Consider the following 57,425-nt stretch of genomic DNA (forward strand, 5'->3'; position numbering starts at 1 on the left):
GTGTGAGGCTCCGCAGAGTCGCCACCCCTAGTGTCGACCGGGAGAGAGAAGAGGTCGGCATGGGATCTGTCATCGGGGATCTGTTACCCCTCGCGGTCGGCATTGCGGTATCGCCGATCCCGATCATCGCGGCAATCTTGATGTTGTTGTCCAAGCGTGCCGGCAGCACGAGCGTCGGGTTCGCGCTGGGCTGGATACTGGGAATCGTCGTCGCCACCGTGATCTTCGTGCTTCTGTCCAGCAAGCTCGGTGACTCCGAAGGTGATCCGTCAGCGACAGTGTCGTGGATCAAGCTGGCGTTGGGTGTATTGCTTCTTGCGTTCGGAGTCAAGCAATGGCGCGGACGCGGAGGCGAGCACGAAACCCCGAAGTGGATGCACGCCATCGATGACATGACCGCTGTCAAAGGCCTCGGCTTGGGCTTCGCTCTGGCTGCGATCAATCCGAAGAATCTGATGATGTGTATCGCGGCCGGAATCTCGATCGGATCCGCGTCATTGGGCTCCGGAGAAGTTGTTGTCGCCATTCTGGTTTTCACGATCATCGCGGCCTGCACAGTGTGCGTGCCCGTGATCGGCTACCTCGTTGCCGCGGAGCGACTGCGTGGTCCGCTGGCCAAGCTGAAGGTGTGGTTGCAGGAAAACAACGCCACGGTGATGAGTGTGTTGATCCTGGTTATCGGTGTTGTTCTCATCGGCAAGGGCATCGGCGGTCTCTGACAACTGGAGGTAGTTATGGGATCGCTGCTACTGCAACAGATCCCGCTGGCGCTCGGGATCATCATGAGCCCGCTGGCGGTTGTCGCCGTTGTGGCCGTACTGTTTTCCGAACGAGCGCGTATCAACAGCATTGCGTACCTGATCGGGTGGTATCTCGGAATAGTTGTCGCGCTGGCCGGTTCGTACGTCATCTTGACCGCACTCCAGGTTCATCAGCGCACACACCCTCCGCTGTGGGTGCCCATCATCCATCTCGTTCTCGGGGCAACTCTGCTGGCGGGTGCCTGGTTCGTCTACTCACGCAGTCGTCGCGGGGTTCAGGCGATGGCGGCTGCAGTTGCCCCTGGCGACGTTGTGGCTGCGGCCCCTCAGCTGCCGAAGATGCTGCAATCGGTTGAGCACTTCCAACCAATGCGATCCGGTGTGCTCGGTTTCGCGCTGTTCGTTCTCAACCCCATCGACATGTCGTGTGCCATCGCAGCAGCGATGAACCTTCGTCTCAGCACCGTGGCACCGACGTCGCAGATCGTCTCGGCCGTGATCTTCTCGCTGGTGTCCGTGACCTCGGTCGCGGTACCTGTTGCCCTCCTGCTGATCAAGAAGGACGAGGCAACCGAACCGCTGCTGAAGATCCGCACCTGGATAGCCACCAACACGCACTTGCTGAACGTCGGGCTCCTCGTCCTGATCGCGGCGATGCAGATCAGTAAAGGGGTGCAAGGACTATGAGTGCTCCGCACACGCGGACCTGGTGGGTCTTCGGATCGTTGTCCGACTATCAACGCGCTTGGCTTCGCCCCGACATCATTGCGGGCCTTACGGTGTGGGCTGTCCTTGTTCCGGAAGCGCTCGCGTACGCCACCATCGCCGGAGTTCCGCCGGTGGTCGGGCTTTATGCTGCGGTTCCGTCATTGATTCTGTATGCAGCAGCCGGCAGTTCGCGCCATCTGATCGTCGGGCCGATGTCGGCGACCGCAGCGTTGTCCGCGGCGATGATTGCGCCATTGGCTTCAGGAAACGACGGCCGATTCATCGCGCTGTCGGCGGCATTGGCGATCGTGACCGGGCTCGTCGGACTGCTCGCAGGATTCATGCGCCTCGGATTCATCGCGTCCTTCATCTCCGAGCCGGTTCTCAAGGGATTCATCGTCGGTCTGGCGCTCACGATCATCATCGGTCAAGTACCCAAACTCCTGGGCGTGGCCAAGGGGGAGGGAAACTTCTTCGTCCAGACGTGGACAGTGGTGAAGGAACTGGGTGAGGTCGACCTACCGACCGTGATCATCGGGTTGCTCAGCCTGGCAATGGTCCTGGGCGTCAAGCGATGGCTTCCGCTCGTACCGGGTTCGCTCCTCGTCGTGCTGCTGGGCATTACCGCAGTAGCGTTGTTCGGCCTCGACGATCGTGGCATCGACATTGTCGGACACATCGACGCGGGCCTGCCGTCGATGGGTCTGCCGAGTGGTGTGGGAGCCGAGGACTACCTCGACCTGGTCGGACCGGCGGTCGGCGTTCTGCTCATCGGTTTCGCCGAAGGTCTTGGCGCTGCAAAGACATACGCGGCCAAGGCCGGCTACACCATCGACGCGAATCGTGAACTGGCAGGACTGGGTGCGGCCAATCTCGGATCGGGTCTCTGCTCGGGAATGGTGGTCAACGGCAGCCTGTCGAAGACCGCCGTCAACGGAGGAGCGGGCGCCAAATCTCAGGTCAGCGGACTGGTGGTCGCGGCACTGACGCTGGTGACACTGCTGTTTCTCACCGGCCTGTTCGAGAAGTTGCCAGAGGCGACGCTCTCGGCTGTGGTCATCGCAGCAGTGATCGAACTGGTCGATTTCTCCTCTCTCGCAGCGCTGTACCGGGTGTGGACGAAGAGGTTGGGCAGTATCTACGGGCACGCTGCCCGGGCCGATTTCGCCGCGGCGATCGCGGCGATGTTCGGGGTTCTCCTCTTCGACACGTTGCCCGGTCTGATCATCGGAATCGCCGTCTCGATGTTGCTGCTCCTGTATCGAGTCTCCAAACCGCACGTGGCTGCTCTGGCCAAGGACGGCACGCGCTGGGTCGACATCAGTGGGCATCCTGATCTGAAGACACTCGACGGCGTCGTAGTGGTCAGGGTCGAAGCGGGGATGTTCTTCGCCAATGCCGATCACGTGCGTGATCAGATCACCGGTCTGGTGACCGCCGGCACCACCATGGTCGTTCTCGACGCCGAGACGTCACCGTTCATCGACGTCAGCGCTGCGCAGATGTTGGCTCAGCTTCGAGATTCGTTGGCACGCAGGAATGTGAGCTTCCGAGTGGCACGCGACATCGGGCAGTTCCGCGACGTTCTGTCCGGTGCCGACCAGGGCGCGCTGAAGGTCGACGTCTATCCGACCGTCTCGCAAGCGCTTGCAGGTCGAGACAACACCTCAGCGTGATGTCCGTAGCCAGATTCCCAGGGGACCGGAATCTTTGGCCACTGATCCGACGATCGACGACGCGACAACCACGATGGCCGAGAAGATGAACAGCCAGCCGATGACGGTGAACATCACGCCCAGAAGACCGAACTCGTCCTGCGACGTCTTTGTCATTCGGGGGAGGAAAAGAGTGCCGGCCACGTGCAGTCCGGTCAGGCCCGTCGCGGTGAGCAATCCTGACCCGACGCACATTCGAGTGGGCATGCGATTGGCCGTCAGCAGCATGGGCACGGCTGTCCACACGAGTGCCCACACGACGTAGACCGCTGTGAATTCCAGGACTCTGCCCACTCCCGGAACACCATTCAGTTCACGGCACAGGGCCGCACCGACCACCGACGCGGCCACGACGCACACTACCGCGAACCACCGCCACGCCTGACGGAGTGTCGCCGTCGGCACGCTCCAGATCCGTCCGTACATCCGGCCGAGAGCGCGAGCGTAGGACGTGGAACTGATCAGCAGCATGAGCAAGCCGACAATCCCGAATGCTGCCGCGGTAGAGGTACTGGTCAATGCGGTGTCGGGGAGTTGGACGCCGAGGTCGTCTTTGGCGGCATTAGCCAACGGCTTCAGCTTCTCCAAGGTCGACGCTGCAATCATGACCGGGAGCAATGACGTAAAGGCCTGGGCCGCCAAAGTCATGGCGCTGTCCACGAGCCCGACTTCGAAGACCCCGATGGTTGCATCAGTCGCCAACCGTCGACTGGGTGTACGTCTCGCCCACACGGTCAATCGATCGCGCGTATCGGAATACAGCTTCGGGGGCATGGAAGCAGTCTTGCTCAGATGAGTCCGCCGCGTCGCGCAGCCTTGAGCGCGTCGCGTCGGTTGCTCACTTCCAACTTGCGATAGATCCCGCGAAGATGCGTCTTGATGGTGTTGACGGAAAGGAACAGCGTGTCGGCAATGGACTCGGTGGTGTCTCCGGAAGCCAGTTCACGGAGCACGGTGTATTCGCCTGGCGTGAGGATCGGTGCACTCACCAATTCTTGTGGGCGAATGCGGCTACGTACCTGTTCGGCAAATGCTTCCTGATCGCCGAAATGTCCACTGAACTCGTCGAACACCGGCCGCAGGGATGCGCCGTAGTCGAGGAAGGGGCGTAGCAGGCTACCGGCTTCCGCGGCGCGCAGCGCTTTGTGGAGGGAGCGAAACGACTTGCGCTCGTGACCTGTTGCAGCGTGGATCCCGGCTTCGAGTGTCCAGGCGTAGACGTGATGTGCGAGCAACGGGATTTCGGAGGACCCGAGAGCTTCGGAAACTTCGACGAGTGCTTCCGCGAACTTGTTGGACGAGAAGGCGACGGCACCCCGTGCGAGATGTATCTCCGACGTTTCTCCGAATTGATCGGCTGCGTCACGCACGAGTCTCGCTGCCCATTCCACCTCGCCGACGGAAAGGCATGCGTGGACGACGGGTGGTAGAAGAGCCAAGGTCGCGAACGCGAAGGTACGTAATTCGATCGCGCTGAGCATCGCGTCGCGGACATCGGCGGCGGTCGAGCGTCGGTCGGTCGAGCCGTCGAGACTGTGAAGGCCGAAGGTTACGACGGAGTGCCACCCGAACACCGGCGCGCTGGCGCCGAGAACGTCTGTGCTCCGGTAGTTTCCGATTGTCGGGATGCGGTACGGGAGTTCGCTCGAAGCGCAGAGATATGTGGCAAAGGCGGCCACCGACGCGGACAACTCGTACTCCGCAGTCGTCGTGATGCGATGTTCGACCGCGTAGTCGAGAGCGTAGACGGAGTGAGCCCTCATCGCCCCGATGTCTCCGCTGAGAGAAGCTACGTAGCCCAGTCCGGTCAGCGACTTCAAGACGAATCGCGCCCTGCCCCGTATTGTCCCGAGTGCGACGGCTTGAGTGTATTCGACAGTCGCCCTGTCGAACTCACGTCGCAGTAAGTGTGCCGTCGCCAATTCCATGTGTGCGTAGGCTTCGATGTCGGAGTGGGTGCTTTTCTGGCGCCGCTCCAGACGTGCCGCCAGCGGCTCGTTGTCGGAAGTCGCCGTAACGCAGGAGATTTCCAGGCTCATCGCCAGGAACAATGGATCTTCTGCAATCGGTGGATGAGTTGCCTCGAGAAGATCGAGGCACGTGGTCGCCGAGGTCACGTCACCGGAGTGGAGGGCGGCCGCCGCCAGCACCAGTCGGGTGATCGGGGATTCCGAAACCTGCGTCGACACCGATTCCAGGACTCGCACGACGTCCCCGCAGTGCCCGTCGAGTACGAGGCCCAGCCCGCAGCGTTCGAGAAACGCGAGAATGCGGCATGGGTCTCCGATCGACACCTCGAGTTCGAGCGCCTCGAGTTCGAAGTGATTGCTTTCGAACCAGCTTGCTGCTCGCAGGTGTACGCGGTTTCTCTCGACGTGATCGACGCGACGGAACTCTGCCCGAAGGTGCTCGCGCAAGAGAGGGTGATAGCTGAACCACGTTGTGTGGTCGGCGGAATCGGTACGGGTCACGGGGAAGTTGAACTGAATCAGCGAGTCGATCTCGGATAGAGCGTTCGAGTCCGTCAGAGTTTCCGCCAGTTGGGCGGAGAAAGAATCGACTACCGATGTTCGCAACATGAACGAGGTGACATGTTCGGGCAAGGACGTCAGTACCTCGTCGACGAGAAAGTCGGCGATCGGGCGGGGTGTGTGCGTGAACTCGTCCAGTGCATCGCCGATGTCACTGCGGCCGGCCAGAAACGCGGCGGTCAGGCGAACGACGGCGCCCCACCCCTTGGTGAAGTTCTCGACGATTGCGAGTTCGTCGTCGCGCAGCGTGATGTCGTACTCGCCGAATATCGCGGTGATCTCGGAGCGATCGAAAGCGAGATCGGTGGATGCAAAGCGGGTGAGTCGGCCGTCGAGAGCCAGACGATGCCACGTGAGCGGTGGTTCGTAGCGGGCGGCAACGATAATCGACAGGTTGCCCGGGGTCTGTGTGAGTATCCGATCGAGGAGACCGATCGACATCGGATCGTGGAGGGTGTGAACGTCGTCGAGGATCAACGTTGTTCGGCGCTCGTGCGTTTCGAGGGTTTCCGCAAAGTGCGCGAGCCACTGCTCGACGGGCGGCCTGGATCCGGTCTGCACGGGGAGCCTCTGGCCGGCCGCATCGACGGAGGTCGCGATCGCCTCGGCGAGGGATTCACACAGTATCGACACGTTGTTGTCGCGCTCGGCCAACGTCAGCCAGGCCAGCGCAACATCAGGGGAGGCTCGAGAATATTCGCGAGCCCAATCGGCCAGAAGTAGGGTCTTCCCCGCACCGGCCGGAGCCGAGAGCAACCCGACAGGCCCGGGGCCTGAGCCTTTGGTGGCAGTGGATGCGGTGAGTTTGCGGTGCAGGCGCGGACGCGCGACCAGTCCTTTCACGGCAGTTGGCGGGTGAAAACGACCGTTGAGTGCGGCGCCTGGCACGTGCGCTTGCCCGACGCGGTGAGACGCGTCGAGCGTTACTGCAGCGGCATCACGAAATGGGCTGCTCATCCGACTCCTGTTCGACTGGCTGCACTGGACGTGACCGCTGGATCGAAATTTTGAACGAGTTAGATGATGTGAAACTACCCAATTCGGACACCAAATAAGCGTCCAAGTCGAAAATTCGGACCAAAGTCCCTGATTTAGTGGAGTGAATTTCGAACAATGAATGGTGTCGCCAGTTCTACCGCCCGAACGGCGGGGTGCGAGCAAACCTCGAATAGCGGTCGAATACCTTTTCCAGGCCCACGAGATCCGGATCTGACAACAAGGCTGCCAGAAGTACACGTGCCTGCCCGGCTCGAAGATCGGTGGAAAATACAGCGCCTGCGGCGATCAAGTCGTGCCCGCCACCACCGCCACCGTAAACCGGGGAGATTGGCCCCGAGGGCACCCGAGTTGTCACGGCTACCGGAATGTGAGCGCCTACGCAGTCTCGTACGGCCTCGACTATCGTCGGATTGGCATTTCCCGAACCGAGTCCGTCGAGAACAAGTCCCTGCGCCCCGGCGTGCACGCAGGCGTCGATCTGTACGCGGTCTGCCCCGGGATACACGGCGATGATGTCGACGCGGGTATCCGAAATCGGATGCCACGGCAATGGTTCTGGCGTGCGCAGCAGGAGCGGATCGATGTGCACGCGGCGGAAGGCATCGAGTGCCGTCGTATCGGACTTTCGCGTACCTGCGGCTGGATGGACCGAACCGCCGAAGGCGATGAGGACACCACGCCCGTGTGACGAGATGTCCAGTCCGGCTGAGATCGCCGCGGCGAGATTCGAACGAGCGTCGGATTCGGGATGGTCGAAAGTGCGCTGCGCGCCGGTGAAGACCACCGGGCGTTGGTCGTCGTGGTGCAGGTCCAACAAGAACGCAGTTTCCTCCATCGTGTCGGTGCCGTGAAGCACGACCACCGCGTCGAGTCCGGGATCTTTCAATTGATCGGCTACGGCGTCGCGAACACGATCCATGTCCGCGAAGGTCATGCTCGAGCTGTCCTTCGACATCACGTCGACGACCCGAAGCTCGATGTCGGCCTGCTCGTTGCCGACCAGATCTGCACCGGTGATTGCGGGCCGGCTGATTCCATGCGCATCCCGGGTGCTGGCGATGGTGCCACCGGTAGTGACAACTGCGACTTTCGACACTGTGGTCCTTTCACGTCAAGCTGCGGGGTGGTGGATGGCCAACTCGCGAATACGATTCCTGGCGGCGTACCAACCAATCATCAAGAGCGGTGCGATGATCGCGATGGATCCGACGGTCCACGTTCCAACGGGGTTGTCGAATGCCATCAACACGATAACGACCGCAAGAAAGACCAGTGTCGCGATCCCGGTGTACGGTGCGCCGAATATGCGGAAGGAAGGGCGAGTGACTTTGCCTTGTTTCGCAAGTTGCCAGAGCCTCAACTGGCACAGCACAATTACCGCCCATGCACTGATGATGCCCAGTGCCGCAAGATTGAGGACTATTTCGAAGGCCTGCGCTGGGACAACAGCATTGAGCCCGACGCCGAACAGGATGACCACGCCGGTGAGTGCGATTCCCCCGTACGGCACTCCGGCTTTGTTCATTCTGGCAGCGAAGGCAGGCGCCGAACCGGCCGTCGCCATCGAATGGAGTATTCGTCCGGTCGAATACAATCCGGCATTGAGGGAAGACAACGCCGCCGTGAGAACGACCAGATTCATGATCGCATCTGCGCCTTGGATGTTGATCGAACCGAAGAATGTGACGAATGGACTTTCACCGGCGTGGTATTCGGTGTACGGGAGCAACAGTGAGAGCAGCAGGACCGACCCCACGTAGAAGACGAGGATCCGAATGATCACTGTGTTGATCGCCTTGGGTATCACCTTCCGGGGATTTTCGGTCTCTCCAGCCGTGGTCCCCACGAGTTCAATTGAAGCGTAGGCGAACACGACGCCCTGAATCACCACGACTGCCGGCAGTATTCCGTTGGGGAACAGCCCACCGTTGTCGGCGATCAGGCTGAATCCGGAGGAATGCCCTTCGATGGGCGTGCCGAAGAGTACGAAATAGACACCGAACCCGAGGAATGCGGTCAAGGCCACGACCTTGATCAACGCGAACCAGAACTCCAACTCTCCGAAGACTTTCACGGACACGAGATTCAGTCCGAGAACCAGCAACACCGCGATCAGAGCGAACATCCACTGATCGATGTGTCCCAGTGGCGCCCAGTACTTTTTGAAGAAGTTCATGTACAACGCCACAGCCGTGACGTCGACCACGGCAGTCATTGCCCAGTTCATCCAGTACAACCAGCCCGCAGCGAAAGCCATCTTTTCGCCGAAGAATTCGCGTGCGTAGGAAACGAAGGATCCGGAAGTCGGTCGGTGCATCACCAGTTCGCCGAGCGCCCTCAGGATCAGGAACGCGAAGAATCCGCACAGCGCGTACACGAGAACCAAGGCCGGGCCCGCCTGTTGTAGTCGCCCTCCCGCCCCCATGAAAAGGCCGGTTCCGATCGCGCCACCGATCGCGATCATCTGAATTTGTCTGGGGCCGAGCGCCTTCTGATATCCGAGATCCTCCTCAGTGGCAACTTCGGCGCGGCCTGTCTCTTCCCGTTCGACGGTCATCAAACCTCCTCCGCAACAGCGGTGGCATGAGGCTTCTCCCCCGAAACGCGGAGATTGGCGAGATGTTCGGGGCTGAGCAACCGATCGAGTTCCTCGCGGTCGAGCAGGCCGGCTTCGATTACGAGATCGGCGACGCGACGCCCGGAAATCAACGCCTCCTGGGCGATCCGAGTGGACGCGGTATATCCGATGTAGGGGTTGAGCGCGGTGACGAGGCCGATGGAGTCTTCGACTCGGGCGCGCAGCAGTTTGGTGTTAGCCGTGATGCCGAGTACGCACCGGTCCGCCAAAATGCGGCAAGCCGCACCGAGGTGTCGCATTCCTTCGGACAGTGAGTGCACGATGATCGGCTCGAAAGCGTTGAGTTGGAGCTGACCGGATTCCGCAGCCATCGTGATCGTCACGTCGTTGCCGATGACTTCGTACGCGACCTGATTGAGGACTTCGGGAATGACAGGATTGACCTTGCCCGGCATGATCGACGAACCTGCCTGCACCGGTGGAAGATTGATCTCGTTCAATCCGGCTCGCGGGCCCGAAGAGAGCAGCCGGAGATCGTTGCACACCTTGGACAACTTCACAGCGACCCGCTTGAGGACGCCGGAGAGGTGGACGAACTGGCCCACGTCCTGGGTCGCTTCGACAAGATCCGTTGCCAACACCAGCGGCAGTCCGGTCAGTGCGCCCAGGTCGGAACAGGCCACCTCGGCGTAGCCGGCGGGTGCGTTGAGGCCAGTGCCGATAGCAGTCGCACCGAGGTTGATCTCGTGAACGAGAAGAGCGGCCTCAGCCAGACGCGCCCGATCCTCCTCGATCATGACCGCGTAGGTCCCGAACTCCTGACCCAGGGTCATCGGCACGGCGTCCTGCAGTTGGGTGCGTCCCATCTTCACTGTGTCGGCGAACTGAAGAGATTTGGTCGTGAATGCGTTCTGGAGTGTAAGAAGTGCATCCAGCAGGTCATCGATCGCGAAGATCGTCGAGATATTCACGGCCGTGGGGTAGACGTCGTTGGTCGATTGGCTCAGGTTCACGTGTTCATTGGGGTGAAGCCGTTCGTAGTCGCCGCGCTGGTGGCCGAGGATTTCCAACGCGCGATTGGCGATGACCTCGTTCGCATTCATGTTCGTCGACGTGCCGGCGCCACCCTGGATGACGTCCACCACGAACTGTTCGTGCCACCGCCCGTCCACGATCTCCTTGCATGCCTGTGAGATGGCCTCCGCGCGCGGGCGGTCGAGGATGCCCAGCTTTTCGTTTGCGCTGGCTGCGGCCCACTTGACGTAAGCGATGCCGCGGATCAGATGCGGGTTCGTGGCGATTGTTCGACCAGTGATCGGGAAGTTCTCCATTGCGCGCAAGGTGTGGATACCCCAGTACGAATCGGCTGGAACCTCGCGATCGCCGAGCAGATCGTGTTCTGTTCGCGTTTCGAGCACTTGATCAATTCCTCGTGTCTCTTCGCGCAAGCATCACTCTGCGCGGTGGGTGTATTTCGGGATCGCAGCGCTGACGGTCGAGTAGTAGTCCCGCCCAGCTATCGGGCTATCAGGCTGTCTGACAGGTGTAATTGTTACCTCGCTCACTCCGGCACGTCAACCCTTCATCAAGTGCGATGTTTGACGCGGGTCTTCGGCAGTCGCAACAATGACGGCATGAACCTGTCAGACAGCTGGGCCACCAGGCGACCCGTCGCCTCGCGGGTGAGTGCTGCCGAGGCGGTTCTCGCCGACCTCCGTGCCGCAATAACCTCCGGCGAACTGGCAGTCGGAGAGCGTCTCCCGTCCGAGGCGTCCCTGGCCGAAAGACACGGGGTCAGTCGATCGGTCATCCGTGAAGCCCTGCGCTCGTGCCATGCCCTCGGGCTCACCGAGACGAAATCCGGGCTCGGCACCTTCGTCGTCAGCGATTCGATAGCGCGAGACCTCGACTTCGGCAGCTACGCGGCCAACGAGTTGGTCGAAGCGCGGCCGCATGTTGAAATTCCGGCCGCAGGGTGGGCTGCCCAACGGCACACAGCGGAGGAACTGGCAGCCCTCCGCGGACTGGTCCAGCAGATGCGTGACGAGGATGATCCGCTCGTATGGGTCGCACTCGATGCGCAGTTCCACGGACTGATCGCGAAAGCCAGTAGGAATCGGGTCTTCGAGTCGGTAATCGTCGATATTCGTGAAGCGTTGACAAGGCAGTCCGAGACACTCAATCTTGTTGCCGGTCGCCAGGAAAGGTCGAACGAGGAACACGAACGAATAGTCGAAGGAATCGCATCCGGCAGTTACGACCACGCCTCCAGGGCGATGGCCGAACATCTGGACGCCGTCAGGATGACGCTTGAAACTCTTGTCCAAGAAAGTAATCCGCTGTGACGGCGCTTCCGGGTAGGTCTGTCCTCGTCTGCGTTATCCTCGCGGTATCAGTGACCGGGGCGTTGGCCGGCTGCAGTTCGTCCGACACCCCGGTGACGTCGACGATCGCCGCGTCAGCGACGACAACGGCAGCTGTATCGATTACGGGCGTAAAGCCGCCATCGACGCCGGAATCCGAACGGGCACTCTTCGATGCTGTGGACCGCAATGATCCCGCAGCTGTTACCGCGGCCCTGGCTTCGGGCGCAAACATCGAAGCGCGCGGCGAGGGCGAACGGACTCCACTCGTCGAGGCCACCAAGAACGACGCCGTCGCTGCGGCTTCTACGTTGATTCTTGCCGGCGCTGACGTGAACGCGAAGGATTCCATGCAGGATTCGGCCTTCCTGTATTCCGGAGCCGAGGGTTTGAACGAGATTCTGGCGCTCACGCTCGCCCACGGCGCGGACGTCGACAGCGTGAACCGTTACGGCGGTACGGCGCTGATTCCGGCGAGTGAACACGCGCATGTCGAGAGCGTCCGGATGCTGATCGCTGCCGGGGTTCCGGTCAATCACGTCAACGATCCCGGGTGGACGGCGCTACTCGAAGCCGTTGTGTACGGCGATGGTTCGGTACGCTATATCGACGTGATCACTCAGCTTCTCGACGCGGGGGCAGATCCCTCGATCCGGGATGCATCGGGGAAGACCGCGTTGGACAATGCCGAAAGTCGTGGTCAGTCAGACGTTGTGGCGCTGCTTCAATCGCGGAGCTGACGCCAACGAGTCGGGCTCAGCCCGTAGGCCTGTCGAAAGCGTCGGCTGAAGTGTCCGGCGTCGACAAACCCCGCCCGGTGCGCAACGGTCGCGATCGGCAGATCGACGGTAGCGGGTCGAGCCAGTTCGTCCCGAGCCTTCTGCAGGCGCTGGGTGATGATCCACTGTTCGATCCGAAAGCCGTTGTCCGAGCAGATCTTGTACAGCTGTCGCAGTGAGATGTTGTGGGCGTGAGCAATTCGTGCGGGGTTCAGTGTCGGATCGTGAAGGTGTTCACGGATGTATCGACGGATCGAAGTCATGGCAAGGGACGATCTCGGAGCGGATGCGTCAGGATTCGCATGTGCGATCGAAGCGACCAAAGCACGTGCGAGTTCGATCGAGGCCTCGCCCAATTGTTCGGCGGCAGGATCGGTCTCCAACAGAGCGGCGCTGCGGAACAATTCACGAACGTGCGCGATCATCACGGGGTACAGATTGCTGTGATGAGGCCGGGTAGCTGCGTCCCGCACGGTGTCGATCGGCAGTCCCAGCCGATCCATCGGAACGTAGAGGCACTGGGAAGCGCCCGTTCCCGGCCAGGAGAAATCGTAGGTCGACGTCAGGTCCGTCATCAACAGCTCACCGGCGGGCACTCTGCGTTGTTCGTCGTGCTGATCTAGATGGCCGATCCCGATCTCCTGCAGGGCAATCGCAAGGACGGGCATCGACGCGGACCGGACGTGACGTGGTGTTCGGGTCAACCGCATACCGGTCGACTCGGAGCGGAACAGTGATGCTGCACCGAGGTTCCACACGTTCATTCTCGCGCTCACCCGTTCCTGGTTCTCCAAGTGGATTGCACACGGGACCGAGGCACGACCCATCGCGTCGACAAAGGCGTCCGCGCGTTGGTCAGGCTCCAACACGGAAGTATCCAGGAGCAAAGCCATGCAGCCCTGATACCCCGCGATGCGGACGCTCAACCAGAAGTTGTGCAGTGTGAGCTCAAAAGTCTGCACGGACAGTCACGTCCGTCGCAGCAGGTATTTCTAGGATCGAAACGGGCGTGTCCCGGCCTACCGCAGTTTCTCGCTTTTCGACGAGAGTGAAGGAAACGCATGAAGATCTCACGTGTATTCACCGCAGTTCTGGCGTTACTCATGACAGTCGCGGCTGGAGTGATCTTCGGCTCCGGCGCTGCGGTGGCGAGCCCCAAGCCAACCGTCGTTCTCGTCCACGGCGCTTTTGCCGACGCGACCAGTTGGGACGGCGTTGCCGCCGACCTACGCTCGCGTGGCTATCGCGTCGTGGCGCCGGACAATCCTCTACGCGGGCCCGCTTACGACGCGTCCGTGATCGAGAAGACGGTTGCGGACATCGACGGACCTGTCGTGCTCGTCGGTCACTCGTACGGCGGCGCGGTGATCACCAATGTTCACGACCCGAAGGTGCAGTCGTTGGTGTACATCGCGGCGTTTGCTCCGGTTCAGGGTGAGCCGGTGCAGATCACGATCGATCCCATCAGGTTTCCTGGCAGCCAATTGCTTCCTCCGGCTCTGGGATTGAAGATCGTAGACGATCCTCACGCGATCGGCGGGAAGAACGTCGACGGCTACGTCACGGACGAGTATTTCCATTCCGTCTTCGCTCAGGATGTTTCCGACGAGACAGCGGCAACGATGTTGGCGCATCAGAAGTCTGCGGCTTTGTGGGCGAACCTCGAGCTCGGCGGGCCACCGTCGTGGGCGAACACACCGAGCTGGTATCTGGTTGCCGGTGAGGATCGCGTGATCCCCGCATCGGCGCAGCGGTTCATGGCAAACCGGATGGGCGCGAACACCAGCGAACTCCCGACCTCCCATGCCTCGCTGGTCTCACAGCCAGGGGCAGTGGCAGACGTGATCGTGGCGGCCGCTCACGGGTGAGTGTGCGACCGCCACGAAAGTAGAACAGGGTCAGGCGGAAACGATTACCGAGGAGCCGTGTCCGAACAGACCTTGGTTGGCGGTGATACCGATGCGGGCGCCTTCGACCTGACGGCCTTCGGCCTGTCCACGAAGCTGCCAAGTGAGCTCGCACACCTGCGCAAGTGCCTGTGCGGGAACGGCTTCGCCGAAGCACGCGAGACCGCCGGACGGATTGACCGGGATGCGGCCTCCGATACTGGTGTCACCCGCACGCAGGAGGTGCTCGGCCTCGCCCCGCTTGCAGAGGGCAAGGTCTTCGATCCAGTCCAGTTCCACGGAGGTAGCGAGGTCGTAGACTTCGGCGACGTCGACGTCCTCGGGAGAGATCCCGGCTTCTTCGTATGCGGCGTAGCCGATGGATTCCTTGAACGTGCGCTCCGGAGCGGGAACGGCGGAGCTGGAATCGGTGGAGAAGTTCGGCATGTCCATGATCGTCTGGGGGAACGTCGGCGTGACCGTCGAAATAGCCTTGATGCGAACAGGTTCCGCGATGCCCATCTTGCGGGCGTATTCCATCGACGTCAGCAAGATTGCGGCGCCGCCGTCGGACGTCGCGCAGATGTCGAGCAGGTGAAGGGGATTGGACACCACGGGGGAGGCCAACACGTTCTCGACGGTGACTTCCTTGCGGTAGCGCGCATTCGGATTGCTCAGCCCGTGCCTGGCGTTCTTGACCTTCACGTTGGCGAAATCCTCCGCGGTGGCGCCGTAGAGGTCGATGCGACGACGCGCGTTGAGCGCGAAGTACGCCGGGTTGGTCATACCCATGAGGCGGAAGCGCAGCCAGTCCGGGTCGTCCCAACGCTCACCGGCGACGGGAGCGAGGAAGCCCTTCGGCGTGGTGTCGGCGCCGACGACCAGGGCAACTTCGCTGAGGCCGGCCAGGATTCGTGCGCGAGCGGTGTCGAGTGCCTGGGCTCCCGTCGCACACGCGGCGTACGACGTGGCGACGCGAGCGCCGTTCCAGCCGAGTGCCTGCGCGAAGGTGGCTCCGGCGACGTATCCGCCGTACCCGTTGCGGACGGTCTCGCCGCCGACGATGAAGTCGACATCCTGCCAATTCACACCCGAATCGGCGAGCGCGGCGCGAGCGGCCGCAACGCCGTATTTCACGAACGACTGCCCCCACTTGCCCCAGGGGTGCATACCGACACCGAGTACTGCGACGTCCTTGCTCATGACTGCGACTCCTGATCAGCTGCGGCGACAGGCTTCCATCGCCACGTCGTACGTACTCCGGTTTCGTCGGTGTACAGCGGCTCGACAACCAATTCGACGGTATTGCCGACCTTGAGATCGTCGACGCCGAATCCGTCGGCCACCTGGCCGAGGATGACGATCCCCTCGGGCAGCTCGACTGCTGCGAGAGCAAAAGGCTCGTACGGATCCGAGCGCGGGATGTACGGCGGCGGGGGCTGGTACTGCGCGTCGGTGTACGACCAGACAGTGCCGCGGCGGGAGAGTTCCACGTCGTCGAACTCCTCGCTGAAGCAGCTCGGGTTCTTGCAGAACGTCGCCTCACGAGGGAAGGAAATGGTGCCGCAGGATTGGCACTTCGTGCCGATCAGAGCAGGTTCGTCGCCGGTGGTGAACCAACCCTCTACTGCAGGCGTCACACTCCCGTTCGGCGCCGGCGTTGCAGTCTCGCTCATGCAATCCTCATCTGGTTGGCGAGCCTGATCCGGGGGATCGTGGGCCCGCTGTGCCGCTTACTGGAACAGGTTGCAGTATTACACGATTTCGGCCGCTGACGGGCAAAAATTTTCGCTGAGTGGGACGCTGCCGGAACGCAGACGGCCCCGCCGGGCAGACGAGTCTGCAGGCGGGGCCGTGTGCGTGAAAGTAGCTGTTTACCTGTAGCGGATCAGCGAGCGCGAACGGGTCGACCGAATCGACGCGCCGGTTTCACCCGGGACGCAGCGTCGAGGATGGAGGTGATCTCGACCTGATCCAGAACCTTTTCGCGGACACGGTCGTGCGCAGCGCCGCGTTCCAGTTCCGCCTTGTCGATGGCATGCCAGCCCTCGCGGTCGACGACGTCGGACTGTCGCGCCCGGACCAGACGATCGACTGCGGAGTCGTCGGCGACCGGGTTGGTCAGGCGTCCGTCGTTGAAGTCGTCGACGAGCATCCTGATCGTTTCCTGCGCGCAGGACTTGTTGGTGCCGATGAACCCACTCGGTCCGCGCTTGATCCAACCGGTCGCGTAGACCCCGGTGGCGGGATCACCGTTCGGAGCTTCGAGGACTCGGCCGTTCTCGTTCGGAATGACCGACGCACGCTCGTCGAACGGGACGCCGGGGATGGGCACTCCGCGGTAGCCGATCGAGGTGAGGACCAAGCCGGTATCGATGGTCTCGGTATCGCCGGTTGCTTCGATCTGCACGGTTCCGTTTGCGTCGACAAGAGCGTTGCGCGCGAACTCGATTCCGCTGACCTGATCGTCGCCGGTGATCGAGGTCGGCGTGAGCAGGTAGCGCAACGTGATGCGCTTGTTGCCGACGTCGACGTGATCGCGGTTCTTCAGGGCTTCGAGGAGACGCAACTTCTGCTCGACGGCATGCGGGAGTTCGCCGCGTTTTGCCAGTTCTTCGGTGGCCGAGTCGAGAACCATGTCGTCGGGTCCGACAGAGAGTTCGATGTCCGGCAGTGCCATCAGGCCGGTGAACTCGGGGACCGTGAACGCGGACTGCGCGATTCCGCGTCGACCCACGATGACAACTTCTTCGACGCGACTCTTCCGCAGAGCGGCGAGTGCGTGAGCGGAGATGTCGGTACCGGCCAACTTCTCGGGATCGGCCGTCAGAATGCGAGCGACGTCGAGCGCGACATTTCCGTTTCCGATGATGACCGCGCGGCGATGTGAGAGGTCGAAGACGTCGTCGGCGTGATCGGGGTGGCCGTTGTACCAGGCTACGAAGTCGGTGGCCGAGGCCGTGCCAGGCAGATCAGCGCCCGGAATGCCGAGACCACGGTCGGACGAAGCGCCGACTGCGTAGAGCACCGCATGGTGATTTTCGAGCAGTTCGCTGTGCGAGATGTGCTTGCCGATCTCGACGTTGAGGTAGAACTCGAAACCCTTTTGTGCGGCGATCTTGTCGAACAAGCGAGTGACCTGCTTGGTCTTCTGATGGTCCGGAGCAACGCCGGCGCGAACCAAGCCGTAAGGCACAGGAAGGCGATCGAAGACGTTGACCTGCACGTCAGGCTGAGTCAGCAACTCGTCCGCGGCGTACATCGCCGACGGTCCGGAACCGACGATCGCAACGCGCAACGGCGGTCGGCCCTTGTCGACGTGGGCTGCCGGGATGACCTTGGCGAGAAGCGGCCTGGGCCGCTCTTCCTTGTAGAAGTCCGAATTGATGGACAGGAAGACTCGCTGCGGGTCGGTCAGCTTCGACTCGGGGACGATGGCGTCGACCGGGCAGGCCGAGACGCATGCGCCACAGTCGACGCAGGCCTGCGGATCGATGTGCAGCATCTCGGCGGTGAGGAAGTCCGGCTCGTCCGGCGTCGGATGGATGCAGTTGACCGGGCAGGCGTAGACGCACGAGGCGTCGCTGCAACAGGACTGCGTGACTACGTGTGGCATGGCGCTATGAGTCCGATCTCGACTGTCCGGGAGCTACGCGGCGGCGTTGTGCGAGCTGCGGTGAGGTTCGCTACGGAAGCGTGATGCGCGGCCGTCCATCTTGCAGGCCTTCCACACCAGGCGCGAGGCACGGTTCATCAGACCGGTGTCGGTGGCCAGCATGCGGACGTCACCGAAGTAGTTGCGCAGGGTCTGGCGCGACTCGGGCAGATCCCAGAACAGGTCCTTCTTCACGGACTTCGGGATGTCGAACTGCTTCCAGAAGGACTTCGGCGGGATGACGATGGCGTCACAGAGAATGCGCATGACGATCGGGAACAGCAGCGAGAGGACAAACCGGTTCGGGCGTGACATCAGCGGGATGCGACGGCTCAGAAGCTTGTGCGCGAACGAGATATGACGCGCTTCCTCGGCTACGTGGATGGCCATGACCGACTGCATGATCGGGTGGATCTGGCCGCCGGCGCGCAGGATGCTCTTCTGAATGTGGTCGATCGGCTCTTCACCGGCGAGGACACCGACGAAGAACAGTTCGGGGAACGGACCCGCAGCGAGGGGGATGAAGGGTGCAAGCATCTTCATCGGACGGCTCATCCCGGGAGCGTCGGCACCGATGCGGTTGACCATCTCCTGGAACATCATCGTGTGGTTGCACTCTTCGACCGACTCGTGCGTGCAGTAGCGCGCCTCGGCCGAATCGTTGGGCAGTGAGAAGACGTACTGCATCATGCCGCGGATCAGGATGTTCTCGAATTGGAGACCGACCTTCGCGACATTGGCCTGGCGCCACATGCCGATTTCGATCTGCCTGGCCTCGGACTGCGACTGGTACCACGGGTGTGCGCCCAGCGGGTCAGTCTCGGCCGGGAGGATCCAGCGGCGATCGTTCGGGACGACGGCAAACTCGGGGGAGTCCCAGTCGATGTCGAGGTACGGGTCGAAGTGCTTGTGCACCGAGCCCTCGGACAGGAGTCGAAGCGTCTCGTTGTACGAGTCGTCGGATGCTTCTCCGCGCTTGTCGAGCGGCGATGTGAGCGTCATGGCGTCTCCTCTTCGTTTCGGTCACCGCTGGTATTTCTCGCGGTGTTCGGTGGAATCGAGGGCCGGTTGTGTGATCGCTGGCACTCGGTCTGGATTTAATGTAACCCGAGGTATCAGGAAAAGCTAGTGGCAGATACTCCTGAATCCCGACGAATTCTTGACACGGCCGAAACGGCGCCATAACTTACTTTTGAGTAATTTCCGCGGTGCGTCCGAAGTGGGCTGTTCAGGGACGGGTTCGCACCGAATCGCACGCGAAGATCGAACCGAGGCCGACGTGATCAGATCGATTCTCAGCAATCTTGCATTGAGTCCGCCGACGCGTCTGCGCTCCCTTGTTCCGTCACGCGGCGTCACGCTTTCCGACAAGACCATCGTCCTGACGGGAGCCTCGTCGGGGATCGGTGAGGCGACAGCTCATCTATTGGCTCGTCGGGGAGCCGAGATGATCCTGGTCGCGCGCGGTGAGGAAAACCTCGAACACGTACGGGACGAGATTCACCGCAGGGGAGGATGGGCACACATCGTGCCTGCGGACCTCTCCCGCGGTGAAGCCGTTGACGAACTCGCGGAGACGATCGCGGATCGATTCGGGTCGGTCGACATCCTCGTCAACAATGCGGGTCGCTCGATCCGGCGCACCGCGTTGGATTCGGTCGACCGATTCCACGACTACGAGCGCACCATGGCGCTGAACTACTTCGGGCCGACAAGACTGACGTTGCGGCTACTGCCCGCAATGCTCGAGGCGAAGTCCGGACACATCATCAACGTCGGAACCTGGGGAGTCACTGCGGGCGTGATGCCGAGGTTCAGTGCCTATCACGCGTCGAAGTCTGCTCTCAGTGCCTTCGGCCGAAGCCTCGGCGCGGAATGTCACGGCACCGGTGTCGATGTCACCACAGTGCAATTCCCACTCATACGAACACCGATGATCGCGCCGACGGCGGATTACGTGAGCCAGCCGGCGCTGACGGCCGATCAAGCTGCATCGTGGATCTTGAGGGCGATCAATACGCGTCCCGTCGAGCTGTATCCGCGGTACGCGGGGCTGTTACGAGCGATTGACGTTGTATCCCCTTCTGCCACTGACGCTCTCGTGCGAAGGGCCGGGATCTGAGGGGCTGGGATTTGAGGGGTTGGGATCTGAGGGGTTGGGATCTGACCAGAAACGTGCACCAGCACCGGGGCATGGTTCGTCCCCGGTGCTGATGTATTCGATTGTCGCGATTCACGCCGCTGTGGGTGGGCTGTTCCCGCCGATCGGCTGTTGATACGGATCGATCGACATCGGTGGATAGAACACCGTCTTTCGATCCGGTCCGATCTCCACCCGCCATTCCGTGTGGTGCAGCGTCCGATGGTGATGACCGCACAACAGAACCAGGTTGTCGAGATCTGTTGGGCCACCATCGTTCCAGTGAACAATATGATGGGCATCGCACCACCCCGACGGAGTCCCGCACCCCGGAAACGCGCACCCGCCATCCCGGACGGCCAGTGCTCGCCTTTGCGGAACCGTCGCTGTTCTCGCTTCCTTGCCGCAGTCGAGCGGAACACCGTTCTCATCCAACAAAATTCGCGTCACGGTGCAGTCGCACGCCAACATCCGCGCGGTATCGATACTGATGGGGCCCACCCAATCCGTCCACGCAAATCCCAGTTCCTGAGTCGACGGCAAGAGGTCTTTCAACGCTTGCAGGTCCGTCATGTCTTTCGCGGACGCAGTCACCGTGATGTGCGGTTTCACCCCGCCCTCGATCGGACCCAACCCCGCCCGCTCGTACCGACGCAACAATTCGCAGAACCCATCCGCCCGCCGTAATGCCGGCGTACGGGTGTCCTTCACGCCGTCCTTCTCCGGTATCGGCGCAGACAGACTCGACAACAACGTGATCAACCGGGCCCCGTTGATCGCATCCAGATCACCCTTCACAGTGACCCGCCCGTACAAGCCTTTCGAGGCGTAGAACTCGTTACGTTCGGAATCCTCGCCGACCGGGACGCCGTCCTCGCGCTTGCCGTACTGCTTCTCGATCCGCCGAATCGCCGCCCGCACCGCATCGCAATCCGCAATGTTCTTCGACGCCAACGACAACAAAATCCCGCGAGCCTTGTCCACATCCGCCAGGGTCATGTTCTTCGGCGGATGCTGACAAAACGACGCCACCTGCCGCGCCTTCAACGCATCAACGTCACCGCGATGAAACGCATCCGCGACAACAGGTTCGAGCATCAACAACCGCGCCAACCCGACCAGCAGACTGCACTCACCGATCTCCAAATTCGTCGACCCGTGCAACCACTGCGCGATCGCCCGAAAACCCTTCCCGCCGAGAACGTCCCGGGAAAACATCTCCACGATCAACAACACTATCCGCGACTGCAACTCGTGCCGGGCGCGCACCAGATCGAGAACCTCGCTCTTGAGGCCCTCGCCATCCAGTTGCCACGCTTCCCGACTGTCCATGCTCAAAGTCTAATCGAACAAAGTTTCGAACACAAGATGATGTGGATCGAAAATTGCTGCTATCGAATCGATTTCGACATTTCCGACATTCGGTTGTAGGTGGGTCGCCGACGTCGTCCACGTGCGCCGACGAGTGCGAGCGCCACCATCGACCCGGAGCACAACAGCATCACGGCAGTCTCGATGAACTGAAATTGCCAGTACCGGCTCTGTGGGTGATAGATCACGGCATAGTGATCGATTCCCTGTTCTCGAAGGCAGTTGTCGACCGCGAGGTCTTGCTGCATGCGATCGGAATTGTCTGAGCCCCAGCACATTGTGTAATCGGCGTCGATCATGTTGCCATCCGTATCGGCGAAGCCGGCACCGATGGCCCACCTCGAGTCGAGATTTTCATACGGCGACGGTGCATATTCCGCTGCACGTGCCAGTCCGTCGATGGGTTGCACTTCAGGGTCGGGGGCCAAGTAATGCTCGCGCATCGTCGCGCTCAGTGCGACGGGCACGATCAAGAACGCGAGAAGAGTCATGACCATCGCGAAGACGGTGTTGCGGATGAGCAATGCGGCTGCGCTGCCGGTAGTCATCGCTAAAAAGGTGTAGGCGCCGACGACGATTCCCGTCGTCTGAAAATTGGGGAATTCCATCAAGGAAAACGAGGTGGCATCATTTGTTGCCGCCTGTCCCCGGCCAAGCGTATGGGTCCAGCCGAGCACCATGCCCAGGACTGCCATCGCAAGGGTGATGGGAACGAAGACCACCAGGACCCGCAAGAAATACCATCGAACAAGGCTGGTGGACTCGAGAAAATCGAGGTCTTCGGGACCCTGCTCGAAGTCTCGGGCGAATGTGGTGACGCCGACCAGCATTCCTGAGGCGAACGGTAGTAGGAGTACGAGAAGCGTCGTCAAGGTGAGAGCGGTGTCGGCACGGCAACCGCCACCTCCGTCGTACCAGCGTGAGCAGATGTCGCCGAAGTCCCAACTCTCGCCCGAACGCTGAACGAACCAGCCCGAAAGTGCGGCTGTCAGGATCAGTAGGAATATCACCGCCGATGACCATACGATCTGCCCTCGGCATTGCCGCCAGGTCGCGCACATCATCGGCGAATGCAGCTCGGTGAAGTGTGTATGCGTCTCATGATGAAACAATACTGTCCGTTTGACGATTCGCACTGATTGCGAAAGCCGATACCCCGGATTTGATCCGAGGTATCGGCCTGAGGTCAGAGGCAGAAGAAACTGAGCGAACTGATTGCCGCGTTCTGCTCGAGTTGGCCGGCATCTCCGACGTTGCCGGCGGCGACTGACAGATCTTGAAGGGAGAGAATAGCGTCCATTGTCATTTCCTTTGTTGATCGGCATGTTTACCGATGGATTTGATCGATCGAATTGTCTTGCGGTGCTGATTCCATTTCAGGTTTTTGGCCTGATGCTTCTGTGCTCCAATCTTCCGGGGTGATAACTTTCCGAACAACTAGGAGATGTGGCAGTTCGACACGCACATCAGTGGAAACGACTGTCGGACAGTTGCCGATCCGGCATGACGGAGCAATGCCAGTATTCCCGCGGATCCGGTTGCCCAGTCTGTCGAGAGTCTCAGGTTCTGTTCACCTGGAAAGTGCAGGCCTCCTGCGTGATTGAGGCTGTGCAAGCCCAGAAGCTGAAACTGCTGTGCAAGCGTCTGTTCACAATCGGCGCCGGCGTATGGAGTCTTGGAGAGTTCGCTGAGGAACAGAATCAGCCCGGCTCGCCCGTTGAGTAGTCCGGCTTGGGCAGTGAATTCGACTGTGGCGGCGCGGGATATCGCACGCACCGCAGCTGCGTAACGCGGTTCGTCGACATGGCGCAGAAGTTGTAGAAGTACCAGGCCCACACCGACAGACCCGGATCCGAGATACGGCATCGTCCGGCGCTCCTCTCTCAGCTGCATCGACCCGTCAGGGCACATCGACATCACAGACAGATCGATGTCGACGAGCTGGCGTGCGTGTTCCAGCGATCGAGGATCACCACTCAGTTCGTAGTGGCGAGTCCAGAACAGTGCTTGTCCGCTCGGTCCCCGCATCAGCCCACCTCGGCCGGCCACTGCCCAAGGTGTTCCGCCGGCGTCGCGGACATGCAAGCGAGCAGCTGAAATTCGTTCGCGCAGAGTCTCGGTCACGACAGCGAGAGTGGGTGACACAGTCGGTCGTGAAACCGATTCCTCGAGTAGGAGGCAACCGATTCCGGAAAGGCCGCTGAAAAGGCTGGAGTCGATGTCGTCGAGTGGGGCTCGACGCAAAGTCTCGACCCACCTGTCGGCTGTCGAATGTCGCCCGTGATGCCGAAAGGTGTGCACCGCACCCGCGAGCCCGTCGAAGAAACCGAACTGTGGTTGCGTATCCGAATCAACCTGATGTTCAGTCCATTCCAGGACTGACTCCAAGGTGTCGGTGGGAAGATCATCGGCGAGCAGGTTTCCGCACGAGCCGTGCGCAATGCCGTAGCCGTTCACCTCGAACTGGGCGATGTCGCCGGGAAAGAGTCGATCAGGGCGGGAGAGATCAAGCGAGGCGAGGATGCCGCAGCGCAATAGAGCGGCCGCCCGTTGCAGGTTTTCCCCGTGCGACGTGTCCCAACGATGCGGGCGATTCTCCGGTTCCGGCGCCTGTACGTCGAGCATCGAATAGAGCGAGGCACCGAAGGCACGAGGAAGATCGAAGCGAGACACCGCATAGTCGATGAGTTCGGGAATCTTGTTGCAATCGAGAGGGAACAATGTAGTAAGTGGGACAAAGAGTCCCAGCTCGATGCATCCCAACGAGTATCGATCCGCCGCGATTCCTGTCAACTGTCGAGGTGCTGTGTATCCGGGGGCTCCGGTGGACCGGGGCGGATGCTCGTCGATGTTGTGGGCCATCTCGAAGTCGATGATCCGAATACCGGACGGTGAGCACATGACGTTGCCAGGGTGAAGATCGGCATGAACGATTCCGGCGTTGTGGAAGCTCTCGACTGCGGTAGTCAACTGTTGTGCAATGTCGAGTGCCCAGGTTCTGTATTCCGTTCGGGAACTGAGTGTCTGGTCGGCGCGTATCAGTGGGTGGCGGAGCGCAACTTCCTGATTCAGTGGAGTGCCGGCAGCGCGCTCGGTGACAAGGAAGTGGTGTCCCTCGCGCTCGAACAAGCTGATGGCAGAAGGTGTGTACGGGTTGTCGGCAAGGTGAGTCAACTTGTCGTACTCGTTACGGATGCGGTCGATTGCGTACCGGCCGTTTGCGTCCGGGGCGGTAAAGGGACGGCCTTCTTTGATGACCAGATCGATGCCGGCGTCGTCGAATGCGGAATAGATCCCCCCGCTGTTGCTGAAGTGCAGGGCTTCATTGATCGAATAGGGGAATTCGTCATGTGATTTCAGCTTGTCTTGCTGCGCGCGAACGAAGTCCGGGATTTGTACCCAGTCCGGAGTTCTGAAGGAAGTGCCGCGCACATCGGGTTCGAGCGATCCGTCAGGACGCCGAATTGCCGGGACGCGATCGCCGAATGAATCGTAGGTCTGCATGGGCAGATACGCGCCGTACCGTAAGTAGAGCGGTCCCCGGTTCCATCGCACATCGCTGAGGATGTACGGCCCGTCGGCACCGGTGACAAGCTTGTCCAGTTCGGTGATGACACGTTGTGTGGCAACACCATCCGCCGGATAGATCGTGATGAATTTTCCGCTGGAAGTTCGATTGGCCTGCTTGCTGTTGGACAACATGAGGTCTGCTGCCGTCCGAAGAAATTTGAACGGCACATGATTGTGACCGCAATACACGGAAACGGTATCGAGCAGCTCCTGCGCGTTGGCTCGGGTAGCGGAGCAGTGAATCTTCCATCCTTGTTCTGGCAGCAGACCGTCGGGCGGTTGGAAGTAGTTCCACGGTCCACTTTGGGGACCGCGCCGCCAGAGCGACCAATCCACCGACTTCGCGGGGATAAAGTGCTGGTCAGTTGATGTATCTGGTTGGGTGACCGTTCTGATTCGGTCGTAGAAATGCGAGTCGGCACGCGTGAAGGCAACGTATCGCAGGTCCACGCCAAACCTCCCAGTCGGTCCCCCTGCGGTTGTCATCGATTGGTGCCACGCCCCGAATCCCCTGTGGCTTGGATTGCTTGTGGCGGAAGGTTATCCGATTCCGGACATTTCGGGCGAAGATTGAAAACCTATCATTCGAAAGTACTAATGAATGGCGTGGGCCAGGCGAGGTCACTGATCGCCCAGCTTTTAGTCGGCCGCATTTGTTTCGAGTTCGGAGGCCCCCTCTTGACGAGAGGATCAAGTCGGTGGTAGTTCTTTAGCGAGCGCTAAGTCAGGGTGCTCCCTCGATCTCGGTCCGGTACCCGGCGCCACGAAACTCGGGTGCCGGACCGCCCCAGCAATGCACGTCCTCGAAGGGAACGAAGATGACCAAGGCAGTGATCGTCGATGTAGTCCGGATCGCGTCCGGCAAGGGAAAGCCGGGCGGAGCACTGTCCGGGACGCACCCTGTCGAACTGATGGCCCACGTTCTGCGTTCCATCACCTCGCGAAACGGCCTCGACCCCGCCCTGGTGGACGACGTGATCGGCGGTTGCGTCGGCCAGGCCGGTGAGCAGGCGCTCAACATCACCCGCAGCGCGGTCCTGTCGGCAGGGTTCCCCGAGTCGGTACCCGCCACCACGATTGATCGCCAGTGCGGATCAAGTCAGCAAGCTGCGCACTTTGCGGCGCAGGGCGTGATCGCCGGGGCCTACGACATCGTGATCGCGGCAGGCGTCGAATCCATGAGTCGTGTCCCGATGGGTACCACGACGATGGGGAAGGACGCTTCCGGTCCGGGCGTCGCGGCTCGCTACCCCGAAGGCCTGGTCAACCAGGGAATCTCTGCAGAATTGATCGCCGCCAAGTGGAAGCTTGACCGCGACGCTCTCGACGCATTCTCCGCGCAGTCCCACCAGCGGGCAGCAGAGGCAGCGGCGAAGGGGCTCTTCGACAAGGAGATTCTGCCGATCTCGGTGACCAACGCCGCCGGTGAGACCGTCTCGCATATCGTCGACGAGACGGTTCGCGCGTCTACTACCGCCGAGGGACTCGCCGGTTTGAAGCCGTCGTTCTACTCGGAGAAGTACGCGCAGCGCTTCCCCGAGGCGCAGTGGTCGATCACTCCCGGTAACTCGTCGCCGCTCACCGACGGCGCGTCCGCAGCACTGATCATGAGCGAAGAAATGGCGTCGAAGCTGGGGCTGACTCCGCGAGCTCGTTTCCATTCCTTCTCCGTTGCGGGCGATGACCCGATCTTCATGCTCACCGCACCCATCCCAGCCACCCACAAGGTGCTCGCTCGCGCGGGTCTGAGCATCGACGACATCGACACCTACGAGGTCAACGAAGCCTTCGCTCCCGTTCCACTCGCCTGGGCTCACGAGTTCGGCGCCGACCCGGCAAAGCTCAACCCGTGGGGCGGCGCGATTGCCCTCGGACACGCCCTGGGGTCCTCGGGTACTCGACTGCTGACCACGATGGTCAACCACCTCGAGGCCACCGGCGGACGCTACGGATTGCAGACCATGTGCGAGGGCGCCGGCATGGCCAACGCCACAATCATCGAACGCATCTGAAACACATAACCTTTCGAAAGGAACTCTCATGATCGTCAACGACAGCGTCGCCGTCGTCACCGGTGGAGCATCCGGCCTCGGCCTGGCTACGACCAAAGCCCTTCTTGCCGACGGTGCCAGCGTCGTCATTATCGACCTTCCGTCGTCCAACGGTGAAGCCATCGCCAAGGAACTTGGCGACCGGGTCCGCTTCGCGGCGGCAGACGTCACCGACGAGGCTGCGGTCACCGCGGCACTCGACGTGGCCGAGTCCCTCGGACCCCTGCGCGTGGCAGTCAACTGCGCCGGAATCGGCAACGCAGTCAAGACGGTCAGCAAGAAGGGCGCTTTCCCGCTCGACGCGTTCAAGAAGGTCATCGACGTCAATCTGATCGGCACCTTCAACGTCCTTCGTCTTGCTGCGGAACGTATTTCGAAGACCGAGCCGATCGACGGTGAACGCGGTGTCATCATCAACACCGCTTCGGTCGCAGCGTATGACGGCCAGATCGGGCAGGCTGCGTACTCCGCGTCGAAGGGCGGCGTCGTCGGTATGACGCTTCCCATCGCCCGTGACCTCGCGTCGCTGCTGATCCGCGTCAACACCATTGCACCAGGCTTGTTCAAGACCCCGTTGCTGGCCGGACTGCCCGAAGCAGCCCAGGCGTCGTTGGGTCAGCAGGTGCCTCACCCCTCTCGCCTGGGTGATCCCAGCGAGTACGGCGCGCTTGCTGCGCACATCGTTTCCAACCCCATGCTCAATGGTGAGACGATCCGCCTCGACGGTGCAATCCGTATGGCACCGCGGTAATTTCGGCTATCACATGACTGGCGAGGTGGAGTCGGTGAGCTCGGTGGCAGTGGACTGGAGGTCCTTCCCGCCGCTGGTGATGACCGACATCCTGACGGCTTCGCTCGAGCTGTTCGACGAGAACGGTTACCACGGCACGACGGTGCGCCAGATTGCCAATCGTGTCGGGGTAACCGTTCCCGCGCTCTACTATCACCACGCGAACAAAGAGGCAGTCCTCGTCGCTCTGTTCGAGATCTCGATGAGTGAGCTGAATACCAGAACCGAAGCGGCAGAGGTGGAGGCCGGCGAAAATCCGGTACGACGCTTCGCCTTGGTGGTGGAGGCGATTGTTCTCTATATGACCCACCGGTCGCGGCATGCTGCGTTGGACACCGAGATCCGGCATGTCTCACCGGAAAGTCGAAGTCGGTACGCCGCCAGTCGTAAGCGGCTCGAGTTGCTGATGCGCAGGATCGTCGACGACGGTGTGGCATCGGGAGATTTCGCGGTCACCGATACCGAAGAGACCGTCCGGGCAATACTCGGTATGGCGCAGTCACTGCCGCGTTGGTTCCAGACCGGCGGTCCGATGTCACCGTCGCAATTGGCGGAGAAGTACGTCGACATCGCTTTTCACACGGTCGGCTATCGGCCGTAAAGTGCATCGCTCGTGAACGAAGGTGGGCAACAGGTCGAAAACCTGTTGCCCACCTTCAGTATTCATACTTCGGCATTCACTCGGTGTCAGAGTCGCGTAACTTCGAGTCCGCCCTCGTGGTAGTCGGCGCGAAGGCGTTTCTTGTCGAACTTGCCGACGCTCGTCTTCGGGACTTCCTGGACCACGGCCCAGTTCTCGGGCAGCTGCCACTTGGCAACCTTGTCCGAAAGGTACTGTTGCAGTTCGGACATGGTGGTTTCGGAACCAGCGCGAAGAACAACCGCAACCAACGGGCGCTCGTCCCACTTCTCGTCCGGCACGCCGATGACGGCAGCTTCGGTGACGTCAGGGTGACCCATGACGGCGTTCTCGAGGTCGACCGAGGAGATCCATTCGCCGCCGGACTTGATGATGTCCTTGGAGCGGTCGGACAGGCTCAGGAAGCCGTCGGCCGTGATGGATCCGACGTCACCGGTCTTGAGCCAGCCGTCGTTGAACTTGTCTTCCGCATCGACGCCGTAGTACGACCCGGTGATCCAGGGGCCGCGCACTTCGAGCTCGCCGACGGAAACGCCGTCGTGTGCAACAACTTTGCCGTCATCGTCGATGAGACGTGCCTCGACGGATGCCGGGAAGCGGCCCTGAGAGTAGCGGTACTTCCACATCGCGTCGCCGGTGACACCGGCCGGCGGGCGGGCGACGGATCCGAGTGGGGAGGTTTCGGTCATGCCCCAGGCGTGCAGGACGGAGACGTTGTGGTCGGCTTCGAATGCGTGCATGAGGGCCGGCGGTACCGCGGACCCACCGATCAGAACCTCGCGCATCGAGGAGATGTCCTGCGGGTTCTGCTCGAGGTAGAGGTGCAGGCCCTGCCAGATGGTGGGGACGGCTGCGGCGAACGTCGGCTTCTCGCTGGCGATGATCGCAGCCAACGGGGCAGGCTGGAGGAAGCGGTCGGGCATGATCAGCGAAGCACCGATCATGAATGCGGCGTAGGGAAGTCCCCACGACATGGCGTGGAACTGAGGCACCACGGCGAGTGCACGATCGCCCTGCGCGAGGTTGGGGCCGTCGCTCATGCAGACCTGCATGGAGTGCAGGTAGATCGAACGGTGGGAGTAGACGACGCCCTTGGGGTCACCCGTGGTGCCGGACGTGTAACACATTGCGGCAGCGCTCAGTTCGTCGACCTCGGGCCAGTCGAACTCGGTGGGCTGATCGGCGATCAAGCCCTCGTAGGTGTGAACCTGCACTCCCTCGGGAGCTTCGAGTCCTGCAGTGGAGGAGCCGGTGACGACGATGTGTTTGACGGTGGTCAGCGACGGAAGCTGCGGAGAGAGAAGCGGAATCAGGGACGGGTCGACGATGATCACGCGGTCCTCGGCGTGATTGGCGACATGGATCAACTGCTCGGGGAACAGACGAATGTTCAGGGTGTGGAGCACAGCGCCCATCGAGGGGATCGCCAGGTACGCCTCGAGGTGCTCGGAGTTGTTCCACATGAACGTGGCGACTCGCTCGTCGCCCTCGACGCCGAGCCCGCGCAGGGCGTGCGCGAGCTGAGCACAGCGCTTGCCGACGTCAGCGTAGGACACACGGCGCGGGCCGGACTCGGTCCACGTGACAACCTCGGAGGCGCCGTGAACGGAGGCACCGTGGCGGAGAAGTTGAGCAATGGAGAGGGGGGCGTCTTGCATGGTGCTCAGCATGGGCTGCTCCTGTGTGGTGTGTGAGACCGGTGCTTTCGCCCACGGGTCGTCACAAACGATGTGCTGTGGCTGCCAGATTAGTCACAGCCCCGAAGTGCTCGCTAGTGACCCACTGCACTGGCGAAGAACCACGCTATGAGTAGCGCTCCCGGATCGACTACTCCGCGAGCGGCTTCGCCCACATAACTTGCACGTCCGCGGTTCGCGAGCATGGTTTCGGTCGACTCCGCCCCGGCCGCTGCGGCTTCCGCTGCGCTCGCCAGCGCAGCATCTCGATCGGCTTCCGAGCTCACGGATTGCTCCAACGACTCGACCGCCGGAACTATCGCGTCGACCATCGTCTTGTCGCCGACGCGTGCGCCGCCGAGCGAGGTGATGTTGTCGAGTCCCGCTCGCGCTGCAGCCGCGATCGCGCCGAGGTCGAGTTCGGAGTCCGCCGAGTCTGCGGCAACGCGGAAGAAATGCCGGAACCAGATGCCGAACAATGCGCCGGAGGTGCCACCGGCGTGGCCGAGGTACGCCTGTGAGACTGCATCGAATATCGTTGCGGTGGAGTACGTGTCACGGATCGCCGAGATGTCGAGTTGATCCAGTGCGGCCACCATGTTGGTCCCGAAATCGCCGTCGCCCGCTCGTCGGTCGAGATCGGTCAGTGCCGGTTCCTGATCCAGTACCTTCTCGGCCCAGTCCGCAATCCAGCTTCCGACGAAGCTGCTTTCGGCGGTGCGTGAGGTGTCGGGTGTGAATGTGGGACCGAAAGATTCGCGCGTGCCCATGCCGGTGTACTCACGCGCTATAGCATTCGGCCAGGCGGGCGCTTTTGTTGGTGCGTCCCATAATTCGAGGATTTCTTTGTCTGTGCGAACAAGGGTGATGGACGCGCCTGCCATGTTCAATGCAGTGACGAAGGTTCCGATCAGTGTCCGCTCGATGTGAATTCCCTGTTCGTCCAGATAATCTCCGAGTTCGGCGAACAGTAGTTGCAACTCCAGCGGGTGGGTGGCGCCGAGACCGTTGACGACGGCGATGACGCGGTCACCTTCGGCGAGACTCAGGGACTTGATGATCGGGTCTGTCAGCCGCCGCACCAATTCCGGTGCGGGCAGGGCATCCACGCGTTCTGTGCCGCGTTCGCCGTGGATGCCGATACCGAGTTCCATCTGACCCGCCGGCAAGTCGAACGACGGCTCGTCAGCCCCCGGCAAAGTGCATGGGCGAAGAGCGACGGCCATGCTCCGAGCGGAGTGCGCGACGTGTTGTCCGATCCGGGTCACCTCGGCCAGGTCGTCGCCGCGGGCGGCGGATGCGCCGCAGACCTTCTCCACCACGATGGTTGCCGCAGTACCGCGTCGCCCCGGGCCACTGCCGTCTGCGCGTTCGGTCGCGACGTCGTCGTCGACCAGGACGACGTCCGTATCGATCTTGTCCTCGCGTAGCAACTCTCGGGCGATACCGAAGTTCATCACGTCGCCGGTGTAGTTCTTCACGATGTGAAGGACGCCGCCGCCGGCGTCGGCAGCCTTGGACCCCTCGTGGATCTGAAGTGCATTGGGTGAGCTGAAGACCAATCCGGGGCAGACGGCTGTGAGCATTCCTTCGCCGATGAATCCGGCGTGCATGGGTTCGTGGCCTGATCCGCCGCCGGAGACGAGCGCGACCCGTCCGCGGGGAAGTGGCCTTGCGCGTGTGAGGTACCCAGGATCGGGATTCCACGCGATGTCGTCGGTGGATGCGATCAACCCACGGAGTGCGTCGGGAACAAATGTCTTTGCGCTGCGCATGAACATCACTTCAGAGTAGGTCTAACGTCGACTTCGGGCACGGATCACGATCGACGAGAGGTGGACGGCGTGAAATTGGGGTTGGTACTTGCCGGTGGCGGCGTTGCGGGAATCGCCTGGGAAACAGGTTTTCTGTTGGGCCTTCAGGACAAATCACCGGACACTGCCGCTGCGCTGCTGACGGCGGACGTGTTGATCGGCACTTCCGCAGGTTCCACGGTGAGCGCTCAGATAGCGAGCGGCGTGACACTGCAAGAACTTTTCGACGCACAAACAGCGGAGGCTACCGGCGAAATCGACCCGAAGGTCGATGTCGAGGTACTCGGTCAGATGTTCGTCGACGCGATTGCAGGATCGCAGGACCGGGCCGAGCAGCTCCGTTTGCTCGGCGAGGCAGCGATGAGAGCCGATACCGTCGAACCCGCCGTGCGTCGTGCGGTCATCGAGGCGCGGCTGCCCAATCGGTTGTGGCCCGACCGGGAGTTGCGCATCCCGGCGATCAACGCGCAGACCGGTGAGTTGAGGGTGTTCGGCAATGCCTCCGGCGTCGACCTGATCGACGCAGTCGGAGCGAGTTGCGCTGTCCCCGGGGTGTGGCCGGTAGTCACGATCGACGGTCACCGGTACATGGACGGCGGAATGGCGAGTGGCTCGAATGTTCATCTGGCTGCCGACTGCGATGTGGTCGTGGTTCTTTCACCTGCTGCCGATCCCGCCCCGAATCTGCTTGGCGGCAGCCTACGAGAGGAAATCGACGTGATGACGCCCTTGCCCGTGCTGCCTGTCTTCGCCGACGACGCCGTCGTCGAAGCGATCGGAACGAACTCGCTTTCACCGACAACCAGGCGCCCCGCAGCCGAACTCGGCCGCGAACAGGGCCGTCGAACCGCCGACGAGATCGCCGCGTTTCTGGTGACGGCATGAGCGCCGCACGGATTGCCGTCGTCGTGCGCCCGGAGCAATCTCCGGAAGATCTGGTTCGACATGCCAGGTATGCAGACGAAGTCGGTATCGACGAGGTCTGGTTGTGGGAAGACTGCTTCTTCGGCGGAGGAATAGCCACTGCTGCAACTGTATTGGCTGAGACCGATCGCGTGGGTGTGGCGATCGGTGTGCTGCCGACCCCGATGCGCAACACCGCGATCACGGCGATGGAGATTTCAGCGCTGGCCAGAGTTCATCCGGATCGACTACGGGTTGGCTTCGGTCACGGCGTTCAGAGTTGGATGCGGCAGATCGGGGCCAAAGCCGAATCGCCGTTGACCCTCCTGCGGGAGCAGTTCGGAGCAGTCGAGCGGCTACTGGGCGGTGAGTCGGTGACGGTGTCCGGTCGATACGTGAATCTCACGGACGTCACGCTGGCGTGGCCACCGGAGACGGTGCCGCAGTTGCTCGTCGGCGCCACGGGGCCAAAGACTTTGGCGCTCAGTGGCGAGTTGGCGCAGGGCACCGTGCTCTCGGGTGGGACGACCCCGGACGGCGTGCGTCGGGCGATCGCTCACATCGGGGCGTCGGATCACGAGGTCGTCGTCTACGTCATCTGTGCTTTCGGTTCCGGTGGTCGTGAGCGCGCCCTTGCCGAGGCCGCAGCGTCCGGTAGCGAGTCGCCGGAGGATGCGATTGCCGTGGGCAACGCGGCCGAAGTCGCGGCAGCAACACGGCGATGGGTTGCAGCAGGTGCAACCACCGTGGTACTCCAACCGACTGTTGACGAGCCGGATGTCCGCGAGTTCATTCGCTTTGTCGCGCAGGAGGTTCAACCCCTGGTGGCGTAGTTCAGAAGGTTACTCTGGACAGAACCGCGTCGATGTCGGCAGTGCTCACGTCGCGATGTGTCACGAACCGAACCTTCCCGGCAACGGTGACCGCGCCGACATCGACAGCGGCGAGCTGAGCAACGGTGACCGACGGATCGGCTGTCGCGGCCAGAACGATGTTGGTGGCAGGTTCGTCGACGGCCCAACCGCGTTCACGAAGCCCCGACGCGAGGCGCTGCGCGTTGTCGTGATCGTCGGAGAGGCGAGCTTGTGAGCGCAACGCGACGATGCCGGCTGCGGCCAGCACTCCGCCCTGACGAACGCCGCCGCCGAGCATCTTGCGGATCCTTCGGGCTTCGGTGATCAATTCGGGTGATGCGGCGAGTATCGAGCCGACCGGCGCACCGAGTCCCTTACTCAGGCACACCTGAACGGTATCGGCGCCGGAAGTCAATTCGGTGGGCGAAACATCCAGTGCAGCAGCGGCATTCCAGAGACGGGCGCCGTCGAGGTGAATCTTCAAGCCGCGTGATCGCGCTGCGTCGACCAACGTCGTCCATTCGGTCGGATTCATGACGGCACCGCCGGCGAAGTTGTGAGTGTTCTCGAGACAGAGCAGCGTGGTGTTCAACGCGAAGTACGGGCCGGGGGAGCCCGCCGCCTTCACGACCGTCTCGGGGGTGGGACGTCCGGGTCCGCCGTCGTGCGGCAACGCCATCGGCATTCCCTGGGCGAGCCAGGCCGCGGTGCCCAATTCGGAGCCCAAGACGTGAGAGTGTTCCGGTGCCAGGAACTGATCGCCGCGGTGAAGGTGCAGCATCAGCGCAATCAGGTTGCCCATCGATCCGCTCGGCACCCACAGTGCCGCCGGTAAACCCAGAGTGTGCGCCACCTCTTCCTCGAGCGCCGCCATGGTCGGGTCGTGATCGAGGACGTCGTCACCGACCTCGGCGTCGGCCATCGCCTTCCGCATCTCCGCATCAGGCTTGGTGACGGTGTCCGAGCGTAGGTCGATGTACGACGAAGTCATGGCTCATTCGATCAAGCCGCGTGTTCCGGCGTCAAACCGCGGTATTTCCAGGACGGCTCTTCCGGCCCGATAAATCGATATCGCTGAGGATGCCTTCCGTGTGATGATGAGCGTCGGCAATCGCCGGTGACGAGAACAAGAAAGTGGTAGGGGACAGGCATGCGCGACTGGAAGCAAGCGTTGCACCTGCGCGGGCACTCACCCCGCGGTATTTCCCATCCCGCATTCGGGGAACAGAGCGACGCTGGATATATGCCGTTCCCCATTTCTTGCATTTGCTCCTGACCCGTCTTCGTGTCCAGGAGCTTCACTCCTCGACACGAACTGAGAACTCTCATGCGGAACCCGAACCGCGCACTTGCTCACAGTTGGATGAACCGCCCCGTCCGGGTACTCAACGCCACGTACGAGTACCTCGGTGAAGTGAGCGCCGATCGTGCGGTCGTCCTGATCGCCACCGGCTCCGCGCAGTCCACCGAAGACGTGACCCCGATATTTCCGGTGCGCTCCAAGCACGTCGAAATCCCACTGCCGAGGACGATCCTGCTCGCCGAGTACGTGTACGTTGCTCACCGGGTGACGGTCACCGATTCCAGTCGGGCCACTTTTGCCGGTGTCTTCGACCGGGACGGTCGTCAATGTGCGTACTGCGCCGCCCGGGCAACGACCATCGACCATGTCCAGCCGCGGAGCCGTAACGGGCCCAACACGTGGGGAAATCTGGTGGCGTGCTGCAGTTCCTGTAATCAGCGCAAAGCGGATCGCACTCCGGCTGAGGCCGGAATGCGGCTGCTGTGGGAGCCGAAGGCACCTCGGCGCATCGAGAAAGTGCAGCAGAAGATCTGGCGCGAATTGAGTCGGGCGTGACGGTCGAAGGGAGCAAGTGATGTGCGCTGACGAAATCTCGAATTTGGCAGAGCTTCTGCCGATCTCGGACGACCGAACCTGGTGGCAGGCGGAATGCCGAGGAGACCCGGAGCCGGACCGGTGGTTTCCCTTTCCGTCCGAGGGATACGACTACGCGACCGACGTGTGCAACAGGTGCCCGATTGTGGCTTCGTGCCGTGAATTCGCCTCTGCCACTGGTCAGACCGGAATCTGGGGAGGCGTGAAGTTCGAGCAGGGCAGGATCGTCGCGGCGTGAGGGATCAAATTCCCGGCTCCGCGGCGATCGTGCCGGCCAATACCGCTCGGCACAGAGCGTCGTGGTCACGTTCGGTCTGATCGGCGTAGAGCCGAGCGAACCGGGTGAGGGCGGTATCGACCGCGTCCGAGGTTCCCAGGTAACCGGAAATCAGTGACGCGCCGCTGGTTCGTGCATGCCCCTTGGCCAGTAGGCGGCCGCAGATCGCGACGTAATCGGTCAGCGCTGCGGCGTCGATATTGTTCAGGTCCACAGAACCTTTCATGTTCCGGAACTGACGGACGTAGTACTGGCGGTCGTCCACGGTGCACCAACCGAGCAGTGGATCACTGACCGTCTGGAGAGCTTGCTGGTATTCCGCGACGCGTCGTCCTTGGTGGTCGTGCCAGGCCGAGTCGCCGTGCACGAAGGGCGCAACTACGGATCGGCGAGCCTGTTTGAGCTGCAAGAAGATGACGTCGTCCGGGATGCTCCCTTCGCACAGGGCGACATAGGCGCGCAGAGCGACACTCCCGACTCCGACAACCCGGTGCGCGACGTCGATGACGTTGTATCCCGAGACGACTCGGCGCCAGTGTGGTGCAAGGGTTTCGAGATACTCGTCCAGACCCTCCAGGAGGAAGTCGGTGTCCTGCGGTGTGAGTCGTGTTGTGAGCGGCGGGTTCTCGACCAACTGGCGCCGTCCGTGATCCTGGGCGGTGAACCGCGGCACCGCATGGTCACTCGTACGCCGCCGGGCGCGCTCCGCGGCGCGCCTGATCTCGGCCAGCAACCCAGGATCGGTGACGTGGTCGGTGAGTCCGTCGAGATCGACCCGGTCGAAGGAGCGATCGAACAGCGGACGCTCGGAGAGCTTCGCCAAGTGGAGGCGATACGCGGACACACACGAGGTTGTTGCTGTTTCGCATTGAGCTTCGGTGAGACCGTTCTGTCGACCGGCCACCCAGATGCTCGCAGCCAGCCTTCGTAGATCCCATTCCCAGGGGCCGGGATGTGCTTCGTCGAAATCGTTGAGGTCTATGACAAGTTCGCGTTCCGGAGATCCGTAGAACCCGAAGTTTCCGACGTGCGCATCTCCACAGATGACGGGAGTGATGCCGGTGGACGGCAGCTGCGCCATGTCCTCTGCCATCAATCCGGCGGTACCGCGCAGGAATCCGTATGGCGAAGCGACCATTCGCCCCACACGGATCGGAACCAACCAGTCGAGTCTTCCCTCGTGTGCCGTGTTGACCTGATCGACCGGGTCACGTCGATCGGATGGGGGCGTCCAGTCGCCGAGCGACGATCGCGCCACTCGCTTGCGCAGGCCTTTCCCGATCTTGCGACGCTCACTGCGCGGCGTCTGACGCGCCCGCAAAGTCGCCCTGCCGTCCGGTTCGTTCTCGAGAGCCAGCTGACCGGCAGGCCTGTTCAGCGGGTCCATGTCGGGCTCTCTTTCGTCGGGCGTGCGAAACTCGCGCTCGATCTTATGCCCGCCGGATTGTGCGCCGCGCGACGAGTTCCTTAACTACCCGCCTGGGCAATCAACTCGACAGCGCGGTCGGCGCACAGTTCCGGATCCGGCATTCTCCCGATACCGAGGCATTCGACAACGGCGAACGACGCATCCGGTGTGGTTTCCACGCCGAGCGCCCACCCGAAGTAGTGATTCCAGGCGAGTACGGCTCGGTGGCCACTGTGCTGCGGAATCTCGCTGCCCAGAACGAGTACTGCGTCGAACGCGGGGCCGTCGCACCAGATGACCGATTCGGCGAAGGTGGAGCTGGCGACGGCGACTACGTACCTGTGACAAGTCGATTCACTCGGAATGGCGATGTGTGCACGCATGGTCGCTCCTCCGGCTCGGTTGCGATCGGAGGGTTCCCCGTTGCCGGCGCCGAAAAAACGCTTGTCAGATTACGTCCCGGCCACAGATCTACGACGCAGACGGTGCCTGAGATGTTTTTGTGCTGCCCGCGCGACCGAGCGAGTCGAGAGATACTGTTCGGCCGGTATCAACCGGGAACCGAACAAGTAGAACCTTCGGGCTTCGTCGTGGTCGTGGGTGGCCGCGGAGATGAGCAGACGTTCGATCGCGGTGAACTTTCGCCCACCGGCGTAACCGCTCATGTAGTCGATGTGATTCGTCATACTTGCTCTGGCGCTACGGTATTCGGTCAATGCAGCGGTCACGTTCCGATGTGAGTCGAGTGTGTCTGCCGGCGTCTCCGTCAGCATGTGCGCGGTCGCATCGACCAGCATCTGAGCGGTCTCGAGTGCCCACGAGCATCCGATACCCCACAACGGGTCGTTGGTTGCCGCAGCGTCGCCGATGAGTGCGAACCCGTTACCTACGGGTTCGGTGAGGGTTGTGGAGAAGTGTTTGGTACCAACGATCTTCCCGACGATGTGCTCTCGCCGAACAAGCGGAGCGCCGGGTAATGCGTTGGCGTACTCGAGGAAAGCAGTAGACAGGTCGTCAGCGAACGAGCCGAGCTTGTCGAGGGCAGGGAAGACCACCAGCACGCTGATTCCGCCGTCGTTGGGGAGCAGATAGGCGACGTCGGGATCCATGAACCACGACAATGACGTTTCTCCGCCGGGTCGTTCAAGTCCGGAGAGTTGGGCGAAATAGCTGAAACGCCCGTTGGATGCAGTCACGGAGTCGCAACGAGCGGATCGTGCGACGGTCGAATCCTTGCCGTCCGCTCCGACGGTCAATCGTGCTTCGACAGTGAAGACCGAACCCTGTTCGGTGCCGTAGACGCCTGCAGTAGTGCCCTTCTCGGTCAGCAGTCCGGAAACGCGATACCCGAGAAGAAGGTCGACGTTCGGGTAGTCGTTCGCGAGTTGGCGCAGTAGGGGGTCGAGAGTTTCCCTTCGGACGTTGAACCCAGGTGGCGGTGAGTTCTCTGCCGCGTCAGGGGTGATCACTCCCCAAGGGGTCCAGAATGTCGGAACGGTTTCCACCATTCCCAGGGCGAGCAGTTTTTCCGTGGCGCCGAGTCGTTGCAAGATCGGGGCACCGCACGGTTGCAGGTGGTGAGTGCACAGGACTTTGTGCGCCCGGATGTCGGAGCGAGCGTCGAGAAGCGCTATCCGCAGACCTTGCTGGGCGTACATGATGGCGGCCGCGCATCCCGCGATGCTCGCGCCGACAATCACAACGTCATACTTTTCCCGTGCCTTCGAAGTCACTCGATCAGCTTAATGCATAAGGTTATAACTTAAATATGACTGGATTCAGTCATCGTGTTCGGGCGTTAAGTCCCGAACTGCGGCCCGGATGGACTGTTCACGAAGCTCGTTCTCTCTGCGCAGTTCACGACGCCGTCGCCCGGCCTCGAATCGCTGCCTGGCGATTGTTCCGGTCGGCCGGAGTTGGGGTACCTCAGCCGGTTTCCCGTCGCTTCCCATCGCCACCATCGTGAAATAGCAACTATTGGTGTGTCGAGATTTTCCGAGAAGAATGTCTTCGGTTTCGACTCGAATTCCGATTTCCATCGAGGTGCGCCCGGTGTAATTGACGGAAGCGCTGAACGTGACGAGTTCGCCGACATGCACCGGTTCGCGGAACACCACACGATCCACCGACAGAGTCACGACGTAGGTCTGGGCATATCGACTCGCGCACGCATAGGCAACCTGGTCGAGAAACTTCAGAATCGTTCCGCCGTGCACGTTGCCCGAGAAGTTTGACATGTCCGGTGTCATGAGGACGGACATGGACAAGGTTTGTTTCGACGCTTGCTGCGATGCTTGCTTCAATTCAGGTAGGGAGTTCGATTCAGACATCAAGCGGGCCTCTTCGGTTCGGTGGACGGTGAAGAGACCGTATCCGGCAAAGAGGGTTACCCGCGCGTTCGGAAGAGCGCGGTGTCAGAGTTCGGGACAGTGCCCGTGTGGAGGACGTATTCGCTGGTGGCGACGGGGCCGGCCGCGCTCGACCTGAGATAGGGCTCGAGCGTCGAGCGGAGGTGCGCTGACATCGAAGCCCAATTCCCTGCGCCTCGAACCGCCTCGCGAAAGTTCTTCAACGCCGGCGCCTGGTCGCACAGTTCCTCGACGGGATCCGAACCGGCTGGTAGTTGCCACTCGAGCAGGTGCGAGGCCGAGCTCACCGACTCCAATCCAGCTGCTGCCTTCTCGAATTCGCTCGGGCTCGACCATGTCGTCGGTAGTGGTGTGATGCCATTCCACGCAGAGGCGGCCTCCCTTCGGAGTGCTGCTGCCCACCCGTTCTCCGACCACGTTGCGACACAAATGCTTCCACCCGGGCGGGTCACCCGCATCATCTCTGCGAGGGCGATCGCAGGGTTGGGACAGAAGATGATCCCGAAGATGCTGACACAGGCGTCGGCGCTCGAATCCGACCACGGCAGAGACTGTGCATCGCCGATCGTGAAAGTGGGTTCGGTAGTTCCGGGGCGAGGAATCCAGCGTTCGCGCGCGACCTCCAGCTGGCTGGCGGAGAGGTCGAGTGCGTGGACCGCGATCCCGGACTGGGCCGCCGGGAGCGTAAAGTTCCCCGTTCCGGCGCAGACGTCGTACGCCGTGCTCACGTGCCCGATCGAGCGCAGCGCCTCTGTCGATGCAGGTGAGAGTTGTTCGGCAAGAGGGGAATATGCCGCACCGTTCCAGTTTCCCCGATTCACGACAAGCTCCTTTCGACTGCGTCGATGACCGTATCGAGCGCTGCGCCTGCCGCACGCGCTGCTTCGCCGGGGTTGCGTTCCTCGATGGCAGCGATCAAGGGTCGGTGCTCGTCGACGTGGAAACCTGGACCGACACTGACGGCGGACAGCGAATCCGTCACGGCGGCAAGGACTCCCCGGTAGACGTCGATCAGTGCGGAATTGTGGGACGCCTCGACGATCGAAAGGTGCAAGGCCATGCCGGCTTCGACAGTGAAGCCGCCGACGTGACCGGGGTGGGCATTCCAGGCTGCATGTATCCGCGCGAGATCTTCGGGGGTGTGGCGCTGCGCTGCAAGTCGCGCGGCTTCGACCTCGAGTCCGCGTCGCAGGCTCAGTACGTCGAGAACGTCACCTCTGGCGAGCCTGCGCCCGAGTAGTCCTTCGACCGGCGACGCCGCCATGACGTACACGCCGCCACCGTGGCGTACGGACAGAACTCCGGCGTGGGCAAGCGCCCGTACCGCTTCGCGCATGGTGTTTCGGGCGACTCCCAATTCTTCGACCAATGCGGTCTCCGGCGGGAGTTTCGATCCGACGGGCCATCGACCGGTCGAGATCGCCTCCTCGATCGCCGCGGCGACGATGTCTACCTTGCGTCCGGAATCGGCCATGTATGTCACCTCGGATAAGTGGGTCAATGACTTGATCGAGGTTAGCGTGCCCGACCAAGTGGGTCAATGACTCGGAAATTACCCGCGTACGTCCAGGCTGCGGGCGTAGTGCTCCTTGAATACCTCGAGATGTGCCCAAGATTCCAAGCCGCTGACACCGTCGATCCCGCGGATTCGTTCGGACAGCGCATGCAGGTCGCTCGAGGAGTTGGCGGCAACCGTCGCGATCACGTCGTATCGTCCGAGGGTCCGGGCGAGGAATTCGATTCCGGGCAGCGACTCGATCTCCGATACCGCGTTGTCGTCCCGTGAGCCCAGATTGACGCCGATGCCCATCGCCAGCGTTCGGCCACCACCTCGCCGCTTGACGACAGCGCCGACGCGCAGTGCCGTGCTCGCGATCAGATGATTGACCCGGTTGCGCACGGCGCTCGGCGACAGTCCGGTGTGTTCGGCCAGCTCGAGAAAGGGCATTCGCCCGTTGCGCTCGAGCAGTTCGATCAACGCGACATCTGTCGAGTCGAGTCGGATATCGGCTTGTAAAGCGGTCTCGGGCATGAAGATTCCCTTGATGACGTCGACGTAGACCAGCGTGCTCACGGATCGAACGCCACGTTGTGAGCGGAGTTCGGCGATGGCACGGTACAGATCGTCGTGACTGGGCACCCGAAGTTCCGCAATCACGTTGTACTGCCCGCTGACTGCCGAGATGTAGACGGCGGCCTCGGATGCGATCAACGCGTCCAGCACCGGGGTCATCGGTCCGGACACCGCGATCGAGACGTGTGCAAGCGCCTTCAACCCGAGAAGTTCGGGGTGCGCGACGGCCACTACGGACACCGTTCCCGAGTCGAGTAGCGCCTGCACTCTGGTGGACACCGCCGCTCGTGGGGCGTCGACCGCCACGGACAGTTCGCGGTACGTCGCTCGCCCGTTGCGCTGAAGTGCGGCAATGAGCTTGGAATCGAGATCGACCGTCATGGTTGCCCCAACTTTTCCAGAGATTTTTCTGTATGAGCTTCCTATTAGAACAGTCGCATGTGGCCATGAATGATGTGGATAAGTGCAGAAATGCTCGAAAACTCATACAAAAAAGTTGTATACCGCCTGGTCTGAAACTTTGATGCATTGCATAGCTACAGGTCAGGGCGTAGTTTTCGCTCAACACGCAGTGACCTGCACCACCATCTCGACGAAGGACCACCATGCGCAAGTTGCACACGCACGAAGCCTCGCCTCTCGACGCCACCGGCACGATCTTCACCGGCGCCAAGATCCACACCGTTGACGACAGCACGGTGGGAGCCGAAGCGTTCCTGGTGTTCGGAAACCGCTTTGCAGCGGTGGGAACGCTCGAGGAATGCCGCACCGAGGCGCGTCGGCTGAGCACTCGCACAACCGCGGTGGTCGAACTCGACGGCGCCACCGTCGTCCCCGGCTTCGTCGATCCACATGCACACCCGTTGATGTACGGGCAGATGCTCAGCTGGGTGGACTGTGGGCCGGAGAAGGCACATTCCATCCCCGGAATCATTGCGCTACTTCAGGAAGCGGCGCTCACAGCACCTGCGGGCGTCCCGATTCGCGGATACGGCTACGAGCACCGCAACCTGATCGAAGGGCGTCACCCGCTCAAGGAAGAGCTCGATCAGGTGGCCACCGATCGCGAGGTCTACCTCATGAACGCGAGCGGTCACGGCGGCGTCGTCAACTCCTTCACTTTCGACAAGCACGGTATCGACGCGAGCACCGAGAATCCGGCCGGTGGCGAGTTCTTCCGAGATGAAGACGGCGAACTCACCGGTGAGCTCTCCGACGCCGCGTGCAACATTCTCACCGGCGTCAACGGAGTGAAGGTCGGCCATCACGGCCCCAACTTCCATCTCGAGGACGAGCCGGAAGAGCACCTTCGCCAGCTGTCGGTCGCTCAGGACAAGTTCCTGGCCGGTGGCGTCACCACCATCGGTGACTGCCAGGTGACCCGGCGTGAATTCGACATGTACCTGCGTCTGGCCGAGCAGGATCAGCTCAAGACCCGCGTCAGCATGTACATGCTCAGCCACCTCCTCGATCACGTCATCGACACGGGAATGCACGGCGCCTTCGGCAATTCGCGGCTCGCGTTCGGCGGCATCAAGTTCTACGCCGACGGCACACTCGGAGGCTGGACCGCATACTTCCCCGACGGCTACGTGGGCGACCCGTGCCGCACCGGGCAGCTCTACCACGAGCCGGCGGACTACTCGGAGCTGATTGCCAAGGCACATTCGGTGGGTCTGCAGACCGCCACGCACGCTCAGTCACCGACCGCCATCGACATGGTGCTCGATGCCATCGAAGCTGCGCAGAAGGCTCACCCCGACGCCGACGCTCGTCACCGCATCGAGCATTGCGGACTCCCGACGGCCGAGCAGATCGCAAGGATGAACCTGGCCGGTGTCTACCCGGTGAACCAGCCACAGCACTACTACAACTGGGGCGAGGGCGTCACCGCTGCGATCGGCACTCCGGGCGAGCGGTTCAACCCGCTCGGCGAGTTCATCGCTGCCGAAGTTCCCGTGACCATCAGCTCCGACGCCCCCGTCGCAGAGCCGAAGCCGCTCGAAGCAATTCAGGCAGCCGTTACTCGTGTGACGCGTCAGGGTCATCAGCTCGGCTCCGATGCACTCCGCATCACCGCCGACCAGGCATTGCAGGCTCATACCCTCAACGGTGCGCGTGCGCTGGGCCGCGAAGCAGAGCTGGGCAGCATCTCGGTCGGCAAGCGGGCCGACTTCGTCATTCTGGGCGCGGATCCCCTCGAGGTTCCGGCCGACGCGATTGCGCAGATCGAGGTCCGAGAGACCTGGATCGACGGCGAACTCGCACATTCAGGTCATAACCACCTATTGTCGAGCACTTCGACCACCGAGGAAAAGTAATGAACCGAGAGCAACAGATCGTGAAGGCCCGCAAGGCGGGATTTGCAGCCTTCGTCGGTACAACTATCGAGTGGTACGACTTCTACGTGTATGCCACGGCAGCCGCCCTGGTGTTCGGTGACATCTTCTTCCCACCCGGAACCGACCGCCTGACCGGCGTTGCGGCGGCGTTCGCGACATACGCCGTCGGTTTCTTCGCTCGCCCGCTCGGCGGAATCGTGTTCGGCCATGTCGGTGACAAGATGGGCCGACGCACCGCATTGGTGGTGACTTTGACGCTGATGGGTGCAGGCACGTTCCTCATCGGCATGTTGCCCACTTACGCGTCGATCGGGTTCTGGGCGCCGTTACTGCTGGTACTGCTCCGCTTCGTCCAAGGCTTTGCCGTCGGCGGCGAATGGGGCGGCGCGGTCCTGATGGCCGTCGAGCATGCACCCGAGGACAAGAAGACCTTCTACGGCGGTTTCGCTCAGCTGGGCAACCCGGCCGGCGCGCTCCTGGCCACAGGTTTCTTCAGCATTCTCTCCACCTTCGGCGACGACGCTCTGCGCGAGTGGGCTTGGCGACTGCCGTTCCTCTGCTCGGCGCTGCTGATTCTCGTCGGCTTGGTCGTTCGCCTGAAGGTCGAAGAGTCCCCGGTTTTCGAATCCGAGGTGAAGTCCGCGGACGTACCGGAAATGCTCCCGCTCAAGTACGCGCTGGTGACCAACTGGCGCCCGATCATCCTGGGCATCGGCATTCTGCCCGTCGCAGTCGGCGGCTACTACCTCGTGACGACCTTCATCACGGCATACGCAACCGACCCCGACGTCGGATTGTCGGAGACGTTGATTCTCAACGCGCTCAGTGTCGCTGCAGTGGTCGAGTTGATCGCGACTCTCGGCGTGGCGTGGCTCGGCGACAAGGTGGGACGCGTCCGCGTCGTCATCTGGGGCCTTGCGGCAGTCGCGATTCTCGCAGCGCCGCAGTTCCTGGTGCTGAAGTCCGGATCCGTGTTCCTGATCTTCCTGACCTTCGCTGTCATGCGACTGGTGCTGGCGGCCACGTACGGTCCGATCGCCGCTGTTCTGTCGCAGATGTTCAAGCCGCAGGCGCGCTACACGAGCATCTCGTTGGCGTACCAGGGTGCAGGCGCTATCTTCGGCGGACTGTCACCGCTGGTGTCGACGCTGATGTACAAGGCAACCGGCAGCATCTGGCCGGTCATCGCACTGCTGATCGGCATGTGCATCCTGAGCATCGTGTGCCTGCTCTTCGCTCCGCAGCACGTGGACGAGGCGACCGATACCGACAGTGCTCAGCAGGGCCTGAACAAGGAATCGGCTTCCGCCTGATTGCCGAGAGTCGGCTTCCGCCTGACTGCCGAGAGTCGGCTTCCGCCTGACAACTGAAAACACGACAGCTGGGGCAGTACACGATTTCCGTGTACTGCCCCAGCTGTCGTTTCAGGTCAGTTGTCGCTCAGCGCCGGTTACGCGCCGACGAGATGGCGATGAAAATGATCGCTGCGTCGGTGGGCCTGGCTGAGATTTCTGATCTCACGCAGCCAGAAGTGAGACGCCAGCGTGTTACTGCTTCCGTAACCAGTGCCGGACGTGTCTTCGTCGATCAGGGCGACAAGCGCTTTGATCAGGCTGGTGACCTTGAGGTTGTTGGTCTGAGAATGTCGGAGCAACAGCTCGGCGGCTTCGTCGGTGCTGCAACGGTAGAGGGTGCAGACGATTTCGATACCGCGCTCGCGGATCCGGCCCGAAGTAGTCGGGATCCGTAGACCGTTCGTCGAGTTGCTGTTCGTCTGGTTGTTCGTGTCGTCGGGGTGAATCATGGTGTTGATCAAGGTATTCCTTTGAACCGCAGGGTCTTTGGGCCCGTGCGGTGTGTAGCGCATGTTGATACTGGTGCAGTCGGTACGCGATTGGCGGCGGACTCCGTCGGAGCCTTCGGCCTGGTCAACAATCTGCGGGACTGATGAAAGTGCGTAGTGATCAAAGGCGCGGATTTGCACCGAACTGGAAGTCTGCCCCTGGAACGAATACTGGAACTGTTGTTCCGGGCGAAGCGACCGGCTGCCTGACTGACGGCTGCCCTCTGATAACCCCACCGTACGTCATCGATTGAGTTTCAGCTAATTCTATTTCGAGCGGCTGAGAGCACTGTGGCCCGTATTACCTGCTCAAGAGGCATTTATGTGGCCGATTATTGCTTGCTTGGTGGTAGCCCAGGCGTCGGTCGTCGGGTTGCCGAACTCGCCGTGGCCGACGCCGGGAAGTTCGATCAGATCGACCACGTCGCCTGCTGCTCGGGCGGCACGGGCATAGCGCCGACTCTGTTCGACCGACACGACCTTGTCTCCGAGTCCGTGGATCACCGTGACGGGGAGGCCGGTGGGGAGGTGCTCGATCGGTGATGCGATGCGGTAGCGATCGGGATGATCGGTAGGCATGCCGCCCAGAAGATTTCGAACAAATCGATCTTTGCCCGCGGTTGCGGCGAGCGTCATGTCGAAGACGCCGGCCATGATCGTCGTCGAGCGAACCGGCACCGAGAGGTTTGGTTCCGGGGCGTCTGCACCCTGTTGGGATCGCGATGCGACCCAGGCGGCAAGTTGTCCACCCGCGGAGTAGCCGGCGATGTGTACACGGCTCAAATCCAGTCGCCCGGAGGCCTTTTCCTGAACGATGCCGGCCAGGGCGTTGGTGGCCGTAACGGTATCGGAGAGCGTGGTCGGCCAACCACCCTGACCGCCGACGCGTCTGTATTCGATGTTCCAGACCGCAATTCCGTACGGGGTCAGGGTTTTTGCCCACGCGCCCGCGTATTCGAGATTGCTCTTCTGGGCCCATCCACCGCCGTGAATGAGTACGACGACCGGCAGGTCACCGTCCGATCCTTCTGGAAGATACAGATCGCCGAAAGTGTCTGCGGCCGCGGCGTAGGCGATGCGGACCGGAGCGACGTCGCGGTCGAGGCCGGTCGCACTGCTGACAGATGCGAGGAGGGCGAGTGCACAGACCAGCACTACGGCGAGATACCCGGCCAAGCGGTCGCGGGAGCGGTGCGCGATGACCTGATTCCTCTCGGCAGGCGACGGACGATAATTCGGAAATCAGTCTATCGGTGCCAGGTGAATTTATGGTGTGAGCGAATGGGCCGTGCTCGCTCGCACGCGGAGTTCGCTACGCGTATAGCTCTGAACTGGGGGTTCGTCACCGTTGACCAGAGCCAACAGTGCATCTACGGCCGCTGCCGCCTGTTCTTGGGGGAAGAAGTCGAAGGCAGTGATCGGGGGCTGGGAAACCAGCAGGGCGGGTTCGTCACTGTCCTGTGCAATCAAGACGTCACCGGGAATCGACAGCCCGAGATCGAGGGCCGCTCGCGCCGCTGCCGGGGCGCAACCGAGAATCAACGACAGGATCGCGTCCGGCGGAGTCGAGGAGTCGAGGGCCTCGCGGGTGGCCGCATACGCGGCGCCGATGAGGCCTTCGACGGTGCTGGCGCCCGGAAACGACGTCAATTCCTCGCTGGTGCGTGGTGCCACGCCTCGGGCGCGGCACCACTCGAAGTAAGCGAAAGTCGTTGCGCGGGTCCACTCCGAATGCATTCCGGGAGTGAGGACGAAAATGTCCCTTGCGCCACGTTCGGCGAGGTCTTGTGCGACCCGTATCCGTACGACGAGGTCTGCATCATGATCAGCGGCCGGGTGGCGCTGATCGACCTCGATGGAAACCGTCGCGAATTCTCCGCTGGGGAAGCATTTTTCGTGCCGCAGTCGTTTCGCGGTACCTGGGAGACGGTTGAGCCGTCGAAGAAGTTTTTCGTCGCGCTCCCCGGATCGCGCTCATGACGGTGGAAACTTCGATGACTGTCGCAGCGTTTGGTCACGTGATCAACGGAACGTGCGAGAGTCCGGCAGGTAGACCTTCCGTGCTGGTCGATCCGGTGACCGACAATGTATACGCCCGTGCTGCCGTCGGTTCCGCCGATGACGTCGACCGAGCCTGCCGTTCGTCCGAGAAGGCTGCGCGGTCCTGGCGCCGGTCCACCCCTGCGCGCCGTCAGGAGTTGCTGCTGGCCCTCGCGGACGCGCTGGAAGCAAACGCGAAATATTTCCTCGAGGTCGAATGCCGCAGTACCGGCAAGCCTCTCAGGCAGGTGCGAGACGACGAGATCCCGCAGTGTGTTGACTTTCTGCGGTACTTCGCGGGTATTGCCCGCTCTCTGCCGGGCGTTGCCGCAATGGAGTACACGGAGGGTGCTACGTCTTATGTCAGACGTGAACCCATTGGCGTGATCGGTGCGATCGCTCCTTGGAACTACCCGTTGATGATGGCGGTCTGGAAGATCGCGCCGGCACTCGCGACGGGAAACACCCTCGTGCTCAAGCCGGCCGAGGAGACGCCGGAAACCGCGGTGATGCTGGGAGTGCTTGCAGCGCAGATCTATCCGCCCGGGGTGTTGAACGTAGTGTGCGGCGATCGCGATACCGGAGCCGCGCTCGTCGCTCATCCGGTTCCTCGGATGATTGCGCTGACGGGATCGACGAGAGCGGGGATTTCGGTCGCAAAGGCCGCGTCGGAAGACGTCAAGCTGTTGCATCTCGAACTCGGAGGCAAGGCACCCGCCGTTGTTTTCGCCGACGCGGACCTCGACGGCGCAGTCGCGGGGATTGTTGCCGGGGCCTTTTACAACAGCGGTCAAGATTGCACCGCTGCGACGAGGATTCTCGTTCAAGAGGAGGTTGCGGAGGAGTTCACCGAGAAGTTGACGGCTGCGGCCGCGGACTTGAGGTTGGGCGGACCGGAATCGGGCGATTGTCTCGGCCCCCTGGTCAGCCGCGCTCACCGTGATCGAGTGGCGGAGTTGGTAGAGAGACGCTCAGCAAATACGAACGTATGTATTGGCGGGGGAAAGCCAGCTGGACCAGGGTTTTTCTATCTGCCGACTGTTATTTCCGGGGTGCAGCAGGAAGATGAACTGGTCCAGGAAGAGATATTCGGGCCGGTTGTCACCGTGCAGTCGTTCTCCACCGAGGCTGAAGCGATCGAACTTGCGAACGGGACCAAGTACGCTCTCGCGTCGAGCGTGTGGACGTCCGACCACGGCACCGCGATGAGGATGACGGCCGAACTGGACTTCGGCTGCGTCTGGGTGGGAGCCCACGGAATGCTCGCCGCTGAGATGCCTCACGGTGGCTTCGCTGGGTCGGGTTACGGCAAGGATCTGTCGGAGCTCGCACTGGCGGAGTACACGAGGGCCAAGCACGTCATGCATGTGACGAGCGTCTGACTCCTCGGCAATATCCAACGACGGCCACCTGCCCGCGCTGCGGGACGGTGGCCGTCGTCGTGCCTCGGTGGACCTGCAAGCTGCTGTTTGAATATGTTGCAGTGCAACATGTTTAGAGAGAATTTTCGTTGATTCGGGTCGCGAATGCCGGTAAAGTGACGTGTGCAACATTGCGCACTTCGGCGCACATTCAACCCCACTTTCAATTCTGACTCCAGGAGACTGCCATGGGTTCATCCGACATCGATCTCAAAGCGCTCGACAGCGTTATCACCGTCGCCGGTGCATTGGCGGCGATATTCGGCGGAATCGCCGGAGTTGCCGGGCTGGCCACTTTTCTCGGAACCGGCGGCGGTTCTTAGGTTTTCAGCTGACATCAGTGAGGCTCGGACCGTTCGATTCTGACGATCAGATCCGCGCGTGGCCTGACTGCGCTGATCAACTCGGCGTTCGGCTGATCTACCCGTTTCACCCACTCTGCAGCCGCTTCGGAACTCTTTCCGAAGCGGCTGTGGCGTTTCACCAAGCGCTTCGTCCGAGTTTCCTCCGGAACGTCGAGATACCAGACCTCGTCGAGTGCTGCTCGCACTTCCTGCCATCCACCACTGGGTAGGAGGAGATAGTTCCCCTCGGTGACTATCAGCGGTGTACATGGATCGACAGCCGTTGTGCTGCCTATTGATTCGTCGAACTCGCGATCGAAGACCGGAGCATAGACCGTCGAGTTCGAGGCTCGGAGTCGGCGTAGTAGAGCCGCGTAGCCGTCGACGTCGAAGGTGTCCGGTGCGCCTTTGCGTTCATGCCTGCCGAGTCGGTCGAGTTCCCGATTGGCAAGATGAAAACCGTCCATCTCGACGATGGAGCAACGAGAACCTAATTTCCGCACAATTGCCTGTGACACCGTCGACTTTCCGGCTCCCGGTGCGCCCGTGATGCCGAGGATTCTCCGACCGTCGTCGGTGATCAGGGAAGCAGCGCGTGAAGCAAGTTGGTCGAGCGTCAGCGAGACGGTCGGCGGTGAGGTCGTCACGTGTTGCTCCGATCAGTCCGAAGGGCCGGTGCATCGAGAGTACGCCGGAGGCTTTCGGCCATTGACAGTCTGAATGGACTGTGAAACTGTGATCCATGCCACTCGAGAAGTTGGAGGTGAGACCGTGACCCTGCGCGATGCGCAGCGCGAAGCGACGCGCCACCGGATTCTCGATGCGGCAACGGATTTACTGATAGCGGACGGTTATTCATCTCTGACGGCGCAGTCGGTGCAAACCGCTGCCGGAGTCAGTCGGGGCGCTCTGCTGCACCACTTTCCGAACATGCAGGAGCTCACTGCGGCGTTGGTGTCGAACATCGTCGTACGGAACGAGGTGGCGGTAAGAGCTGCCATGTCTCGGCAGGATTCGTCGGTTGACACGATCGAGAACTCGATCTCCGCTCTGTATTCGGCGTTGACTCAGCCGCCATTTCAAGCGGAACTCGAACTGTGGTCCGCAGCGCGGACGGATCCGGTGTTGGCCGAGGTGCTCCGGGAATCGGAGCGAATCGCCGGACGGGATCTGCGGCGAGTTGTCCACGACGCTTTCGGTCCCGAAATTGTTGCTTCCGAGAACTATTCGCAGATTGCAGATCTGACGGTGCTGATGCTCCGTGGTTTGGCGCTGTCCCCGGGCAGTGCAGAAGAGCGACGCGTCTGCGCGTCGTTCGATCAGTCAATGGGCAGGCGTCGTTCGCCTGCTCCTCACCCAGAACTAGCGCAACTCGTTCCGAGCGAGGCGCGCTCTGTCGACAGGACCGATGATGACGGATTTTGCGACCCTGAAGTACGAGACGTCCGGTGGTAAAGCGTATATCACGCTCAACCGTCCCGATCGGCTCAACGCGATCGACGACCGGATGCCGTCGGACATTCGAAACGCGGTGGCAGCAGCCAATGACGACGACGAGGTCCGTGTGATCGTCTTGCAAGGTGCGGGCAAGGCGTTTTGTGCCGGGTACGACCTCAAGAAGTTTGCCGAAGGCGACCTTGACGGAAAGTGGAACCAGGGCCCGGTCTGGGACCCCATCAAGGACTTTCGCGGGATGAAGCAGAACACCGACGACTTCTTCACGCTCTGGCGATCGCTCAAGCCGACGATCTGCAAGGTTCAGGGATATGCGATTGCCGGTGGGAGTGACATCGCGCTGTCCTGCGACATGCTGATCATGGCCGACGACGCTCGCATCGGATACCCGCCTGCGCGTGTGTGGGGTTGCCCGACGACGGCGATGTGGGTGTACCGGCTCGGAGCCCAGCGTGCCAAGCGAATGCTGTTGACGGGAGACACCATTGACGGTGTCACTGCGGCTGACTGGGGATTGGCGCTCGAAGCGGTGCCGGCCGACGAATTGGACTCGGCGGTGGAAGCGTTGGCGGATCGCATCGCCGGTGTTCCGCTCAATCAGTTGGCCATGCAGAAGATGATGATCAACCAGGCGTACGACAACATGGGATTGCAAGGCACCCAGGTACTGGCAACCCTGTTCGACGGAATTACGCGTCACTCCCCGGAGGGGCGCTGGTTCAAGGATTTTGCCGAGCGCGACGGATTCCATGCCGCGGTTCAGTACCGCGATTCCGGACGCAAGATTCCAGACGGAGGCGGGCCGCTCCCCGCGTCCGACACCCCTCCTCGATAGAAAGTGGATGTGAGATGAGCAGTGTTCTCGAAACGTCGTACTTCCCCGCTGACGTGTCTGACCCGATAGAGGAGCAAACGGTGGGTGGGCTGCTGCGAGAGTGCGCCGCGGACTCGCCGAATCTGATTGCAATCAGAGAAGTGGTTCCGACGCAATCGCATTCGCTTTCCGGGGCGGCTGAAACCGATCGCACGTGGACCTTCGCGGAGCTTCTCGACGAAGCAGAGGGGTGTGCGCACTACCTCTTGTCTCGGTTCGACTGTGGAGATCGGATCACTGTCTGGGCTCCGAACGTTCCGGAATGGATGATTCTGCAATACGGCGCCGCGCTCGCCGGGATGGTTCTGGTGACCGCCAATCCGGCGTTGGGTGCGGAGGAGCTGGCGTACGTCTTGTCGCAGTCCCAGTCTCGGGGGCTCTTCCACACCGGAAAGTTTCGCGGTGGCGATATGGCAGCGGTTGCATCCGAGGCGATTTCGATTTCGGGAGAAGAAGTTCTCGCAGTCAACTTCGAGGAGTGGGATCGCCAGGTTCGAGGTTGGGCGGGCGAACGGGGCGCTCTGCCGGAAGTCTCGCCTGACGACAATGCGCAGATCCAGTACACGTCGGGAACCACCGGAGTTCCCAAAGGTGCTCTGTTGCATCACCGCGGATTGGTCAACAATGCCGATTTTGTGAGTCGGAGAGGCCGATTCCCTGAGCGGGGTTCGGTTGTGTCGGCCATGCCGCTGTTCCACACCGCCGGGTGCGGCATCCTGGTTCTCGGCGCCGCGCAGCGAAGAATGTCGATCGGCCTGATCCAGTACTTCGATCCGACTGCGGTTCTCGATGCGGCGGAACGCTTTCACGCTGACGTGGTCAGTGGAGTGCCGACGATGCTGATCGCGATGATCAACGACGCCAGCTTCGCGAGTCGCGACTTTTCGGCCTGTTCGGTGGTCGTATCCGGCGGGTCGTCGGTCCCGCCCGAACTCGTCAGCACGGTGGAGTCGGCCTTCGGGGCGGGGTTCAGCATCGTCTACGGACAAACCGAGGCCAGCCCCGTCATCACACAGACCAGCCCGGCCGACACCCCCGAGGACAAGTCGGAGACGGTCGGACTCGCGTTGCCGCAGGTCGAAGTGAAGATCTCCGACGTCGTGACCGGGGACAGCGTGCCGCTCGGCGAACAAGGCGAGATCTGCGCGCGCGGGTACCTCGTCATGACCGAGTACTTCCGTAATCCGGAGGCTTCGGCCGACACTGTGGACAAGGACGGTTGGTTGCATACCGGCGATTTGGGGACGATGGACGAACGTGGATACGTCCGGGTTACCGGCCGCCTCAAGGACATGATCATCCGCGGCGGTGAGAACATCTATCCGCGTGAGGTCGAGTCCGTGATCTTCACACATCCGAAGATTCTCGACGTGGCGGTCGTGGGTGTGCCCGACGAGGTGTGGGGTGAGCGAGTTGTCGCCGTCATCCGCTGGAAGGACGAGTCCGACCAACCGACCGCCGCCGAGCTGGTCGAGTTCTGCACCGAGCGACTGGCGCGCCACAAGGCGCCCAAGGAGTGGTTCAGCGCGGAGGCGTTCCCACTGACAGGGTCGGGCAAGATCCAGAAATATCGAATTGCGAGCCTGGTCGGCGAAGGCGTGTACGGCGTCGTCAACTGATCGGTGCTCATAGCACGTCGGAGCGATTCTGTCTGGGTTATCCCCGTAAATCGCTTCGACGTGCCCTGTTTATCCTGGTGCCGTGAGTTCAACCTTCGGTGAGACCGGACACAACGCCACCTCCAACCGCATTCGCGCCACAGCGTTTGCGTCGAAGGTGATGTCCGCGTCCGACGCCGTGAAGTTCATCAACCCGGGCGACACCGTCGCGATCAGCGGTTTCGCAAGCGCCGGTACACCCAAGGTTGTCATTCCGGCCCTGGCCGAGCGCATTCACCGGACCCGCGGCAACGGATCGAACTTCACGATCAATCTCCTGACCGGCGCTTCTGTGTCCACCGAGACCGAAAGGCTGCTCGCGGAGGTCGACGGAATCGCGCTGCGCATGCCGTATCAGTCCGAGGCCACCGCACGTCGCCGGATCAACGACGGTCGTATGGACTACGTGGACATCCATCTCTCCCACGTGGCTCAGCAGGTGTGGGAGGGCTACTACGGCAACGTAGACGTCGCGGTGGTCGAGGTCGCCGGTATCACCGAATCAGGGGAACTGATTCCCTCCGCGTCGATTGGCAACAACAAGACCTGGCTGGACGTCGCCGACAGGGTCATCCTCGAAGTCAACTCGTGGGTGCCCGAGGCGATGGAAGGTATTCACGACGTCTATTACGGCACCGCGCTGCCGCCGCATCGCAAGCCGCTCGAGATCATTCGTGTCGAGGACCGGATCGGCCAGACCACGTTCCGAGTGGATCCCACGAAGGTTGTGGCCGTTGTCGAGACCAACTGCCGTGACAGCGCGAGCCCTCTCACTGCACCCGATGCCGTCAGTGAGGCGATCGCCGGCCACGTCCTGGAATTCTTCGACTTCGAGGTGCGCGCCGGACGGATGCCGGCCGATACGTTGCTTCCGCTGCAGGCGGGCATCGGCAATGTCGCCAACGCGGTGCTCGGAGGGCTCGATCGGGGGCCGTATCGCGGCCTGACCTGCTACTCCGAGGTCATCCAGGACGGGATGCTGAAGCTGATCAAGGACGGAACCGTCGCGCATGCGTCGTCGACGGCTTTGGCGCTCACCGAAGAGGGCATCGAAGAACTGACCGCGAACATCGACTTCTACCGCCACCACATCACGCTCCGTCCGCAGGAGATCAGCAACCACCCGGAGGTGGTGCGCAGACTCGGAATCATCGCCATGAACGGCATGCTCGAGGCCGACATCTACGGCAACGTGAACTCGACGCACGTCATGGGGACGAAGATCATGAACGGAATCGGCGGCTCGGGGGACTTCGCCCGCAACGGCTACGTGTCCATGTTCCTGAGCCCGTCGACGGCCCGCGGCGGTGAGATCTCGGCGATCGTGCCGATGGTTCCGCACGTCGACCACACCGAGCACGACACTCAGGTGTTGGTGACCGAGCAGGGGTTGGCGGATCTGCGCGGTCTGTCGCCGCGGCGACGCGCGCGCCTGATCGTCGACAAGTGTGCTCACCCGGAGTTCCGGCCACTGCTCCACGATTACATCGCTCGCGCCGACGCTCAACCGGGTGCGGGGCAGACGCCGCACATCCTGGGCGAGGCATTCTCGTTCCATCAGCGGTACATCGACACGGGTTCGATGCGCCTTTCGTGACGCCAGGCAATGCTGCCGGCAGTGAGAGAATGCGAGGGTGAGCCGAACCGGGGTACCTGACGACGCCATACGCCGGGTTGCCGCGGCGGGGGCCGATGACGCCGGTGGCCTACCCGTCGAACTGCTGGGTGATTTCCTGGACGTGCTCAGTGTCGCCGTATGCGAGGGGAAGCCGCTGCAGCGTCGTCAGCTGCACCGCTTCCGCGCTCGCGGGGAAGAAGCAGCGCAGCAGGGTGTCGCCCTGCGAGCCCTGCTCGATCTGTATCTCTCCTCGGCCTGGCGTCTGTGGCGTGAACTGCCTGCTGTTATTGCGGCACAATCGGATCCGAACGCCGTCGTCGCGGCCGGCGAAGTGATGCTGCGTGCCGTCGACGATGCCGTCGCCGAACTGGCCGAAGGGTTTCAGTTGGCCAGACGTTCTCTGGTCCGCTCGCAGGTATCGGCACGCCGCGAGTTCGTCGACGACTTGTTGACCGGCGGCGCTGACGTCGTCGGATTGTTGGATCGCGCTTCAGGGTTCGGTCTCCACCTCAGTGGTCCGCATGCCGTGGCGGTAGTGACCGCCGCCCGTGAGTTCACCGACGACAACCCTTTGGTGCGCGCCGTCGAACGTGCCGTTCTGGGTAGCAAGGGTGACGCCGATGCGTTGGTCGCCAGCAAGAGCGGCAAACTGGTGGTCGTTTTCGCGGCGCCGGATCGCGATGCCGTCGACCACGTGCTGGCAGGGATTCGGTCGGCTCTCGGGCCGGGGACCGATGACGACGGGCGAGTGCAGTTGCAGCGGCGTCCTTTGGACGGCACGTGGCAGATCGCTGTCGGGCGCCCTCGAACCACCGCTTCGGGCGTGGTGGCGTCGTACCGGGAGGCGCTGGACGCACTGGACCTGGCGCAGCGCCTGTCGTTGACCGCACCGATCATCGATGCTCGTGACCTGCTGGTCTACCGGGTTCTGGTCAACGACAGACCGGCGGTCACCGACCTGATCCACACCCTTCTCACACCGCTGCTCGAGGCGCGTGGTGGCGCTGGACCGATGATCGACACACTGCTCGCGTACTTTTCCGCCGGCGGCAATACGGCTAAAACCGCCCGAGACCTGCATTTGTCCGTCCGCGCCGTGACGTACCGGTTGGACCGCATCCGTGAACTCACCGGTCAGAACGTCAACGATCCCAACGACAGCTTCGCGCTCCACGCTGCCGTACTGGGTGCGAAGCTGCTCGACTGGCCGGCCACCGAGCTGACCTGATCAGCTTGCGCGGGCGCGTTCTTCGTAGGCAGCACGTGCCGCGGTGTCGACGTCGCCGAGAAACTGCGTCTCGACGCCGAACAGTCGGCTCAATGCCTCGTACGGCCGCCGGGGGAAGAAGCCCTGTGCCTGCACGAGCAGCCCGGACACCCGCGTAATGCGTACGCGTGGGCGCGGTTTGGTGATCAAGCCGACGACGGCTTCGGCGATTTCCTCCGGCTGAACCTCTCGGAATCCCTTCATTCCCGAAGTGCCCGAGGTGAGTTGGGTGTTGGTGAGCGTCGGCAGCACGGACGAGATGTGAACTCCGGTGCCACGAACTTCCTTGCGGACAGAATCGGTGAAGCCCAACACCGCATGCTTGGCGCCGCAGTACGTCGACAAACCGGGGCACGGGAGTTCGCCTGCAAGCGAAGCGATGTTGATGACGTGTCCACGTCCGCGCGGAAGCATCCGTCGCAATGCGAGCTTGGTTCCCGTGATCACGCCGAGGACGTCGATCTCGATGATGCGTCTGGTCACGGAGTCGTCCTCGTCGACGATCCGTCCGACCGGCATGATGCCCGCATTGTTGACCAGCACGTCGATCGGGCCGAGTTCACCTTCGACGGTGTCGAGGAAGTCGAAGAACGAGGCGGGGTCGGTGACGTCGAGGCGCCCGAACGTGCGGATGCCCAAATCCTTGGCTGCTCGCGCGAGAGTGGCTTCGTCGATGTCGCCGATCGCGACCGTCGCACCCAGGCTGATCAGCCGCTTCGCGGTGGCGTATCCGATGCCCCGGGCGCCGCCGGTG

The 57,425-nt window shown here is 62.0% G+C and carries 52 protein-coding genes (1 of these 52 running past the window's edge); 24 read left to right on the forward strand and 28 right to left on the reverse strand.

The features are described from left to right. Positions 1 to 59: 59 nt before the first annotated feature. The 3 genes from ABIE52_RS24230 to ABIE52_RS24240 are packed head-to-tail and all read left to right on the forward strand — an operon-like array spanning position 60 to position 3,145. A complete protein-coding gene (locus ABIE52_RS24230) occupies positions 60 to 719 on the forward strand; it encodes a GAP family protein (RefSeq protein ID WP_192712741.1) in 660 nt (219 codons plus the stop codon). A gap of 15 nt (positions 720 to 734) precedes the next feature. Then, positions 735 to 1,448, forward strand: coding sequence for a GAP family protein (locus ABIE52_RS24235; RefSeq protein ID WP_042451601.1), 714 nt, complete (start codon positions 735 to 737; stop codon positions 1,446 to 1,448). Beyond that, on the forward strand, positions 1,445 to 3,145 hold the full coding sequence (locus ABIE52_RS24240) for a SulP family inorganic anion transporter (RefSeq protein ID WP_118605993.1): 1,701 nt from the start codon (positions 1,445 to 1,447) through the stop codon (positions 3,143 to 3,145). The genes ABIE52_RS24235 and ABIE52_RS24240 overlap by 4 nt, the downstream gene beginning before the upstream one ends. Here ABIE52_RS24240 and ABIE52_RS24245 read toward each other — a convergent pair. The 5 genes from ABIE52_RS24245 to ABIE52_RS24265 form a co-directional block, all read right to left on the reverse strand. Then, complete coding sequence (locus ABIE52_RS24245) at positions 3,137 to 3,958, reverse strand: hypothetical protein (RefSeq protein ID WP_192712742.1); 822 nt, start codon at positions 3,956 to 3,958, stop codon at positions 3,137 to 3,139. The two genes, ABIE52_RS24240 and ABIE52_RS24245, sit on opposite strands and share 9 nt — an antisense overlap. A 14-nt stretch (positions 3,959 to 3,972) precedes the next feature. Beyond that, positions 3,973 to 6,672 (reverse strand): helix-turn-helix transcriptional regulator, encoded by a 2,700-nt coding sequence (locus ABIE52_RS24250; protein WP_151098397.1) that lies wholly within the window; start codon positions 6,670 to 6,672, stop codon positions 3,973 to 3,975. A gap of 175 nt (positions 6,673 to 6,847) precedes the next feature. After that, positions 6,848 to 7,810, reverse strand: a complete 963-nt coding sequence (locus ABIE52_RS24255; protein WP_065456530.1) for an asparaginase — start codon at positions 7,808 to 7,810, stop codon at positions 6,848 to 6,850. A gap of 15 nt (positions 7,811 to 7,825) precedes the next feature. Next, positions 7,826 to 9,271: an amino acid permease gene (locus ABIE52_RS24260; protein WP_007730398.1), complete on the reverse strand. Its 1,446-nt coding sequence runs from the start codon at positions 9,269 to 9,271 to the stop codon at positions 7,826 to 7,828. Next, positions 9,271 to 10,710 carry an aspartate ammonia-lyase gene (locus tag ABIE52_RS24265; protein WP_192712743.1) on the reverse strand — a complete coding sequence of 480 codons (1,440 nt, stop codon included), beginning with the start codon at positions 10,708 to 10,710 and terminating at the stop codon, positions 9,271 to 9,273. Before ABIE52_RS24265 ends, ABIE52_RS24260 begins: the two co-directional genes overlap by 1 nt. Before the next feature lie 216 nt (positions 10,711 to 10,926). On the opposite strand from ABIE52_RS24265, the gene ABIE52_RS24270 reads away from it, so the two are divergent. Both ABIE52_RS24270 and ABIE52_RS24275 read left to right on the forward strand, forming a co-directional pair. Then, on the forward strand, positions 10,927 to 11,637 hold the full coding sequence (locus ABIE52_RS24270; protein ID WP_151098396.1) for a FadR/GntR family transcriptional regulator: 711 nt from the start codon (positions 10,927 to 10,929) through the stop codon (positions 11,635 to 11,637). Positions 11,638 to 11,687: 50 nt separating this feature from the next. Continuing rightward, complete coding sequence (locus ABIE52_RS24275) at positions 11,688 to 12,395, forward strand: ankyrin repeat domain-containing protein (protein WP_241064871.1); 708 nt, start codon at positions 11,688 to 11,690, stop codon at positions 12,393 to 12,395. Here the strand turns inward: ABIE52_RS24275 and ABIE52_RS24280 are convergent. Then, entirely contained in the window at positions 12,380 to 13,396 is a 1,017-nt protein-coding gene (locus tag ABIE52_RS24280; protein WP_241064870.1) for a helix-turn-helix domain-containing protein, read from the reverse strand. The two genes, ABIE52_RS24275 and ABIE52_RS24280, sit on opposite strands and share 16 nt — an antisense overlap. Before the next feature lie 99 nt (positions 13,397 to 13,495). Between ABIE52_RS24280 and ABIE52_RS24285 the strand changes: the two genes are divergently transcribed. After that, on the forward strand, positions 13,496 to 14,302 hold the full coding sequence (locus ABIE52_RS24285) for an alpha/beta fold hydrolase (RefSeq protein ID WP_007730412.1): 807 nt from the start codon (positions 13,496 to 13,498) through the stop codon (positions 14,300 to 14,302). Positions 14,303 to 14,332: 30 nt separating this feature from the next. Here ABIE52_RS24285 and ABIE52_RS24290 read toward each other — a convergent pair whose 3' ends face one another. The 4 genes from ABIE52_RS24290 to ABIE52_RS24305 all read right to left on the reverse strand — a co-directional run bounded on the left by ABIE52_RS24290 (position 14,333) and on the right by ABIE52_RS24305 (position 18,977). Next, on the reverse strand, positions 14,333 to 15,523 hold the full coding sequence (locus tag ABIE52_RS24290) for a lipid-transfer protein (RefSeq protein ID WP_030536146.1): 1,191 nt from the start codon (positions 15,521 to 15,523) through the stop codon (positions 14,333 to 14,335). Beyond that, on the reverse strand, positions 15,520 to 15,996 hold the full coding sequence (locus ABIE52_RS24295; protein ID WP_019745839.1) for a Zn-ribbon domain-containing OB-fold protein: 477 nt from the start codon (positions 15,994 to 15,996) through the stop codon (positions 15,520 to 15,522). The genes ABIE52_RS24290 and ABIE52_RS24295 overlap by 4 nt, the downstream gene beginning before the upstream one ends. A gap of 212 nt (positions 15,997 to 16,208) precedes the next feature. Further along, positions 16,209 to 17,936 (reverse strand): FAD-dependent oxidoreductase, encoded by a 1,728-nt coding sequence (locus ABIE52_RS24300; protein ID WP_151098394.1) that lies wholly within the window; start codon positions 17,934 to 17,936, stop codon positions 16,209 to 16,211. A gap of 33 nt (positions 17,937 to 17,969) precedes the next feature. Next, entirely contained in the window at positions 17,970 to 18,977 is a 1,008-nt protein-coding gene (locus ABIE52_RS24305; RefSeq protein WP_003943163.1) for an AurF N-oxygenase family protein, read from the reverse strand. Between the two features lie 277 nt (positions 18,978 to 19,254). Here ABIE52_RS24305 and ABIE52_RS24310 point away from each other — a divergent pair, with 277 nt between their 5' ends. Next, positions 19,255 to 20,097, forward strand: coding sequence for an SDR family oxidoreductase (locus tag ABIE52_RS24310; protein WP_073512519.1), 843 nt, complete (start codon positions 19,255 to 19,257; stop codon positions 20,095 to 20,097). Positions 20,098 to 20,208: 111 nt separating this feature from the next. On the opposite strand, the gene ABIE52_RS24315 is transcribed toward ABIE52_RS24310, so the two are convergent. The 3 genes from ABIE52_RS24315 to lanKC all read right to left on the reverse strand — a co-directional run bounded on the left by ABIE52_RS24315 (position 20,209) and on the right by lanKC (position 25,506). After that, on the reverse strand, positions 20,209 to 21,447 hold the full coding sequence (locus ABIE52_RS24315; RefSeq protein WP_192712744.1) for an HNH endonuclease signature motif containing protein: 1,239 nt from the start codon (positions 21,445 to 21,447) through the stop codon (positions 20,209 to 20,211). Between the two features lie 59 nt (positions 21,448 to 21,506). Beyond that, positions 21,507 to 22,496: an ABC-2 membrane transporter-related protein gene (locus ABIE52_RS24320; protein ID WP_192712745.1), complete on the reverse strand. Its 990-nt coding sequence runs from the start codon at positions 22,494 to 22,496 to the stop codon at positions 21,507 to 21,509. 427 nt (positions 22,497 to 22,923) lie between these two features. Then, entirely contained in the window at positions 22,924 to 25,506 is a 2,583-nt protein-coding gene (gene lanKC / locus ABIE52_RS24325; protein ID WP_192712746.1) for a class III lanthionine synthetase LanKC, read from the reverse strand. A gap of 368 nt (positions 25,507 to 25,874) precedes the next feature. Between lanKC and ABIE52_RS24330 the strand changes: the two genes are divergently transcribed. The 3 genes from ABIE52_RS24330 to ABIE52_RS24340 are packed head-to-tail and all read left to right on the forward strand — an operon-like array spanning position 25,875 to position 28,498. Then, positions 25,875 to 27,068, forward strand: a complete 1,194-nt coding sequence (locus tag ABIE52_RS24330) for a thiolase family protein (RefSeq protein ID WP_030536138.1) — start codon at positions 25,875 to 25,877, stop codon at positions 27,066 to 27,068. A gap of 28 nt (positions 27,069 to 27,096) precedes the next feature. Further along, positions 27,097 to 27,858: a 3-hydroxyacyl-CoA dehydrogenase gene (locus ABIE52_RS24335; protein ID WP_003942978.1), complete on the forward strand. Its 762-nt coding sequence runs from the start codon at positions 27,097 to 27,099 to the stop codon at positions 27,856 to 27,858. Between the two features lie 13 nt (positions 27,859 to 27,871). Next, complete coding sequence (locus tag ABIE52_RS24340) at positions 27,872 to 28,498, forward strand: TetR/AcrR family transcriptional regulator (protein WP_051720833.1); 627 nt, start codon at positions 27,872 to 27,874, stop codon at positions 28,496 to 28,498. Positions 28,499 to 28,584: 86 nt separating this feature from the next. On the opposite strand, the gene ABIE52_RS24345 is transcribed toward ABIE52_RS24340, so the two are convergent. Together ABIE52_RS24345 and ABIE52_RS24350 are read right to left on the reverse strand one after the other, a co-directional pair. Continuing rightward, complete coding sequence (locus ABIE52_RS24345; RefSeq protein ID WP_003943212.1) at positions 28,585 to 30,207, reverse strand: long-chain fatty acid--CoA ligase; 1,623 nt, start codon at positions 30,205 to 30,207, stop codon at positions 28,585 to 28,587. Positions 30,208 to 30,308: 101 nt separating this feature from the next. Then, positions 30,309 to 31,994: a dihydroxyacetone kinase family protein gene (locus ABIE52_RS24350; RefSeq protein ID WP_039973156.1), complete on the reverse strand. Its 1,686-nt coding sequence runs from the start codon at positions 31,992 to 31,994 to the stop codon at positions 30,309 to 30,311. A gap of 54 nt (positions 31,995 to 32,048) precedes the next feature. On the opposite strand from ABIE52_RS24350, the gene ABIE52_RS24355 reads away from it, so the two are divergent. Together ABIE52_RS24355 and ABIE52_RS24360 are read left to right on the forward strand one after the other, a co-directional pair. Further along, positions 32,049 to 32,912 (forward strand): patatin-like phospholipase family protein, encoded by an 864-nt coding sequence (locus tag ABIE52_RS24355; protein ID WP_151098391.1) that lies wholly within the window; start codon positions 32,049 to 32,051, stop codon positions 32,910 to 32,912. Continuing rightward, positions 32,909 to 33,763 (forward strand): LLM class flavin-dependent oxidoreductase, encoded by an 855-nt coding sequence (locus ABIE52_RS24360; RefSeq protein WP_030536134.1) that lies wholly within the window; start codon positions 32,909 to 32,911, stop codon positions 33,761 to 33,763. Before ABIE52_RS24355 ends, ABIE52_RS24360 begins: the two co-directional genes overlap by 4 nt. A gap of 1 nt (position 33,764) precedes the next feature. Here the strand turns inward: ABIE52_RS24360 and ABIE52_RS24365 are convergent, their stop codons facing one another. Beyond that, a complete protein-coding gene (locus ABIE52_RS24365; protein WP_054826925.1) occupies positions 33,765 to 34,775 on the reverse strand; it encodes a threonine aldolase family protein in 1,011 nt (336 codons plus the stop codon). A gap of 336 nt (positions 34,776 to 35,111) precedes the next feature. Between ABIE52_RS24365 and ABIE52_RS24370 the strand changes: the two genes are divergently transcribed. Beyond that, complete coding sequence (locus ABIE52_RS24370; protein WP_007730460.1) at positions 35,112 to 35,642, forward strand: HNH endonuclease; 531 nt, start codon at positions 35,112 to 35,114, stop codon at positions 35,640 to 35,642. Between the two features lie 19 nt (positions 35,643 to 35,661). After that, positions 35,662 to 35,919, forward strand: coding sequence for a WhiB family transcriptional regulator (locus ABIE52_RS24375; protein WP_007730463.1), 258 nt, complete (start codon positions 35,662 to 35,664; stop codon positions 35,917 to 35,919). Positions 35,920 to 35,923: 4 nt separating this feature from the next. Here ABIE52_RS24375 and ABIE52_RS24380 read toward each other — a convergent pair whose 3' ends face one another. The 7 genes from ABIE52_RS24380 to ABIE52_RS24410 all read right to left on the reverse strand — a co-directional run bounded on the left by ABIE52_RS24380 (position 35,924) and on the right by ABIE52_RS24410 (position 42,190). Next, positions 35,924 to 37,345 (reverse strand): DUF2252 domain-containing protein, encoded by a 1,422-nt coding sequence (locus ABIE52_RS24380; protein WP_192712747.1) that lies wholly within the window; start codon positions 37,343 to 37,345, stop codon positions 35,924 to 35,926. Positions 37,346 to 37,425: 80 nt separating this feature from the next. Continuing rightward, positions 37,426 to 37,749, reverse strand: coding sequence for a DUF6292 family protein (locus tag ABIE52_RS24385; RefSeq protein ID WP_003942947.1), 324 nt, complete (start codon positions 37,747 to 37,749; stop codon positions 37,426 to 37,428). 69 nt (positions 37,750 to 37,818) lie between these two features. Next, complete coding sequence (locus ABIE52_RS24390) at positions 37,819 to 39,099, reverse strand: NAD(P)/FAD-dependent oxidoreductase (protein WP_241064869.1); 1,281 nt, start codon at positions 39,097 to 39,099, stop codon at positions 37,819 to 37,821. Between the two features lie 45 nt (positions 39,100 to 39,144). Next, the gene (locus tag ABIE52_RS24395) at positions 39,145 to 39,696 is read right to left on the reverse strand and encodes an acyl-CoA thioesterase (RefSeq protein WP_042451572.1); all 552 of its coding nucleotides are present in this window, start codon (positions 39,694 to 39,696) and stop codon (positions 39,145 to 39,147) included. Between the two features lie 56 nt (positions 39,697 to 39,752). Beyond that, on the reverse strand, positions 39,753 to 40,556 hold the full coding sequence (locus ABIE52_RS24400) for a class I SAM-dependent methyltransferase (protein ID WP_083056315.1): 804 nt from the start codon (positions 40,554 to 40,556) through the stop codon (positions 39,753 to 39,755). Beyond that, positions 40,553 to 41,209 carry a FadR/GntR family transcriptional regulator gene (locus ABIE52_RS24405; protein WP_125052245.1) on the reverse strand — a complete coding sequence of 219 codons (657 nt, stop codon included), beginning with the start codon at positions 41,207 to 41,209 and terminating at the stop codon, positions 40,553 to 40,555. Before ABIE52_RS24405 ends, ABIE52_RS24400 begins: the two co-directional genes overlap by 4 nt. Positions 41,210 to 41,287: 78 nt before the next feature. Next, positions 41,288 to 42,190, reverse strand: coding sequence for an Lrp/AsnC family transcriptional regulator (locus ABIE52_RS24410; RefSeq protein ID WP_007730473.1), 903 nt, complete (start codon positions 42,188 to 42,190; stop codon positions 41,288 to 41,290). Positions 42,191 to 42,414: 224 nt separating this feature from the next. Between ABIE52_RS24410 and ABIE52_RS24415 the strand changes: the two genes are divergently transcribed. Beyond that, positions 42,415 to 44,130, forward strand: a complete 1,716-nt coding sequence (locus tag ABIE52_RS24415) for an amidohydrolase (protein WP_030536127.1) — start codon at positions 42,415 to 42,417, stop codon at positions 44,128 to 44,130. Further along, a complete protein-coding gene (locus ABIE52_RS24420) occupies positions 44,130 to 45,464 on the forward strand; it encodes an MFS transporter (RefSeq protein ID WP_050656991.1) in 1,335 nt (444 codons plus the stop codon). Before ABIE52_RS24415 ends, ABIE52_RS24420 begins: the two co-directional genes overlap by 1 nt. Before the next feature lie 137 nt (positions 45,465 to 45,601). On the opposite strand, the gene ABIE52_RS24425 is transcribed toward ABIE52_RS24420, so the two are convergent. The 3 genes from ABIE52_RS24425 to ABIE52_RS24435 form a co-directional block, all read right to left on the reverse strand. After that, positions 45,602 to 45,967, reverse strand: coding sequence for a hypothetical protein (locus ABIE52_RS24425; RefSeq protein ID WP_007730475.1), 366 nt, complete (start codon positions 45,965 to 45,967; stop codon positions 45,602 to 45,604). A 336-nt stretch (positions 45,968 to 46,303) separates the two neighbouring features. Beyond that, on the reverse strand, positions 46,304 to 47,170 hold the full coding sequence (locus tag ABIE52_RS24430; protein ID WP_030536126.1) for an alpha/beta hydrolase family protein: 867 nt from the start codon (positions 47,168 to 47,170) through the stop codon (positions 46,304 to 46,306). 90 nt (positions 47,171 to 47,260) lie between these two features. Continuing rightward, complete coding sequence (locus ABIE52_RS24435) at positions 47,261 to 47,731, reverse strand: substrate-binding domain-containing protein (protein ID WP_354541551.1); 471 nt, start codon at positions 47,729 to 47,731, stop codon at positions 47,261 to 47,263. Here ABIE52_RS24435 and ABIE52_RS24440 point away from each other — a divergent pair. The 3 genes from ABIE52_RS24440 (at position 47,726) to ABIE52_RS24450 (ending at position 49,778) form a co-directional block, all read left to right on the forward strand. After that, positions 47,726 to 47,974, forward strand: coding sequence for a cupin domain-containing protein (locus ABIE52_RS24440; RefSeq protein ID WP_042451565.1), 249 nt, complete (start codon positions 47,726 to 47,728; stop codon positions 47,972 to 47,974). The genes ABIE52_RS24435 and ABIE52_RS24440 overlap by 6 nt on opposite strands. Further along, positions 47,971 to 49,416 (forward strand): aminobutyraldehyde dehydrogenase, encoded by a 1,446-nt coding sequence (locus ABIE52_RS24445; protein ID WP_192712748.1) that lies wholly within the window; start codon positions 47,971 to 47,973, stop codon positions 49,414 to 49,416. The genes ABIE52_RS24440 and ABIE52_RS24445 overlap by 4 nt, the downstream gene beginning before the upstream one ends. A gap of 227 nt (positions 49,417 to 49,643) precedes the next feature. Beyond that, positions 49,644 to 49,778, forward strand: a complete 135-nt coding sequence (locus ABIE52_RS24450; RefSeq protein ID WP_354541552.1) for a hypothetical protein — start codon at positions 49,644 to 49,646, stop codon at positions 49,776 to 49,778. A 14-nt stretch (positions 49,779 to 49,792) separates the two neighbouring features. On the opposite strand, the gene ABIE52_RS24455 is transcribed toward ABIE52_RS24450, so the two are convergent. After that, positions 49,793 to 50,446, reverse strand: a complete 654-nt coding sequence (locus ABIE52_RS24455) for a nucleoside/nucleotide kinase family protein (protein WP_007730507.1) — start codon at positions 50,444 to 50,446, stop codon at positions 49,793 to 49,795. 124 nt (positions 50,447 to 50,570) lie between these two features. Between ABIE52_RS24455 and ABIE52_RS24460 the strand changes: the two genes are divergently transcribed. The 5 genes from ABIE52_RS24460 (at position 50,571) to ABIE52_RS24480 (ending at position 56,632) form a co-directional block, all read left to right on the forward strand. Then, positions 50,571 to 51,254 carry a TetR/AcrR family transcriptional regulator gene (locus tag ABIE52_RS24460; protein WP_354541553.1) on the forward strand — a complete coding sequence of 228 codons (684 nt, stop codon included), beginning with the start codon at positions 50,571 to 50,573 and terminating at the stop codon, positions 51,252 to 51,254. Further along, complete coding sequence (locus ABIE52_RS24465; protein ID WP_223304467.1) at positions 51,211 to 52,089, forward strand: crotonase/enoyl-CoA hydratase family protein; 879 nt, start codon at positions 51,211 to 51,213, stop codon at positions 52,087 to 52,089. The genes ABIE52_RS24460 and ABIE52_RS24465 overlap by 44 nt, the downstream gene beginning before the upstream one ends. A 14-nt stretch (positions 52,090 to 52,103) precedes the next feature. Next, entirely contained in the window at positions 52,104 to 53,747 is a 1,644-nt protein-coding gene (locus ABIE52_RS24470) for an AMP-binding protein (protein ID WP_042451563.1), read from the forward strand. A gap of 82 nt (positions 53,748 to 53,829) precedes the next feature. Then, a complete protein-coding gene (scpC, locus tag ABIE52_RS24475) occupies positions 53,830 to 55,383 on the forward strand; it encodes a succinyl-CoA:acetate CoA-transferase ScpC (RefSeq protein ID WP_007730514.1) in 1,554 nt (517 codons plus the stop codon). Positions 55,384 to 55,420: 37 nt separating this feature from the next. Then, positions 55,421 to 56,632 carry a PucR family transcriptional regulator gene (locus ABIE52_RS24480; RefSeq protein WP_042921490.1) on the forward strand — a complete coding sequence of 404 codons (1,212 nt, stop codon included), beginning with the start codon at positions 55,421 to 55,423 and terminating at the stop codon, positions 56,630 to 56,632. Here the strand turns inward: ABIE52_RS24480 and ABIE52_RS24485 are convergent, their stop codons facing one another. Beyond that, positions 56,633 to 57,425, reverse strand: partial view of an SDR family oxidoreductase gene (locus tag ABIE52_RS24485; protein WP_003942902.1) — the 3' portion only. The gene runs 35 nt beyond the window's last position; 793 of the gene's 828 nt are visible here — the last part of the coding sequence; its start codon lies off the right edge, out of view — the gene reads right to left on this strand; it ends in the stop codon at positions 56,633 to 56,635.

The organism is Rhodococcus sp. OAS809 (assembly GCF_040546695.1).
GTDB lineage: Bacteria > Actinomycetota > Actinomycetes > Mycobacteriales > Mycobacteriaceae > Rhodococcus_F > Rhodococcus_F qingshengii.

Bases quoted from the DNA above. Each gene is read 5' to 3' on its own strand.
- ABIE52_RS24270 (WP_151098396.1), top strand. From the start codon at position 10,927: ATGAACCTGTCAGACAGCTGGGCCACCAGGCGACCCGTCGCCTCGCGG.
- ABIE52_RS24465 (WP_223304467.1), top strand. From the start codon at position 51,211: ATGACGGATTTTGCGACCCTGAAGTACGAGACGTCCGGTGGTAAAGCG.
- ABIE52_RS24420 (WP_050656991.1), top strand. From the start codon at position 44,130: ATGAACCGAGAGCAACAGATCGTGAAGGCCCGCAAGGCGGGATTTGCA.
- ABIE52_RS24450 (WP_354541552.1), top strand. From the start codon at position 49,644: ATGGGTTCATCCGACATCGATCTCAAAGCGCTCGACAGCGTTATCACC.
- ABIE52_RS24470 (WP_042451563.1), top strand. From the start codon at position 52,104: ATGAGCAGTGTTCTCGAAACGTCGTACTTCCCCGCTGACGTGTCTGAC.
- ABIE52_RS24405 (WP_125052245.1), bottom strand. From the start codon at position 41,209: ATGGCCGATTCCGGACGCAAGGTAGACATCGTCGCCGCGGCGATCGAG.
- ABIE52_RS24295 (WP_019745839.1), bottom strand. From the start codon at position 15,996: ATGAGCGAGACTGCAACGCCGGCGCCGAACGGGAGTGTGACGCCTGCA.
- ABIE52_RS24230 (WP_192712741.1), top strand. From the start codon at position 60: ATGGGATCTGTCATCGGGGATCTGTTACCCCTCGCGGTCGGCATTGCG.
- ABIE52_RS24365 (WP_054826925.1), bottom strand. From the start codon at position 34,775: ATGACTTCGTCGTACATCGACCTACGCTCGGACACCGTCACCAAGCCT.
- ABIE52_RS24385 (WP_003942947.1), bottom strand. From the start codon at position 37,749: ATGCGTGCACACATCGCCATTCCGAGTGAATCGACTTGTCACAGGTAC.
- ABIE52_RS24395 (WP_042451572.1), bottom strand. From the start codon at position 39,696: ATGTCTGAATCGAACTCCCTACCTGAATTGAAGCAAGCATCGCAGCAA.
- ABIE52_RS24340 (WP_051720833.1), top strand. From the start codon at position 27,872: ATGACTGGCGAGGTGGAGTCGGTGAGCTCGGTGGCAGTGGACTGGAGG.
- ABIE52_RS24290 (WP_030536146.1), bottom strand. From the start codon at position 15,523: ATGAGCAAGGACGTCGCAGTACTCGGTGTCGGTATGCACCCCTGGGGC.
- ABIE52_RS24330 (WP_030536138.1), top strand. From the start codon at position 25,875: ATGACCAAGGCAGTGATCGTCGATGTAGTCCGGATCGCGTCCGGCAAG.
- ABIE52_RS24335 (WP_003942978.1), top strand. From the start codon at position 27,097: ATGATCGTCAACGACAGCGTCGCCGTCGTCACCGGTGGAGCATCCGGC.
- ABIE52_RS24375 (WP_007730463.1), top strand. From the start codon at position 35,662: ATGTGCGCTGACGAAATCTCGAATTTGGCAGAGCTTCTGCCGATCTCG.
- ABIE52_RS24360 (WP_030536134.1), top strand. From the start codon at position 32,909: ATGAGCGCCGCACGGATTGCCGTCGTCGTGCGCCCGGAGCAATCTCCG.
- ABIE52_RS24245 (WP_192712742.1), bottom strand. From the start codon at position 3,958: ATGCCCCCGAAGCTGTATTCCGATACGCGCGATCGATTGACCGTGTGG.
- ABIE52_RS24305 (WP_003943163.1), bottom strand. From the start codon at position 18,977: ATGACGCTCACATCGCCGCTCGACAAGCGCGGAGAAGCATCCGACGAC.
- ABIE52_RS24315 (WP_192712744.1), bottom strand. From the start codon at position 21,447: ATGGACAGTCGGGAAGCGTGGCAACTGGATGGCGAGGGCCTCAAGAGC.
- ABIE52_RS24415 (WP_030536127.1), top strand. From the start codon at position 42,415: ATGCGCAAGTTGCACACGCACGAAGCCTCGCCTCTCGACGCCACCGGC.
- ABIE52_RS24250 (WP_151098397.1), bottom strand. From the start codon at position 6,672: ATGAGCAGCCCATTTCGTGATGCCGCTGCAGTAACGCTCGACGCGTCT.
- ABIE52_RS24440 (WP_042451565.1), top strand. From the start codon at position 47,726: ATGCATTCCGGGAGTGAGGACGAAAATGTCCCTTGCGCCACGTTCGGC.
- ABIE52_RS24445 (WP_192712748.1), top strand. From the start codon at position 47,971: ATGACGGTGGAAACTTCGATGACTGTCGCAGCGTTTGGTCACGTGATC.
- ABIE52_RS24380 (WP_192712747.1), bottom strand. From the start codon at position 37,345: ATGGACCCGCTGAACAGGCCTGCCGGTCAGCTGGCTCTCGAGAACGAA.
- ABIE52_RS24345 (WP_003943212.1), bottom strand. From the start codon at position 30,207: ATGCTGAGCACCATGCAAGACGCCCCCCTCTCCATTGCTCAACTTCTC.
- ABIE52_RS24370 (WP_007730460.1), top strand. From the start codon at position 35,112: ATGCGGAACCCGAACCGCGCACTTGCTCACAGTTGGATGAACCGCCCC.
- ABIE52_RS24235 (WP_042451601.1), top strand. From the start codon at position 735: ATGGGATCGCTGCTACTGCAACAGATCCCGCTGGCGCTCGGGATCATC.
- ABIE52_RS24350 (WP_039973156.1), bottom strand. From the start codon at position 31,994: ATGTTCATGCGCAGCGCAAAGACATTTGTTCCCGACGCACTCCGTGGG.
- ABIE52_RS24435 (WP_354541551.1), bottom strand. From the start codon at position 47,731: ATGCATTCGGAGTGGACCCGCGCAACGACTTTCGCTTACTTCGAGTGG.
- ABIE52_RS24410 (WP_007730473.1), bottom strand. From the start codon at position 42,190: ATGACGGTCGATCTCGATTCCAAGCTCATTGCCGCACTTCAGCGCAAC.
- ABIE52_RS24300 (WP_151098394.1), bottom strand. From the start codon at position 17,936: ATGCCACACGTAGTCACGCAGTCCTGTTGCAGCGACGCCTCGTGCGTC.
- ABIE52_RS24260 (WP_007730398.1), bottom strand. From the start codon at position 9,271: ATGACCGTCGAACGGGAAGAGACAGGCCGCGCCGAAGTTGCCACTGAG.
- ABIE52_RS24240 (WP_118605993.1), top strand. From the start codon at position 1,445: ATGAGTGCTCCGCACACGCGGACCTGGTGGGTCTTCGGATCGTTGTCC.
- ABIE52_RS24285 (WP_007730412.1), top strand. From the start codon at position 13,496: ATGAAGATCTCACGTGTATTCACCGCAGTTCTGGCGTTACTCATGACA.